This window comes from Nocardia seriolae NBRC 15557 (assembly GCF_007990715.1).
GTDB classification, from domain to species: Bacteria; Actinomycetota; Actinomycetes; order Mycobacteriales; family Mycobacteriaceae; genus Nocardia; species Nocardia seriolae.
Window position 1 is genome coordinate 1 of the sequence record NZ_BJWY01000044.1, and the last position, 49,317, is coordinate 49,317.

Sequence of the window (49,317 nt, forward strand, 5' to 3'; positions counted from 1 at the left end):
GTACTAGGACGGGGCGGGGTCCGGGCGGGCCGCCCGTGATGGCGGCTGGATCGCGCGATGATCGATCGGTGATGCGCCGAGCGCCTGATGGCCGAGTTGCCGGTGGCGTACTAATACCTTCCAGCGCATAGGTATTCGCATTTCGGGAGCCTCCGGCCCGAGTCGCCGGATGGTAGCGGATGCGCCCTCCGGATGTCGCCGAATGACACCCCTGAAATCCCCCGCAAGACGCGCGGAACAGCGCGTGAAATTTACATGCCGCCTGCGGCGCGGTGCGCTGGTGTTCCGCTATCGTTCATCCCACTATCCGATGCTGCTACTGGCGCGCCAGGGCTGGTTCGTCGATTCCGGAGTGTGTGGCCGGGGCGGCCAATGCCTGACGCGAGCCCCCGACCGTCTCTGAAAGATCGAGGGAACGTGCCCGTACCCGTAACTCTGACCGGCCGTCTGGTACGGCTGGAACCCCTTGCGCCGCAGCATGCCACGGGGCTTGCGGAGGCCGCAGCGGGGAACCGTGACGACTACGCGTTCACACCTGTCCCGCACGGAGTGGACGAGGCGCTGGAATATGTCGCGCAGGCGCTGTCGGGGCATGCCGCCGGCACCTCGCTGGCCTTCGCCATCATCGCCGTCGCCAGCGGCCGGGTGCTGGGCTCGACCCGGTTCGGCCGCTTCGACTACTGGCAGGGTCCGGTGGTCTGGCCGCTGGTGCACGGCATGCCGCCGGGCGATCCGCTGCTGGCGGTGCCCGATGCCGCCGAGATCGGGAACACCTGGCTGTCGCTGGAGGCCCGCGGCGCGGGCATCAACCTGGAGTCCAAGCTGCTGTTGTTGCAGCACGCCTTCGAGGTGTGGCGGGTCAGGCGCATCGCCATGCGGGCGGATGTGCGAAACCTGCGCTCCCGCATGGCGATCGAGCGGCTCGGCGCGACCAGCGACGGGGTGCGCCGGGCGCATTCGCGCGGGCTGGACGGCGAGGTGCGCAGCACCGCCTTCTACTCGATCCTGGACGAGGAGTGGCCCGGTGTCCGGGCCACCATCGAGGGTCAGCTGGCGGCGCTGCCGACGCGGCAGCGGACGCGCGGGCGGCTGGTCGGCGCGTAGCGGAAGCCGGAACCCGCAATCGGATCGACCGGAAGACCGGTCGGTCCGATTGGTGTTCGGCGACTATAATTCCGGGTGTTGGTGAAGAAGCGAGCAACCCTCCCGCGTTAGGAGCGGCGCATGCCCGATCCCATGCGCACCAAGGTCTGCCTCTGCGACAGCATGTCCGGCTCCCCGGTGCTCAGCCTGTTTCTCGTCCCCGAACCGCGCGTCCGCGGCGCCAGCGTGCTGCACCTGCTCGAGCAGACGCCCCTGTCCGCCGAAACGGCCTTGTCCGCGAGATCGATTCCACGCACCGATCCGCGTCTCGTCCAGTGGCTGCAGGCGCACGGCTCACCCGCCATCCGCACCAGCTTCCACGCCTTCGGGGCGGGGCAGCACGACCCGCGCCGGGTGCACGCGGTGCTGCACGATCACTTCATCGTCGATCCCGGCCCGATCGGACTGGACATGGACGATCCGGACGAGATGACGCGGCTGGCGTTGCTACCCGAACACTGGCTCGGCCCGCGCCGCATCGACGACTTCCACGACCGTGCCGTGCGCGACGCGATGCTCGCGGTTTACCGGCACTTCGGGGTGGATCGGCGCATCCCGCTCATGTACCACGGCTACGCCGAGCCCGAGGACGGCTGGTTCGAGGTGCCCGCGGCGCAAGCCTGAGCGCCGACCCGATTCAGTCCATCGGTACCACCGTCAGCAGCCACCACGGCCGCCGCGGTGACTGGAAATCGCAGGTCTGCACCGACATCCGGCGCTCCTTGCGGGTGACCGGATCGTTCATGAGCACCGTGCGCTCCCGCGGATCGATCGGCGGGACCTGGCTGTCCCACAGCCGATCCCAGTCCGGGGAGCGCCGCGCCAGATTGACGATCTCCTCGACCCGCGCCGGATTCAACTCCGGAGCGGCGGCCCGGAAGGCCGAAACCATCACCTGCGCTTCGGCTTCCCAGTCGCCCAGCCGGTAGCGGGCCATGGGTTCGAGCAGGATGGCGGTCATCAGATTCGCGCCGGGGCCGGTGCCGGGGAACAGTTTGCGGAAGGCCTCGTTCGCGGCGACCACGTCGTAGCCGCCGTCATGCAGGCAGGCCGGATGCGGAAGGCTGTGCAGCACCGTGAGATCGGCGTCCGGCGGCGGAGTGGAGTCGAACACCCTGGGCAGTGTGCGGGACAACTCTTCACAGCGACTTCGTATCGAGTTAAGCCGGATCACAAGACAGGGCGATCTAGCAGAATTTCTGCCATATTGAGAGGATCCTGTTTGTTTTTATTCGAAGTGGGTACGGGGGTCGCACGGCGACATGGCACTCATACGCATCGGGGTGCTGGGCCCACTGCACATCAGCATCGACGGCCAGCGCGTGCCTCCGGGCGCGCCCATGCAGTGCGCGGTACTGGGACGGCTGGTCGCGGCCGGGGGCCGGGTGGTGCCGACCGAGCGGCTCATCGACGATCTCTGGCACGGCGACCCGCCCGCCAAAGCCGTTGCCGCGCTGCAGGTGTACATCCACAACCTGCGCCGGGTCTTCGAACCCGACCGGCCGCGGCGGGCGCACTCGCGCGCCATCGTGTCCGAATCCCACGGCTACGCGCTCAATCTCGAGCCGTCCCAAGTGGATTCCTGGCACTTCGAACAACTGCTGCACGGGCACGAGGCCGCCATGCGCGACCCGGCCGGGCGACCCGAACCGCTCGCCCAGGCGCGGGTGCTGGACGCCGCGCTGGACTGCTGGCACGGCACCGCCTTCGAGTCCTTCACCGGAATGCCCTGGGCGGCACAGGAAGCCGCCCGGCTGCAGGCCCTGCGGCTGACCGCGGCCGAACTGCGGGCGCAGGCGGCGCTGGAGTTGAACCGGCCCGCCGAGGTGGTGCTGGCGCTGCGGCCCATCCTGGAGGAGCATCCGGGCCGTGAGGAGTGCGCCCGGCTGCTGGCCGTCGCGCAGTACCGGCTGGGACAGTCGCTGGACGCGCTCGCCACCGTGCGGCGCAGCCGCGAATTCCTGACCCTGGAATTCGGCGTGGATCCCGGTCCGGGACTGCGGGATCTGGAGACCGCCATCCTCACCCACTCGGTGGACGCCGAGACCGTCACCCCGCCACCGCCCCCGCCGCTCGCCGACCCGGAACCCAGGCCCGACCCGGAGCCCTTGCCGGACAACGGATATGCGATCCAGCGCGCGGCGGTGCTGGCCGCCGCCGAGTCGGTGGCCGCCGGGCAGGTCCGGCTGGTCTGGCTCTCCGGCGAGGCCGGTGCCGGGAAGACCAACCTCGCCACCGCCATCACCCGGCACCTGGGCGAGCGCGGCTGGCGCACCGTCTTCGGTCGCTGCCCCGAGGTCGAGTCCGCGCCGCCCGCCTGGGCCTGGGCCGAGGTGCTCACCGGCCTCGACGCCGCCGACCCCGAGACCTTCACCGCCGCCGACGCTTTCACCCTGGCCCGGCGCGTGGTCCGGTCCTGCCGCGAACACTCGGCCGCGGCACCGGTCGCCATCGTGCTCGAGGACGTGCACGGCGCGGACACCGCGACCCTGCAGGTGCTGCGGCAGGTGGTGAACTGGCTGCGCGACCGGCCCATCCTCATCGTCGCCACCCTGCGCGGCACCGAGGCGGGCCCCGGCGTCCGCGATACCGCCGCCGCCCTGGCGCTTTTCACCGCCGACCGCGTCGACCTGGACGGCCTCGACATGGCGGGCACCCGCCGCGCCGCGGCCGCCGCCGGACTCACCGACCTCGACGACCGCACCGTCGAACTGCTGCGCCGCCGCACCGGCGGCAATCCGCTGTTCGTCCGCGAACTCGCCAAACTCGTTGCCACCCAGGGCGCCACGCTGGCCGCCGGCACCGACGCCCTCCCCGACAGCGTCCGCGACCTGCTCGGCCGCCGCATCGCCCAGCTCCCGCCCGATGTGGTGGATCTGCTGCGCCACCTCTCGGTCTGGGGCGAGGACAGCGACATGCCCACCCTGGCCGCCTCGGTGAACCGGCCCACCGACACCGTCATCGACCTGATCGCCACCGCCGAAGCCGCCCGCCTGCTGCGCACCGACCGCGCCGGCCGCATCACCTTCGACCACGCCCTGGTCCGCGAGACCGTCTACTACGACCTGCCCACCCTCCGCCGCACCCGAATGCACTGGGCCGCCGTCGAATACCTGCGCCGCGGCCCCGAACCGCGCCCGGCCACGGCGGTCGCACCGGGGGCGCTGCGGCCGGACACCGTTCCGGCCGGCAACGACACTCCGCCGAGTGCCGGAAGCGAGCCGGAAGACGGTCCGGGCGTGGCGAATCGGGCGCTCAGCGCGCTGTGGGGAGCCGATCATCTGGTCGCGGCGTTGCTCGGGTCGCCGCGTCCGGCGCCCACCCGCCGCGAAAGCCGGGCGCTCGCGGCGCTGCGCGGGGCCGACGAGGTGGCGGCGGTCGGCACGAAGCGCGGGGACGCATCGACCCCGGACCGAACCGGCTCGGAAATCGCGGGACCGGTGAACGACGGCGCGACAACCGAATCCGGCCCGGATTCGGCTGTCGCGCCGGGTGCCGGGAACGATGCGCTCTTCGTCCCGCACGGGCGGGATATCGACGCGCTGGCGCACCATGCGGCACTGGGCGCGGATGCCGAAAACGCCACGGTGGCCCTGCCTTACGTGCGGGCGGCGGCACGACGGTGCGTGGAGCGGCGGATGCGGGCCGACGCCGTGCGGCGCTGGCGGTCGGTGCTGACACTGCACGATCTGGCCGGGCACGCGGGCGAGGAGGCCCCGGTGAGCGATCGGCTGGCGCTGCTGGAGGCGCGGTGCGAGCTGGTGGTGGCGCTGGCCTACGACGGGCAGCACATCGCGGCCCGGACGGCCCGGGAACAGGCGCTGGATCTGGCCGAATCGATCGGCGGGAGCGAATTGCTGGCGCGGGCCGCCACCTGCTGGCCGACGCCGCTGATCTGGTCGGTGCACGATTGGCATTCGCCGGATCCGCGGCTGCGGGAACCGCTGCGGATGGCGTCGGCCGATGCCGGGCGGCCGGTGCGGACGCGAATTCACTTGCAGGTCACCGCTGTTTTCGACCGGGCCGTCGAGGATCCCTCGGTGGCGCGGATCATCGTGGCCTCGGCCATGGCGCTGGCCGAGCCGTTGGGAGACGCGGACCTGCTGTGCACGGTCCTCAACGCGCAGGCGTTCGCGGCCTTCGCGGCGGGCGGGTTCCTGCGCGCCCACGACCTGAGAAGGCATGCGGCCCGGCTGCTGGAGGTGTCGACCGCGGCCGAACTCACCGAATTCCGTGCGCTGGCACACTATCTGCTGTTCCGCGCCACCCTCGCCGACGCCGAGCTGGTGGCCGCGGCCGGGCACGCCCGCAATGCCGGCGCCTACGCCACCGACGGTCAGCTGCGGCATCTGCTCGACGCCATCGCGCCGTTCGGAATGGTGCTGGAGCTGTTGCGCGGCAACATCGACGAGGTGCTGCGACTGCTCGGCGAGGGCACGGCGGGACTGGACGATCTGGTCGCGCACTCCGGCGAGGGTGCGGCCGAACCGACCCGCGATCCCAACGCCCTGCACGTCGGCATCGCCGTCTCCATCGGCTGGCTGCGCAACGACATGTCCGGGTACCTGAACGACCTGCGCGAGCGCACCGCGCTCAAACCCGAACTGTTCGTGCACGGTTACGCGCTGGCCCTGGTGCACTCGGGCCGGGCCGAGGAGGCGCGCCGGGTGCTGGCCGGCGCGCCCGAACTGGCCCCGCAGTTCTGGTCCACCTTCACCGCGGTCAAGGCGAGACTGGCCATCGCCCTGGAGGAGCCGGATGCGGTGCTGGTGATCTATCGGCAGCTGCTGCCCTATTCGGGCACCGTGTGCGGATTGGAGACCGGCGCGTCGGTCATGGGGCCGATGGACTACATCCTCGCGGATCTGGCCACCTATCTCGGCGATCACGAGCGAGCCGCCGAACACCGTGCCGCCGCCGAGCATCTGCAGGCCGAATTGCAGTCCGACCTGGCCGAACTCACGCCCCCGGGCGTGGGCCTGATGCAGGCCAGCCGCCTCGGCCCGGCCGGGCGCAGCCGCCTGGTGCGCCGAACCTGAGGGAACTCCCCGGCCCGGCCGGACGTCCTATTCGGTAGGGCCGAAACTCGGCCGGGACGGGGGAGACCGAATGACCGACCAGCTCGACCGAACAGCCGACGGGCCCGCCCGCGCGCCGCGCCGACGCCGCTGGGTGGTGGGCGTCCTTGCGCTGGTGGTGATTTCGGCGCTGAGCGTCGGGGGAGCGCTCGGCGTGCGCTGGTGGCAGCAGCATCGCCACGACGAGCCCTACGGCCCCCGCGCGATGGACGGGCACCTGCTGCACGATTTTCCGGATGTCGACGCCACGGGCCTGAGCCCGGCGCAGACCGGAGTCGTGGATGTACTGCGACAGCAATTCGATCAACAGAGCGGTCGGGACAAATACTCCGAGGGCATTGACGAACCCTGGTGTGCGGACTTCGTCAGCTGGGTGATGCGCGCGGCCGGACAACCTTTGAGCAATCCGAATTCCGGTTCCTGGCGAATCCCTGGCGTGTACACCCTGGAGGGGTACTTCCGGGGGCAGCACCGTTTCGAGCAGGCGAACAACGGATATCTACCGCGGGTGGGCGATGTGGTGATGTACTCGGATTCCAGTGTCTTCCATCAGCACACAAATATTGTGATTGCGGTAGATTCGGATAGCATCACTACGGTGGGTGGCAATGAGGCCGGAGAATCCGGCGGAGTGGCCATCCACAAATTCCGTCCATCCGGCACCTCGGGGCTGGTCGGATTCGGACGATTGGGAACACGCTGATTCCACATTCTGGAAACACGCGGGGCGGGGTGTACTCCTGGGCGCATCTTCCGCTTACGATGGGTTTCGGCGGCGCCCGGCAGCGTCGTCGATCGATCCCTGTCCTGCTGCCCCCTCATCGGCAGGACAGGGGTCCCCGCCCGACGAAAGAAGCTGGATGACGTCGTCCGACGAACCGACCTGGATCGATTACGCCGAATTCGGCGAACGTTTCGTGGCGGCGGCGGTGACGGAATCCCGGATCGAGTCCGCGGTCTCCGGCGTGGCCGGGCGCGGGATCACCATCGGCCCCTTCGGAATCGGCCCGGCCGGACTCGCCCGCTTCGTCGCCAAGGGCAGCATCGGCAAGCCCAGCATCATCCGGCGCGGGCCGCACGTGCACTTCGACGTCATGCTCCCGGTGAAACTGCGGGTCGACGTCACCCTCGGCGGGCAGCGGCTGCGCCTGGAAGCGGTGGTGGAGATCGACCTCACCATGCACGCCCGCACCGCCGATCCGCTGCTCATCGTCATCGACATCCCCCCGGTCACCGGTCGCGACGTCAGCTTCGTCATGCGCGCGCAGGCCATCGGCACCGCCTGGGAACTGCTCCTCAACCCGATCGCGCAGCTGGTGCAGCGCGAGGTCGCCAATCGCATCAACGGGATTCTGGCCGACCCGGATTCGCAGCGCAGCCGCACCTTCGACGTGGAGGCCATCCTCAACAACACCCGCTCGCCCTATCGCGGGCGGCCCACTCACGACTGGATCGGCTACGACGAGTTCGGCCGTCGCTTCTTCACCCGCATCGTCACCGCGGAACGGGTGCAGGAGGTGGTCGAGTCCATGGCGGGCAAGCCCATCGAGGTCGGGCCCATCCGCACCGGGCCGGGCAACAAGGCCGAGGTGTGGGTGCAGGGCAGCGTGCGGCTGCCCAAGGTGGCCGAGGCCACGAACATCACCCTCACACCCCCGCCCCCGCCGCGGATCGCCGAATTGCCCAAGGCCGCGGCCGAATCGGAGCAGGCCGCCGCGAACGGCGCGCACGCGCACGATCCGGCGCTGGTCCGCTTCGACCTGATGATTCCGGTGAGCCTCGACATCTCGGTGGACGTGCTCAAGACCAACCGCTATCGCGCCGAGGTGCAGGTGCCGGTGGCGCTCACCGCGCGCGCCGCCGAGCCGTTGCTGATCGTTATCGACGCCGTGCCGCCGCGCGCCGACGACATCGATCTGGATATGACGGCGGAGGGCTGGCGGGCGGCCGCGCTGGGCAAGCTCGCGGGCATGCGCAAACAGATCGCGGCGCAGGTGGCCAAGGTGGTGCGGGCCGAGGTGGCCGACGTGTCACGCCGGACCATCGATGTGGGCGCGCGGCTGAACTCCACCCGGGTCTGACGGCTCACCAGGTTCTGATAGCTACAGATTCGCTGTTTTCTCGAGCCTGCCCGGTTTCCCCTGCATGTGACATATGATGCCTCTGTGCTCATTGAGCCTGGCGATTCCAATGTGAATATGGTGAAATGAGGGCGCGTTCAGGGCTCCCGGCGCACGGATGATCTTGTTGTTCATCGGGGAAGGTGCGCCGGGCACGCCGCAGTAGTTGTTCCAACCGGTCGGATGTGAGGCAGGGCCTCCATCGTTCTCGCGACCGGCATGTTCGACCAGCGAGTGTGTGCGAAGGAGCCCGCGATGCGTTCTGCCCATGTCAATCGACGGAACTTCCTATCCGGCGCAACGGCTCTCGCCGCCGGGATCACCGCCGGACTGGCCCTCCCACCCGCCACCGCGAGCGCGAAGAAGCAGTCCCTCGGCACCCTGCTCGACTACGCGGGCGGCATCCCGAGCGCCCAATCCATCAGCGACGAAGGCCATCTCGGCGTCATCCGTTACGTCTCGGACCGGCGGCCCGGCGCGGAATGGATGGCGGGCAAGCCGCTACTGGCCCGCGAGGTCGACTCCTTGCGCGCCGAGGGCCTGTCCGTGGTCTCCTGCTACCAGTTCGGCAAGGGCCCGACCGCCGACTGGCGCGGCGGCTACGAGGCCGGAGTGCGGCACGCCGCACGGGGATTGGTGCTGCACAAGACGGCCGGTGGGCCCGATGCCGCACCCATCTATGCCTCCATCGACGACAACCCGTCCGACGAGGAATTCGAGAAGATGATCGACCCGTACCTGCGCGGCTGGGAGACGGTCATCGGGCGCGGGCGCGTCGGCGTCTACGCGAACTCGCCGACCATCGACAACATTCGCGACGCCGGGCTGGGATCGTTCTACTGGCAACACAATTGGGGCACGCCGAAGGGATACGTCCACCCCGCCGCAAACCTGCACCAGTTCGAGATCGACAAGCGCGAGGTGGGTGGCATTGCGGTGGACGTGAATTCGGTGCTGGCCTCGCAATACGGCCAGTGGTGGTAGCTCTCTACGTCTGGCAGTGGCAGGTCGGGTCGACGGCCAGGTCGGGTTCCTCCGGGACCACCCGGAGCATGAAGTGGGGATCGGTGTGTTCGTCGTCGCCCCGCGAGAAGGTCTGCCGGTTGCCGTTCCAGGAGAACAGCGAACCCCGGGACAGTCCTGAGAACGCGGAGCTGAGGCTGACGAAGGACGCGGAGGAGAAGATCGAGCCGAACGAGCCCGCCGACCCGATCGACAGCACCGAACCCACACTGCCGATGGACAGGATCGAATAGGCCGAACCGATCGACAGGATCGATCCCTCGGAACCTATCGAGAGGAACGATCGGCGCGAACGCAGACTCCGCACAGATTGATTCACAGCGGCCATGCCCTCGGGTCTACCACAGGAATCCGGCACCGCAAACGATTTCGCCCCCGTCGTCCCCTGGCGAGTGCGGGGGGCAACGGGGGCGAAATTCTCCGCTACCGGCGAGTGATCGCTAGGTGACGGTGAAGAAACCGATGGTCGGCAGGAACGAGCAGGTGATCGGCTGCGACTCCGGGTCGGCCTGGGTGGTCAGCGAACCCGAGACGATGGCGACCACGCGGCCGGTGCCGGTGTCGGCGATGGCCGAGAGGGTGGCCGGGCCGTCCGGGTTGATGTGCTGTTCGTTGGTCAGGTTCATGGTGCCGGTGGCGCGGGTGTCGAGGTTCAGCCACTGCACCGTCATCGGGGTGGGCTGCACATCGGTGGGCTGCTTGGTGCCCAGCGCGGTGAACACGAAACCGGCCTGGCCCTGCGCCGGTCCGGGCGGGGGCAGCTGCGCGGGGCCGGGGACGGCCAGCGCGGTGCCCACCGAGTCGGCGGAGGAGGAGATGCAGCCCTTGCCGATGGTCGGCCACAGGAACTGGGCGATGACCGGGCCGTCCTTCGGGATGTCCGGGCCGCCACCGCCGCTGCCGTCGAGGAAGGTGATGACCGCGAGCAGCGTCGTCTTCACCTGGGCGGGCAGGTTGCTGTTCTCCAGCAGCTGCTTGGCCTGGGCGAGGATGGCGTTCTTGGGCCCGGGATCCGCGATATCGGCGGGACCGGCGGCCGCGCCCACGATGGCGGGGACCAGCGAGGCCAGGGCATCGACCGGAACCCCTTCGGGGATCATCGGAATCGACGCGACGTTCTGGACCGGTGCGGGCTTCGCATAGGCCGTCGGCACGGCGACGGTGGCGCAGGCCGCCACGGCCAGCGCGGACATAGCGAATCGCGATCCTCGGGTGCGAAGCACTGGTGTAGCCGTCCTTACCTTCAGGGACATCTAGCGGCGATGGAGCCATCGCTCCGCGCCACTCTAGGGACCGGGCTGCCTTGTTGTACAGCCACAGCGCGATCTTGGCGAACTAGATCAGCTGACGCTATCGAACGAGCGACCAGAAAGCGTGTTACGGATGTGATCAGTGATGCAAATGTTACAGCGAAGGGTCCGCGGTGCGCGGCACATTCGACCGTACGACTACGCTTGTCGAGGCCGTTAGCCGCGGTCGTGAACACCGATAGCCGCAGTCGTGACCGCCCGAGCTGAAAGACAGTGCCGTGAATCGACACGTCCTTTGAATCACTATCGTCGGATGGCCGCCGCGGCGCTGGGTACCTCGGTGCTGGCCCGGCTGGCGTGGGTGCTGTTCCTCCCCAACGGCATGAACTTCGTCGACCTGCACGTCTACGTGGACGGGTCCGCGAACTTCGGCAGTGGTCACCTCTTCGACTACACCGACTCCAGCAAGACCCCGGACTTCCCGCTGCCCTTCACCTATCCGCCGTTCGCGGCGCTGGTCTTCTATCCCCTGCACTTCCTGCCGTTCTCCGTGGTAGCCATCGGTTGGCTGCTGGCCACGGTCGCGGCCCTGTGCGGCGTGGTGTGGCTGGCGCTGGAGCTCATGGTCGGCACCGCGGCCATGCGCGAACCGAATTGGCGCACGGCCGCGCTGGCGTGGACCGCGGTGGGCATGTGGCTGGAGCCGGTGCGGTCGACCTTCGACTACGGCCAGGTCAATGTGTTCCTGGTGCTGCTGGCCATGGTCGCGGTCCGCAGCGGCGTCTGGTGGATCTCGGGCACGCTGGTCGGCGTCGCGGCCGGGATCAAGCTGACCCCGGCGGTCACCGGGCTGTACTTCGCGGCCCGCAAACGGTGGATCACCGCGATCTGGTCGGCCGCGGTCTTCTTCGGGACCATCGGCCTGACGTACCTGCTCACGCCGGGCGAGACCAACAAGTACTTCCGGGAGCTGCTCGGTGACGCGCATCGGATCGGACCGGTCGGCTCGTCGTCCAACCAGTCGCTGCGCGGGGTGCTCAGCCGCTTCGTCGGCCACGACGTGGTGTCCGGGCCGCTGTGGATCGTGGCGGCGCTGGTGACGGCCGTGCTCGCGTTCTTCGCCTGGCGCGCACTGGCTTCCGACGACCGGCTGGGCACGCTGATCATCGTGCAGCTCTTCGGCCTGATGGTGTCGCCGATCTCCTGGTCTCACCACTGGATCTGGCTGCTCCCGGTGATCCTGTGGCTGGTGTACGGCCCGCTGCGGCAGGCGGCCGGCGCGCGGGTGCTGGCCGGTTACTGGCTCGTGGTGACGCTCATCGGCGTGCCGTGGGTGCTCGGGTTCTTCCAGGACTCCATCTGGACCATCTCGCGTCCGGGCGTCCTGTCCTGGCTGGGCGCGGTGGACGCCATCGGCGTACTGGCGCTCTACATCTGGATCATCCGGTCCGGTCGCCTGCGCAATGGGCGTCCGGTCGACCGCTCCAGCGAGCAGCAGCCCATCGGTCGGTGAAATAACTGTTACGACGGCGTCAACCGTGCCCCGAATATTCGGGGAGGGCGCGATATTCGACTGCGCGGCTACGATTTCCGTGGCCCGCAGCCCGCACTCGCCAGCCGTGAACTCCGGTCGGTGATCCATCCGACCCGAAAGTTCGTGCTGTGAATCGACGCGTCCTGTGAACCGCCGCCCGTGCCTGGCCGCCGCCGCGCTGGGAATCTCCATTCTGGTTCGTCTGCTCTGGGCGCTGTTCGGGCCCGACAAGCTGACCCTGGTGGATTTGCACGTTTATGTCGACGGCTCCGCGCAGCTGTTCGGCGGGCACCTCTACGACTGGACCGAATCCAGCCGGTCGCCACAATTTCCGCTGCCGTTCATCTATCCACCGTTCGCGGCACTGATCTTGTATCCGCTGCATTTCCTGCCGTTCGACGTGGTGGCGCTGGGCTGGCTGTCGGCCACGGTCGCGGCGCTGTTCGGCGTGGTGTGGCTGTCGCTGGAGATGCTGGTCGGCAAAGACGCCATGCGCGAACCGAATTGGCGCACGGCGGCGGTGGGCTGGACGGCGGCGGGCATGTGGCTGGAGCCGGTGCGGTCCACCCTCGACTACGGCCAGGTCAATGTGTTCCTGGTGCTGCTCGTCATGCTCGCGGCCCGCAGCACCCGATGGTGGGTGTCAGGCCTGCTGGTCGGGCTGGCGGCGGGCGTCAAACTGACTCCGGCCGTGACCGGGCTCCACTTCGCGGCGCGTCGACAGTGGCTCGCGGCGATCGGGTCGGCGGTGGCCTTCGCCGCGACCATCGCGGTGACATTCGTGCTGGTGCCACGGGCGACCGGAAGGTATTTCGGGACACTGCCCGGCGACCGGCGCCGCCCGCTGCCGGTCGGTTCGGTGATCAATCAATCGCTGCGCGGCGCGCTCGGTCGCCTGGTGGGCCACGACATCGGATCCGGGCCGCTGTGGGCGGCGGCGGTGCTGGCGACGGCCCTGCTCGCGTTCTTCGCCTGGCGCGCACTGGCTTCCGACGACCGGCTGGGCACGCTGCTCATCGTGCAGCTGTTCGCTCTGCTCGCGTCCCCGATCTCCTGGTCGCACCACTGGGTCTGCCTGATCCCACTGATCCTGTGGCTGCGCCACGGGCCGCTGCGCGCGACCGCGGGCGCTCGCCTCATGGCCGCGTACTGGCTGTTCGTGACGGTGATCGGCGTGCCCTGGATGCTGGGCACCCTGCAGAAGTCGATGTGGGATCTCTCGCGTCCGGGCTATCTGTCCTGGCTCGGCACGGTGTACGCGTCCGGCGCGCTGGCGCTGTTCGCCTGGATGATCCTGGCCGGGCGGTTCCGGAGGGTCGGGATCGGACGATTCAGCCCTGCGCGTGCAGCCGATCGATCTCCCGGGCCAGCGCCACACCCAGTGCCGTCAGTCCGCCGGCGGAGTGCGTCGAGAGTGTGAAAGTGACTCGCCGCCAGCGGATATCGATATCGGGATGATGGTCGGCGGCCTCCGCCGCGACGGCCACCCGGCGCACCAGCTCGATACCACCCAGGAACGAGGCGGCCTCGATGGTGCGGGTGATGCTGTCACCGGCGCGGGTCCAGTCGGGCAGCTCGGTGAGGGCCTTGGCGATGTCGTCTTCGGAGAGCAACGCGCGACTCATGATTACGGTCTACTCCGCGATCACGCCGCGCGCGCGGCTTTGAGGCACTTCTTGAGTTCCTTGCCGCAGCAGCCCGCGGCCTCGGCCTTCTTCATGCGCATGATGACCACGGGGCATTTCACGCACCGCGTCTTCTTGCGGCAGCATTTCTTCTTCGGCTTCAGACCCGAGACGTCTTTGGCCTTCACCTTGCCCATGTTGGTTAGCTTAACCTAACCTCAGCCCATTAAACGTGTGACTTAGCGCGCCCGGTAATGTGTAGCTCGCCGCATGCCCGGTGGTGTTCGCCATGTCTCGAAGTAGGCAAACCCACGCATGAGACCCACCCGGGTCGGCATCAGACTTTTCACCAGGAGGAATCAAACGTGTCGTCTGTCGAGTGCCGCAACGTCGCCATCGTGGCGCACGTCGACCACGGCAAGACAACACTGGTCGACGCCATGCTCCGCCAGTCCGGTGCGTTCGCCGAGCGCGCCGAACTCGTCGACCGAGTGATGGACTCCGGTGACCTCGAGCGCGAGAAGGGCATCACCATTCTCGCCAAGAACACCGCTGTTCACCGGCACAATGCCGATGGTTCGGTCACCGTGATCAATGTCATCGACACCCCCGGCCACGCCGACTTCGGTGGTGAGGTCGAGCGCGGTCTGTCCATGGTGGACGGCGTCGTGCTGCTCGTCGACGCGTCCGAGGGTCCGCTGCCGCAGACCCGGTTCGTGCTGCGCAAGGCGCTGGCCGCCTCGCTGCCGGTGATCCTGGTGGTCAACAAGACCGACCGCCCGGACGCCCGCATCGAAGAGGTCGTCGAGGAATCCCACGACCTGCTGCTGGACCTGGCCTCCGACCTCGACGACGAGGCTTCCGAGGCCGCCGAGCTGGCCCTGGACCTGCCGGTGCTCTACGCCTCCGGGCGCGCGGGCGTGGCCTCCACCAAGCGCCCCGACAACGGCCAGGTGCCGGACGCGGAGAACCTCGACGAGCTGTTCGAGGTCCTCATGAAGTACGTGCCCGCGCCCAAGGGCGACGCCACCAAGCCGCTGCAGGCGCACGTCACCAACCTCGACGCCTCCCCGTTCCTGGGCCGAATCGGCCTGGTGCGCATCCACAACGGCACCCTGAAGAAGGGCCAGAGCGTCTCCTGGATGCACGGTGACGGCGTCAAGCAGGTCAAGATCACCGAGCTGCTCAAGACCATCGGCGTCGAGCGTCAGCCCGGCGAGGAGGCCACCGCCGGTGACATCGTCGCCGTCGCGGGCATCCCGGACATCATGATCGGCGACACCCTCGCCGACCTGGAGAACCCGGTCGCGCTGCCGCGCATCACCGTCGACGAGCCTGCGATCTCGGTCACCATCGGCACCAACACCTCGCCGCTGGTCGGCCGGGTGTCGGGTCACAAGCTGACCGCCCGCATGGTGAAGTCGCGCCTGGACCAGGAACTGGTCGGCAACGTGTCGCTGCGCGTGCTCGACATCGGCCGCCCGGACGCCTGGGAGGTGCAGGGCCGTGGTGAGCTGGCGCTGGCCATCCTGGTCGAGCAGATGCGCCGCGAGGGCTTCGAGCTGACCGTCGGCAAGCCGCAGGTGGTCACCAAGCAGGTCGACGGCAAGACCCACGAGCCGTTCGAAGAGCTGACCATCGACTGCCCGGACGAGTACCTGGGCGCGGTCACCCAGCTGCTGGCCGCCCGCAAGGGCAAGATGGTCCAGATGAGCAACCACTCGGCCGGGTGGGTGCGCATGGAGTTCATCGTGCCGTCGCGCGGTCTGATCGGTTTCCGCACAGACTTCCTGACCGAGACCCGCGGCACCGGCATCGCCAACGCGGTGTTCGACGGCTACGCGCCGTGGGCCGGCGAGATTCGCGCCCGCCACACCGGTTCGCTGGTGTCCGACCGCAATGGCGCGGTCACCCCGTTCGCCATGATCCAGCTGGCCGACCGCGGTCAGTTCTTCGTGGAGCCGGGCGCGGACACCTACGAGGGCCACGTGGTCGGCATCAACCCGCGGGCCGAGGACCTCGACATCAACGTCACCCGCGAGAAGAAGCTGACCAATATGCGGTCCGCCACCGGTGACGTGCTCGAGACCCTGGCCAAGCCGCTGCAGCTGGACCTGGAGTCGGCGATGGAGTTCTGCACCGACGACGAGTGTGTCGAGGTGACCCCGGAGATCGTGCGCGTGCGCAAGGTCACCCTGAACGCCAACGACCGCCAGCGCGAGATCTCCCGCCGCAAGGCGCGCGACAAGGCCGCCCAGTAGCCAACCCGCTCGGATCGAAACAACAGTCGGCGAGCCGCTTTCAGCGGCTCGCCGATTCGTCTCCGGGGGAGGCGACCGGCGGACGGTTGTCGTGGAGGGGCCGTGAAAGGTGGATCCAGTAAAGTGCCGGACGTGAGAACGGGGGCGCGGAAGCGCGCATCGTGGCGCGCGGTGCTGGTTCTGGTGGCGACCCTGTTGGGGGTCGCGACCGGCTGCACCGCGAACCCGCCGCCGCCCAGCGAGTCCACGGACAGCCCGAAGACGCAGCCCGCCAAGCCGGGGAAGAACTCGGTCGTGGTGGCGGTGGACGACATCGGGATCGGGTTCAATCCGCATCTGCGGTCGCAGCAGTCGCCCGCGACGGCGGCCGTCGCCTCGATGGTCCTGCCGAGTCCGTTCCGGCCCAGCCCGACCCCGGGCGTGCCGGGCGGGACGGATTGGAATCTGGATCCGGCGCTCATGGTGTCGGCGGATGTGACCGGGCAGGAACCGTTCACCATCACCTACCAGATCAAGAACGAGGCGTCCTGGTCCGACGGTGCGCCCATCGCGGCCGAGGACTTCAAATATCTGTGGCAGCAGATGATCACGCAGCCCGGCGCGGTGGATCCGGCGGGCTACCGGCTGATTTCGGATGTCAGTTCGTCGGCGGGCGGCAAGACGGTGACCGTCACCATGGCGCAGCCGTATCCGGCCTGGCGGCAACTGTTCTCGGATCTGCTGCCCCAGCACCTGGTGAAGGACTCCGGTTTCGAGCAGGGTCTGATCGACACCATTCGGATCTCCGGCGGCCAGTTCCGGATCAAGCAGGCCGATCGCGGCCGCGAGGAACTGCTGCTGGAACGCAATGACCGGTACTGGGGTCAGCCCGCGGTGCCGGATCAGATCCTGTTGCGGCGCGGCGGAACCGCCGCGCAGGTGGCCGAGTCGCTGCGGGTCGGGGACGCGCAGATGGCGCTCGTGCACGGCGGGGTGGCGTTGCAGGCGCAGCTGGCGGCCATCCCTTCGGTGCGCACGGCCATGATGGCGCAGGCGCGCGAGATGCAACTGGTGCTCAACGGCCGCAGCGGGGATCTGTCGGATGTGCGGGTGCGGCGCGCGGTGCTGGCGCTGCTGGATCCGGTGCTGCTGGCCACCGTCGGCGCGCAGACCGGCAGCTGGGTGGAGCCGGTGCGGGCGCAGGTGCTCGCGCCCTCGGATCCCGGCTATGCCCCGACGGTGCCGCCGCGACTGACTCAGGAAGAGGCGTTCGGGCTGCTCGCGGAGGCCGGATTCGCCAGGGCGGCAGAGACTCCGGCCACCCAGTCGGCGACTTCGCCCGCGCCGCAACCGCGTCCGCTGGCCAAGAACGGCAAATCGCTGACGGTGCGGCTGGGCGCGGTGGACGGCGACACCACCACGCTGGCGGTGGCCAATACCGCGGCGGACCAATTGCGCAGTGCCGGAATCGATGTGATCGTGCGCAGCGTCACCGCCGCGCAGCTCTACGGCAAGGAGCTGACCGACGCCGGGATCGACGCCGTGGTGGGCTGGGAGCGCACCGGTGAGGATCCGGCGACCGTGCTGGCCTCCCGCTACGGGTGCGCGCCGCTGCCGCTGCCCGGCGACGGCAATGATTCGACCGTGGTGGAGGGCGCGAAGAAGTCCCCGTCCAACCTGTCCGGCATCTGTGAGCCGTCGCTGCAGCCCGCCATCGACTCCGCGCTGCGCGGTATCGACGCGGGCAAGGTGATCGCCGAGGCCGAACCCAAGCTGTGGGAGCTGGCGACCGTGTTGCCCATCGTGCAGGACACCCAGGTGGCCGCGGCCGGTCCCCGCGTGGACGGGGCCTTGCTGAGCGGGGCCATCCAGACCGGCATCTTCGGTGATGCCGCCAACTGGCGGAGGCTGCCGTGAATCCGGCCGGGACCGTGACGCACGGGCTGCTGGTGGTGCACGCGCACCCCGACGACGAGTCCATCACCACCGGCGGCACCATCGCCCACTACCGCAAGCGCGGGCTCCCGGTCACCGTGGTGACCTGCACGCTCGGCGAGGAGGGCGAGGTCATCGGGGACGAGTACGCGCACCTGGTGGCCGGGCAGGCCGATCAGCTGGGCGGCTACCGGATTCTCGAATTGACCAGGGCGCTGGCCGAATTGGATGCCGGGGCGCCGCACTTGCTGGGCGGTGCGGGCCGCTGGCGCGACTCCGGCATGGCCGGGACGGCCTCGGCGCGCAATCCGCGCGCCTTCGTCAACTCCGGCGACGCCGCCACCGACGCACTGGTGCAGGTGATCCTGGAGCTGCGCCCGCGCGTGGTGATCGGCTACGACCCGCACGGCGGGTACGGGCACCCGGATCACATTCGCGCGCACCACATCACCATGGCCGCCGTCGACACCGCCGCGGACTGGGGCTGGACGGTGCCCAAGGTCTATTGGACGGTCACCGACGGCGCGGTGCTGGCCATGCACACCGAGGCGCTCAAGCGCCGCACCGTGGATCAGCTGCCGGGTGCGCTGCCACGCGGCTGGCGGCTGCCGCACGGGGGCGAACTGGCCTGTGTCCCGGCCGAATCGGTGACCACCACGGTGGACGTGTCGGACGTGCTGGCCGCCAAGCGGGCCGCGCTGCGCGCGCACGCCACCCAGGTGACGGTGGCCTCCTCCGGGCGGGAATTCGCACTTTCCAATGACATTGCCCAACCGGTACTGCCGGAAGAGCATTACATTCTGGTGCGCGGCGAGCGCGGCCCACTGGGCCCCGACGGCCGCGAACACGATCTCTTCGCCGGGCTGGAATGAGGACCGAACCATGAACTACAACTGGGATCTGCAGAACGCGATAGCGGCGTTCGTCGAGAGCCAGCGCCCCTACTTCGAGTATCAGCACGAGCTGTACCTGTCGGTGCTGTACGGGTTCGTGGACATGCAGAGTCATTTGCTGACGCTGCTCGGATTCCCGCCGGTGCCGTGACGGCGGCCCTGGGAGCCCGCACGGGCGACGCGCCGGCCGGAACCGCGCCGGGGCGCACGGTGTTCAATGCGGTGATCGCCGGATGGCTGATCGTCGACGCCGTGATCACGCTCGGTCTCGAGGTGCTGTTCCTGCCGCTGTACGCCGGACACGCCCACCTGCCCGAGCCGACGCCGCTGCTGGCCGCCGGGCCGCTGGCCTCCACCATGACCGCGGGTGCGATTCCGCTGCCCTTCACGGCGCTGGCCGCCGCGGTGATCAATGTGCTGCTGGTCATGGGCATGGGCGTGGTGACACAGCGGATTCCGATGATGGCCGCGCCGATCCTGGTGTGGGCGATCGGATTCCTGTTCTGCGCGGGCTTCAGCCCCAGCGGTTACGCGCTGCTCATGGGTGATTGGCCGACCATGCTGCTGCTCATCTGCGGTCTGCTGCCCTCGGGCATGTACCTGTACTACCGGGCCACCGTGCGCTTGGCTACGGTGGGGGCGTGACCGTCGAGACGGGTGCGGCCCGGAAGTTCCAGCGGGTCAGGCTCATTCAGCGCTATCTGATCAATCCACCGATGAAGCTGCTGGTGTGGGCGGGCCTGCTGCCCGACCACGCGCTGCTGGAGACCCGGGGCCGAAAGACCGGGAAGCGCCGGGTCGCCGTGGTCGCGGTGAATCCCGAGGGCCGCACGCTGTGGGTGATCTCCGAGCACGGCCCCCGGGCCGGGTACGTGGCGAACCTCTCCGCCCAGCCGCGTATCCGGGTGCGGTACGAGCGAAAGTGGCACGCCGCCACCGCGACCCCGCTGCCGGACGACGATGTGCGCAAGCGGCTGGCCGAACTGCCGCAGGAGTCCACCCGCAAGGCCATCGAGCGCTTCCACACCTCGCTGCTGACCATCCGCATCGACCTCGAGGACTGATTTCGCGCGGCGATGTCACACTCGCCGGTCCCGTCTCGTCCTCTTCCCGAACGAGTAATCACGATTGGGAACGAGGGATGACGATGGGATTCGACGAACTGCGCAACACCGTCCGGGGCCGCGTACTGGAGCCCGGTGACGCGGACTTCGAGCAGGCCGCGCGGCCGTGGAGTCTCGCGGTGACGCAGCCGGTGGCCGCGGTGGCCGAGGCCGCCGTCGCCGAGGACGTGGCGGCCGTGGTGCGCTGTGCGCGCGCCGCGGGCCGTCCGGTGGTGACCCAGCCGACCGGGCACGGTGCCGCGGGCGGCGTGGACGATGCGATCCTGCTGCGCACCCGCGCGCTGGACCGGCTCGAGATCGATCCGGACGCCCGGGTGGCGCGGGTCGGGGCGGGCGTGCAGTGGGGCCGGGTGCAGGCCGCGGCGGCCGAGCACGGGCTGACCGGTCTGGCGGGCAGCAACCCGGTGGTCGGCGTGACCGGCTACACGCTCGGTGGCGGCATAGGCTGGTTCGGCCGCAAGCACGGCTGGGCGTCGAATGCGTTGCGCGCCTTCGAGATCGTGGATGCCGACGGCCGCCCGGCCCGGGTGACCGCCGACAGCGATCCGGACCTGTTCTGGGCACTGTCCGGTGGCGGTGGCGATTTCGCCGTGGTGACCGGACTGGAGTTCGAATTGTTCCCCGCGCCCGGACTCTACGGCGGCCGGATCATGTGGCCCGGCGAGCGCCTCGCGGAGGTGTGGGATGCGTTCCGCGCGTTGACCTCCCAGGCCCCCGACGAGCTGTCGGTGTGGTTCCAGCGGTTCCAGTTCCCGCAGTCACCGGAAATGGTGGCCATCGATGTGGCCTACCTGGGCGACCCGGAGCGGGGCCGGGAGCTGACGTCGGTCCTGGACGGCCTGGGCGGCGCGGTCGCCGACAAGCGGACCGCCATGTCGGTGGCCGACCTCGGCGACATCACCACCGAGCCGAGCGATCCCAGCCCCGCCATCTCCCGCGCCGAGTCGTTCACCGACCTGTCGCCGGAGGCGGAGAAGATCCTCATCGGCGAATCCGTTGCGCCGCTGGCCAATATCCAGGTCCGCCACCTCGGCGGCGCGCTGTCCTTGCCGACCGCCGGTGCGCGCGGGGCGATGCCGGAGCAGTACGCGGTCTACCTGCTCGGCCTGGGCCTGCCGCAGCTGCGCGAGGCGGTGCACGCCAAGCTGAACGCCATGGTCGCCGAGCTCGGTTCGCACGTGACCGGCAGGAAGCCCTTCACGTTCCTGGCGCCCGGCGAATCGGCGGCGGCGGCCTTCGACACGGCGACCATCGACCGGCTGCGCGCGCTGAAGCGGGATCGCGACCCGCACAACGTGATTCGTGCCAACTACCCCGTACTGGGCTGACCGCGCAACGGACCACCCGTCATTCCGGCGTAGACCCGGGTCGCCGACCCGATGGCGAAAGCCGGTACCGCCAACCGCTTTCGCCTCGCGGTCTACGGCCTGCGGCGCCCGTCACGCTGACAATTCCGTCCCAGGTGGCGTTCGGCCGAACAATTTCGCGTAAGCGTCGAGACCTGTCTCGATGCAAGCAAACCGTTGGAATCCGGGTTGCCGCAGAGTCGGATGCGAACCGCGCGGTATAGAACCCGGTTCCGGGGGTCTCGGCGTGCGGAATGAGTCCCCAAGGGGGACAATTTGTTTCCGGGAGGCACGAGATGACTCGACGCGCGATAGTCACGGGCGGCGGCACCGGAATCGGCCGGGCGGTGGCACACCGTCTCGCCGCAGATGGCAATACTGTAGTTATCGTCGGTCGGCGGCCGGAGACCCTGGAATTCGCGGCCGAGAAGATCAATGCGGAGATCGGTTCCGATCAGGTCGCCGTGGCCGTCGCCGACCTCACCGATCCGGACCAGGTGCGCGCCCTCGCCGAGCGATTGAGTGCGGACGGCGATATAGACGTGCTGGTCACCAATGCGGGCGGCGCCCCGCGCACCACCGCCGAGGGACTCGAGGGCGTGACGGCCACGTTTCTGGACAACTTCCGGATGAACGTGATCACGGCGGTGCTGCCGACCGAGGCGCTGCTGCCGTACCTCGCGCGGCCGGGCGGACGGATCATTTCGGTCAGTTCGATCGCGGCGCTGCGTGGTGTCGGCGCGTATGCGGCGTCCAAGGCGGCCCTGCACGGGTGGGCGCTGGGACTCGCGCATCAGCTTGCGCCACAGGGCATCACCGTCAATGTGGTGGCGCCCGGGTATATCCCCGACACCGAATTCTGGGTGGACCGCTGGAATCAGGACGCGCACGACCGGCGGGTCGCGCAGATCCCGATCGGCCGCGCGGGCATTCCGGAGGACGTCGCGGCGGGCATCGCCTACCTCGCGGCGCCGGATGCCGGGTGGACCACCGGCCAGATCCTGCAGATCAACGGCGGTACCCTGTTCGGCCGGGGGTGACCTGGTCGATGAGCTCGTAGGCGCGGGCGAGAGGGATGTCGATGACGTGGTAGCGCTTCTTGCCCGCGGCGGAGGCGGCCACCACCGTCGCGACGCCCGCGCGGCGCTGGAAGAAGGTCTGGCGGACGGTCCAGCCGATGATGCCGGGCGCTTCCACGCAGTCGCGGTCGCGGTCCAGTGAGCCGCTGCGGGTGACGAGCCAGGCGGGATTGCCGGCGGTGGCGGGGAGCACGGCATGGCCGAGACCGCGGTAGCGGTCCCAGGCGAGCGTCGCCGCGAACGGGACCATGATGGCGAGCACGACCCAGAGCCAGGTCGGAATATGGCCGCCCGCAAGCGATATCGCGATGAGCATGGTCGCTGCCGCGGCGAGCGGGCCCAGTGTGCGGGTGCAGCGGCGGCGCAGTGCGGCGGGGCCGTGCGGGAGCAACGGCACGGTGACCGGCGCGGGCACCGACGGTTGCCACTCGGCACCGGCCCCGGCCGAATTCGCGGTGGCCCCGGCCGAATTCGCGGTGGCCTCTGCCGTTCCGAGCAGGTGGGCGAGGGTGCGGTCGATGGCGGTGCGCGGGGCCTGCGGCAAGATCTTCTGGCGCGGGCTGGTGCCCACCATGATCGCCTCGAGTTCGGCGGCACCGGCGACGCGCAGCAGCAGCGGCTCGTTGACGGTCGCGCCGCGCAAGCGGGCCAGGTCGAGAGTGGTTTGGCGCGTGGTGAACAGGCCGTGGCGGATGGTGAGGGTCTTGCCGTCGTCGTGGACGTTCAGGCCGAACCAGGTCATCAGGTAGCGGGCGCAGGCGGCCACGCTGACCACGACCACGAGCACCACGAACAGCAGCGCGATCACGGCCGCGATGACGCCCGCACCCCGGTGTCCGACATCCTGCACCGTGCCCGATTTCAGGAAGATCTGGGCGAAGCCGTACTGGAAGGCCAAACCGACCACGGGGGCGACGATCGCGAAACCGGTCAGCGAGAGCGGGGCGTAGCGCACCCAATCCGGTTGCCAGTGTGCGATTTCCACACCCGGGCGGCTGTCCGAGGCATCCGGAGCGGATTCACCGGATGTCGTGATCGACTGGGAATCAGCGGATTTGGAGTCTTCGCGGGTGTGCGCCAGCAGTGCGAGGCGCAGCTCTGGCACCAGCTGCGCGTCCAGCGAGTCCAGTTTGAACTGGTCCTTCTTGTCCGAGTGCTGCCCGGTGCCGATGGACAGCACCGCCAGCCCGAGCGCCCGGTGCAGCAGATCGGCCTGCACATCCACCGACCGAACCCGGTTGCGCGGCACCGAAAGCCGTTTGCGCTGAATCAATCCGGTGCGCAGCTCCACGTTCTCGGGGGTGATGCGATAGGTGGTGGTGAACCAGCGGGTGAGCGCGAAGGCCACGATGACGGCCACCACCGCCAGGCTCCACATGGGGCTGTCGGCGCGCGCGCCCGCCACCAGGGTGGCGATCAGGACCGGGATATAGCGGATGAGCTCGGTGACCGGGTGCACCAGCAGCATGCGCCTGTCGAGTCGCTGCCAGGTCTGCGCCGTGGGCCCGAGCGGCCCGGTGACCGGTGGAAGCACCTCTGTCGGATAGGAATCCGAGAAGGCGTCCGGATCGGTCGGCTGGGTCACGTGGCATCCCCCCGATGGTGTGCGGCAATGGCGGCGAGCTGTGCGACGGTGTCGCGCGCGTCGGCCAGCGCCAGCGCGCTGATGTGCACCGCCCCGGCCGAAGAGGCGGTGGTGACGGTAACGGTGGCCAGCCCCAGCAGCCGTTCCAGCGGTCCCCGGTAGGTGTCCACGGTCTGTACCCGGGTGATGGGCGCGACCCGGCTCTCCTGGGTGAACCACCCGGTGCGGGTGTACACGGCCTCGTCGGTGATCTCCCACCGATGCACCGCGTACCGCCACAGTGGTATCGCCACAATGCTGAATACCGCTGCGGCCAGCACGATTCCGAGCACCAGCGCCTGTACGCCGCGCCGGTGCGTGTCGAACAGCGCCCAGACCCCCAACCCCACCACCGGGACCACCCAGGACAGCGCGGCGCTCAGCGCCCACAGCAGTTTGGCGCGGGGGCTGGGCCGCCGGGCCGGGTCGGCCAGGATGCCGCCGGGGGCGAGGGGCTCGGACATGGTGCCCATGCTTGCACGAATCCGACCGCGGAGGCGGTTGTTAGGGGGCAGGACTGGACGCCCCGGTTCGGCTACTTCGGGGTGATGCGGTACAGCCCGGTGGTGGTGCCCTGGTACTGGATTCGGCCGGGCGCGATGGTGCCGACCATCTGCAGGGTGTCGTTCACCGTGGTCGCGCCCACGAACTGCTCGGAATCGAGCTTGCCGGTGGCGGCGTCGATCACCGCGAAGCTGTAGTTGTCGGTCACCCCGGCACTGCCGCTGCTGCTGCCGCTGGTCAGCGCGCCGCTGCCGCTGAGCAGGGAATGCCGGGTGAAGGTGTAGATCTTGCCGTCCGCCACGGACAGTCGCGGCACTGCCGAGGACGGCACGTTGTTCGTCCAGACCACCGTGCAGCCGGAGCCGGTGACGTCGATGCGGGTCATGCCGCCCGAGATCGGCGCGCTCGCGGGCTGACTGGGCCCGGCGTTCGGCGGCAGCGCCGGGTACGGGTACCCGTAGGAGCTGGCCACGAACACACTGTTGCCCGACCCGATGGGCGAGTTCTCGGTGCCGTCGATGGCCGGTACCGAACAGATCTGATTCCCGGTGGCGGTATCGAAGACCAGGAGGTTCTCCTTGGTGGCCGCATTGTCGGTGATGGCCAGGTACTCGGTGCCGTCGCCGGGCCCGAAGAAGGTCGGGGTCGCGCCGGTGCCCCAGCGCAATTGGCCGGGCTTGCGGGCCGGACCGCGATCGTAGGCCCGCTGCCACACGATCCGCGGATTGCCGCTCGCGTCCACGTTCAGCAGGTACAGCGCGTGGTCGGTGGCGACGGACATGCCCTGTGGCGCGGTGGCGATGCTGTTGGCCACGTTCTCGCCGGGCGCGAGCACGATGGAGTGCGCGCTGCCGTCGGGGCTGACGAAGCCCGCCGCCGCGCCGTCGGTGGCGAACCACACCCGGCCGGAGTAGTCGGGGGAGACCGAGCTCACCGCGTCGCAGTCACCGCCGCCGCAGTGCCCGGTGACCGCCTGCGTCACATCGGTTTTCGCGGCGATCGACAGCGACCACGCGCCGTCCGGGCCGCGCTGGTGCCCGATCCGCAGCAGGCTGCCGGACCCGTCGACGGTGACCATCCGGTCCTGGTTGTCGAGGTAGGCGTAGACGCCGCCGAGCAGGCTGCCCTTGGTGAGGTCGAGGCGGGCGAGGGTATTGCCGTTGGCCGGGTCGAGCAGCAGCACCTCGGGCGCGCGGTCGGTGATCTTGGTGCAGAGCGCCTGCGGGAGGCCGTCCGCGCCCTGCAGGATGGTCGGGCAGGCCGCGCCCTCCTCGTGGAAGTCGGCGTGGATCCCGCCGGTGCCGACGCCGGGCAGCGGGGTGGAATCGGAGGCCTCGGCGTCGCCGTGCATGGTCGCCGTGCCCTCGGGGCCCAGGTACGGGTTGCCGGGCGGCAGCGGCCCGAACGCGGCGGCGGTGCCGGTGGTGACGGTGAGCAGGGCGGCGGTGCCCAGGCCGGCGACGACGGCGGCGCGGCGGATTCTCGCGAGCACGAAGGTCTCCCTCTTCTACGGCGAAGCGATCGCCCGCGACGCTATTTCACCGCGACTGAAATTTGAACAGTTGATCTCGGTGAGTACGAATACTCGCATCGAGAACACCGACGGCCGTGGGAAGAAAGCGACAACTGATTTCGTTGCGACCGGGGTAACTCGTGGGGTACGTCCAAAATTGGTTCGGCTCATGACCGCCGGCACGGGTTGCCAGCGGTGAGCGGCAATTGGCCGCCCGCCTAAGACACGGAGAGGCGGAGGAGTGCATGATCGAGGACGTGACGGATCTACCGAACCCGAGCCTTCCGCCTGTCCCGCCCAGCAGTTCGGCCATGCGCCGGGCGCTGCGCCGGGCCCGGGACGGTGCGACGCTCAATCTCGACGAGGCGGTGGTGCTGCTGCACGCGCGCGGCGCCGACCTCGAGGATCTGACCGCTTCGGCCGGGCGGGTGCGCGACGCCGGGCTGCGCGAGACCGGGTACGCGGGGGAGGCTCTCCCGATCACCTACTCGCGCAAGGTGTTCATCCCCATTACGCACCTGTGTCGCGACAAGTGCCACTACTGCACCTTCGTCACCGTGCCCGGCAAACTGCGGGCGCAGGGCAAGGGCATGTACATGGAGCCCGACGAGATCCTCGAGGTCGCCCGTCAAGGTGCCGAACTGGGTTGCAAGGAAGCGCTTTTCACCCTCGGTGACCGCCCCGAGGAGCGCTGGCCCGAGGCCCGGCAGTGGCTCGACGAGCGCGGCTACGACTCCACCCTGGACTACGTGCGTGCCATGGCGATCCGGGTGCTGGAGGAGACCGGCCTGCTACCGCACCTGAACCCGGGCGTGATGAGCTGGGAGGAGCTCTCGCGGCTCAAGCCGGTGGCCCCGTCCATGGGCATGATGCTGGAGACCACCGCCACCCGGCTGTTCACCGAACCCGGTGCGGCGCACTACGGTTCGCCCGACAAGGACCCGGCGGTGCGGCTGCGCGCGCTGACCGACGCCGGTCGCCTGTCGGTGCCGTTCACCACCGGCATCCTGGTCGGCATCGGCGAGAACCTCACCGAGCGCGCCGAGTCTATTCTGGCGATTCGAAAGGTGCACAAGGCTTTCGGGCACGTCCAGGAAGTCATCGTGCAGAACTTCCTGGCCAAGCAGAACACCGCCATGCGCGACACCCCGGACGCCGATCTGGAGGAATTCCGGGCCACCGTCGCGGTGGCCCGGCTGCTGCTCGGCCCGAAGATGCGGATCCAGGCCCCGCCGAACCTGGTGTCGCTGGAGGAGTGCCGGGCGCTCATCGCGGCGGGCATCGACGACTGGGGCGGGGTCTCCCCGCTGACCCCCGACCATGTGAATCCGGAACGGCCCTGGCCGAATCTGGAGACCCTCGCGCAGGTCACCGCCGACGCCGGATACGTGCTCACCGAGCGCATCACCGCGCACCCGAAGTACGTGCTGGCGGGCCACCCGTGGATCGACCCTCGCGTCTCCAAACATGTTGCCGCGCTGATGGATCCGAAGACCGGCCTGGCCGCCGACGTGAAGCCGGTCGGTCTGCCCTGGCAGGAGCCGGACCACGACTGGGAATCGGTCGGCCGCATCGATCTCAATACCGCCATCGACTCCGAGGGCCGGTTGACCGAATCCCGCAGCGACTCGGGCATTGCCGATGATTCGCTCGGCGCTTTCGGCGACTGGGAATCCATTCGCGAGCAGGTGCACGAGCTGGCCGCCACCGCCCCCGAACGCTTCGACGCCGACGTGATGGCCGCCCTGCGCGCCGCCGAGAAGGATCCGGCCGGGCTCACCGATGACCAGTACCTGGCCCTGGCCACCGCCGACGGCCCGGCCCTGGAAGCCATTACCGCGCTGGCCGACCAGCTGCGCCGCGACACCGTGGGCGACGAGGTCACCTACATCGTCAACCGGAACATCAACTTCACCAATATCTGCTATACCGGCTGCCGGTTCTGCGCGTTCGCCCAGCGCAAGGGCGATGCCGACGCCTTCAGCCTGAGCCCCGCCGAGGTCGCCGACCGCGCCTGGGAGGCGTGGGTCGAGGGCGCGACCGAGATCTGCATGCAGGGCGGCATCGATCCGGAGCTGCCGGTCACCGGCTACGCGGACCTGGTGCGCGCCATCAAGGCCCGCATTCCCGAGATGCACGTGCACGCCTTCAGCCCGATGGAGATCGTGAACGGGGCATCGCGGGGCGGCCAGTCCGTGCACGACTGGCTATCGGCGCTGAAAGAGGCCGGGCTGGACTCGATTCCGGGCACCGCCGCCGAGATCCTCGACGACGAGGTGCGCTGGGTGCTCACCAAGGGCAAGCTGCCCACCTCGGCCTGGATCGATGTCATCAGCACCGCGCACAAACTGGGCATCCGCTCCAGCTCGACCATGATGTACGGGCACGTGGACAACCCCAAGCACTGGGTCGGCCACCTACGGGTGCTGCGCGGAATCCAGTACGAGACAGGCGGTTTCACCGAATTCGTGCTGCTGCCGTTCGTGCACCAGAGCGCGCCTTTGTACCTGGCAGGCGCCTCGCGGCCGGGTCCGACCGTGCGCGACAACCGGGCCGCCCACGCCCTGGCCCGCATCATGCTGCACGGCCGTATCGAGAATATTCAGACGAGCTGGGTCAAACTTGGTATCAAGGGAACCCAGTTGATGCTCAACGGTGGAGCCAACGATCTGGGTGGGACGCTCATGGAGGAGACCATCTCCCGCATGGCGGGCTCGGAGCACGGTTCCGCCAAAACGGTCGAGGAACTGACGGAGATCGCGTCGGGCATCGGCCGCCCGGTCCGGCAGCGCACCACCACCTACGGTGTGCCCGCCAATCGCGCGCTGGTCCGCCTCTCCGCGACTTTGGCGGACGGCTGACAACCGTCGGAGCCGCGCACCCGTGCCGGCGGTCGGGTGGGTGTCTGAATTTTGGACGTACCCGATGAGGTACCCCTGGCGCAGCGAAATCAGTTGTTACGTTTCGAACGCCATCCGCAGCGCGGCGGAGGGCGAATGTTAGGGCAGGCTTTGCGGGAGTAATGTTGTCGAGCCGGGATACTGTTTCGCCGGGCGGAGTGTGTATCCCGCATTGAGGACAGACTAGGAGAGCGGCAGTGCCGTACATCATCGCTGAACCGTGCGTTGACGTGAAGGACAAGGCGTGCATCGAGGAATGCCCCGTGGACTGCATCTACGAGGGCGGCCGCATGCTGTACATCCAACCGGACGAGTGCGTGGACTGTGGTGCATGTGAACCGGTCTGCCCGGTGGAAGCCATCTTCTACGAAGACGACACCCCGGATCAGTGGGCCGGTTACGTCAACGCCAATGTCGACTTCTTCGACGAGCTGGGTTCCCCGGGCGGGGCGACCAAGGTCGGCAAGGTCGACTTCGACCCGCCGTTCATCGCCGCGCTACCGCCCATGGCCAGCGAGTAGGCCGGCATTTGACCGCGCGTGGCCGGGTCAGCGCACTGCTACCCGATTTCCCCTGGGACACCATCGCTTCGGTGAAGGCGAAGGCCGCCTCCCATCCGGACGGCATCGTCGACCTCTCGGTCGGCACCCCGGTCGATCCGGTGGATCCGCTGATCCGCGCGGCGCTCGCGTCGGTGGCGGAGGTGCCCGGGTATCCGACCACGCACGGCACGCCCGAATTGCGCGAAGCCGTTGTCGCGGCGCTGAAGCGGCGATTCGGGATCACCGGGGTGGATCCGGCCGCCGTGCTGCCCGTCATCGGCACCAAGGAGCTGATCGCGGGGCTGCCGCGGCTGTTGGGCTTGGGCGCAGCGGATCTGGTCGTCATCCCGGAGGTCGCGTACCCGACCTATGAGGTCGGCGCGCTGCTGGCCGGTGCGCGTTATGTGCGGGCCGACGGCACCGCGCAGCTCGGTCCGGAAAAGCCCGCGCTGATCTTCATCAACTCGCCGTCCAATCCCACCGGCAAGGTGCTGGGCATCGAGCACCTGCGCAAGGTGGTGCGCTTCGCCCGCGAGCGCGGCGCGGTCCTCGCCTCGGACGAGTGCTACCTGGGCCTGGCCTGGGAGGGCCGCGCGGTCTCCATCCTCGATCCCGAGGTGTGCGACGGCGACCACACCGGGCTGCTGGCCATCCACTCGCTGTCCAAGACCTCGAATCTGGCCAGCTACCGGGCCGGTTTCGTGACCGGTGACCCGGAACTGGTGGCGGAACTGCTGGAGGTGCGCAAGCACTCCGGCATGATGCTGCCCTACCCGATCCAGGCGGCCATGACCGCGGCGCTCGGCGATGACGCGCACGAGGTCCAGCAAAAGGACCGCTACCGGGCGCGGCGGGTGGTGCTGCGAGATGCGCTGCAGCGCGCGGGATTCCGGATCGATCACTCCGAGGCGGGGCTGTACCTGTGGTCCACGCGCGGCGAGCCGTGCCGGACGACCCTGGATTGGCTGGCCGAGCGCGGCATCCTGGCGGCTCCGGGCGAGTTCTACGGTCCGCAGGGGAATCAGCATGTGCGCATTGCCCTTACCGCGACGGACGAGCGCATCGCCGCCGCGGCTGATCGCCTGACCAGCTGATTTTCCGTTACCGCCGGCCTCGTGATAGCGTCTACGACGTTGCGAGGCCCGGTGGCCAAGCTCTTTCAAGGCCCTGTGGCGCAGTTGGTTAGCGCGCCGCCCTGTCACGGCGGAGGTCGCGGGTTCGAGTCCCGTCAGGGTCGCCTCTGGTGAAGCCCCCCACATCACGTGGGGGCTTTTTCTTTTCCCCTCGAAGTTTCCCGATCTTTCGCGAAACTGACCCGTAGGCTCTTCACACCGCCTATAACAGGTTCTCATCGCAACTCGATGAGGAGTCTTTCAGTGCGTGGTTTGTCTTACGAATCCCCCGGTAAGAGTGTCTACGGCAGCAATGTCAGCCGACGCGGGTTCCTAGCTGCAACAGGTGTCATTTTGGGGGCGGCTGCGCTACTACCGAAGATGCCATCGGCGCGGGCCCTACCCACCGGGGCGGTCAATGACGGTGACACCATGCCCGTGCTGGTCATCGGCACCGGCTACGGCGGCGCGGTCGCGGCGCTGCGGCTGGCCCAGGCCGGGCAGTCGGTCGTCATGGTCGAGAAGGGCATGTCCTGGACCCAGCCCGGATCCGACGGCAAGGTCTACTGCAACATGCTCAAGCCGGACGGCCGCTCGTTCTGGCTGCGCACCAAGACCGTCCAGCCGATCAACCACTTCATGGGCGCGCCCTACGACAAATCGATCCCCAGCTACACCGGCGTGCTCGACGCGGAGGAGTTCAGCGGGATTCGCATCTACCAGGGGCGCGGCGTAGGCGGCGGTTCGCTGGTCAACGGCGGTATGGCGGTCACGCCCAAGCAGGAGAACTTCGGGAGCATCCTGCCCTCGGTGGACGCGGGCGAGATGTACGCGACCTACTACCCGCGGGCCAATGCCGGGCTGAAGGTCAACAATATCGACCAGACCTGGTTCGAGAGCGCCGAGTGCTACCAGTTCGCGCGGGTCGGCCGGAAACAGGCTGAGCGGTCGAACTTTTCGTGGACCTTCGTGCCGAACGTCTACGACTTCAACTACATGAAGCAGGAGCAGGCCAATACCGCGCCGCGCTCAGCGCTCAACGCCGAGGTCATCTACGGCAACAACTACGGCAAGAACGCCCTCGACAAGACCTATCTGGCGGCGGCGTCGGGCACCGGCAAGGTGACCATCGTGCCGCAGCACGTGGTGACCACCGTCGCGCCCGCCAATGGCGGCGGGTTCACGGTGACCATGAACCAGATCGACACCAGCGGCAATACCGTGAAGTCGAAAACCGTTACGGCGCAGAAGGTCTTCTTCGCGGCCGGCAGCGTGGGCACCAGCAAACTGCTGGTCACCCAGAAGGCCACCGGCAAGCTGCCCAACCTGCCCGACTCCATCGGCAGCGGCTGGGGCAATAACGGCAATGTCATGGTGGCCCGGCAGAACCAGGCCTGGGACGCCACCGGCAGCCTCCAGTCCTGCATTCCGTGCCTGGGCATCGACAACTGGGCCGACAGCGGCGGCCCGGCCTTCGCGGCGGTGTCGCCGTTCCCGGCGGGCATCGAGACCTTCGCCAGCCTGTACCTGGCCATCACCAAGAACCCGAACCGCGGCAAGTTCACCTACAACTCCGGATCGGGCGGGGTGGATCTGAACTGGCAGACCGCCTGGAACCAGCCGAGCATCGACGCCGCCAAGCGCATCTTCGACAAGATCAACAGCAAGGAAGGGACCATCTACCGGACCGACCTGTTCGGTGAATACAAGACCTGGGGCGACGATTTCGCCTACCACCCGCTGGGCGGCTGCGTGATCAATGTGTCCACCGACAACTACGGGCGGCTCACCCAGTACCCGGGCCTGTACGTCATCGACGGCTCGCTGATCCCCGGCCTGACCACCGTCAACCCGTTCGTCACCATTACCGCGCTGGCGGAACGCAATATCGAGAAGATCATCGCGGACGACTTCCACTGACGAAGCGTGTTCGTTCCGGCCGGGCAGGGGCTACCGCGATAGCCTTGGATATGGACGCTGTCACGGTTGTCCCTGCTCCCGGAAATGAACCGGTGCACACCTACGCCCCGGGCAGTCGTGAACGCGAACTGCTGACGGGCAAGCTCGCCGATCTCTCCGCCGAATCCGTGGATGTGCCGTTGGTCATCGGCGGTAAGCATCAGCCCGGCGGCGGGAAACGGCTGGGTATCTCGATGCCGCACCGGCACCGGCACGTACTCGGGACCTACACCGACACCACCCACGACGAAGCGCGCGCGGCCATTGCGGCCGCCACCGCCGCCGCGCCCGGCTGGCGGGCGATGCCCTTCGAGGAACGCGCCGCGGTCCTGCTGCGGGCCGCCGACCTGCTGGCCGGGCCGTGGCGCGAAACCCTCGCGGCCGCCACCATGCTCGGCCAGTCGAAATCGGTGCAGCAGGCCGAGATCGACGCACCCTGCGAGCTGGTGGACTTCTGGCGGTTCAATGTCGCGTTCGCGCGGCAGATCCTCCGGGAGCAGCCGGAATCCGGTGCGGGTGTGTGGAATCGGATGGACTACCGGCCCCTGGAGGGGTTCGTGTACGCCATCACGCCGTTCAACTTCACCGCCATCGCCGGGAACCTGCCCACCGCGCCCGCGCTCATGGGCAAGACCGTCGTCTGGAAACCCTCACCGACGCAGACGCTTTCGGCGTACTACACGATGAAGCTGCTGGAGGAGGCCGGGATGCCGCCCGGGGTCGTCAATATGGTGACCGGGGACGGCTCGAAGCTCTCCGAGGTGGCGCTGGCCGATCCCAGGCTGGCGGGCATCCACTTCACCGGCTCCACCCGCACCTTCCAATACCTGTGGCAGAGTGTCGGCTCGAATATCGGCCGCTACCACGGGTATCCGCGGCTGGTGGGGGAGACCGGCGGCAAGGACTTCATCCTCGCCCACCCGTCCGCCGACCCGGATATCCTGCGCACGGCCATGATTCGCGGCGCATACGAGTATCAGGGCCAGAAATGCTCGGCCGCCTCGCGGGCCTACATCGCCAAATCGGTGTGGCAGCGGATGGGCCAGGACTTCCTGTCGGAGCTGGAGTCGCTGACCTACGGCGATGTCGCCGACCTGTCGAATTTCGGTGGGGCCGTGATCGACAGCCGCGCGTACGCCAAATGCGAGGCGGCCATCGACCGGGCCAAGGGCGCCGGACTCGATATCGTGGGCGGCCGCTGCGACGACAGCGAGGGCTGGTTCATCCACCCCACCGTGCTGCTCGGCGACGATCCCGGTGACGAGGCCTTCGCCACCGAATACTTCGGCCCGATCCTGTCGGTCTACGTCTACGACGACAGCGCCCCCGGCTCCTTCGCCGGCATCCTCGACATCGTCGACTCCACCTCCCCGTACGCCCTCACCGGCGCGATCTTCGCCCGCGACCGCCGGGCCGTCGAATCCGCCGCCACCGCACTGCGATTCGCGGCGGGCAACTTCTACATCAACGACAAGCCGACCGGCGCGGTGGTCGGCCAGCAGCCCTTCGGCGGCGCGCGCTCCTCCGGCACCGACGACAAGGCCGGTTCCTACCTCAACCTGCTGCGCTGGGTGGCTCCCCGCACCCTGAAGGAAACCTTCGTTCCCCCAACCGATTACCGCTACCCCCACATGGAGGTGCGATGAACCCGCTACGCCCCGCGATCCTCGCTGCGGCGGGATCGTCCAAGCTGAAGGATGTCATCACCCGGGTGCCGGTGACCGCCGCCGTGGTCCGGCGCTTCGTAGCCGGGGAGACCCGTGCCGAGCTGGTCCCGGTGGCACAGGCGCTGCTGGCGAGCGGCCGCTCGGTCAGTGTCGACTTCCTCGGGGAATACACCACCGACCGCTCTCAGGCCAATGCCGCGGTGACGGAATATCTTTCGCTCATCGACGACCTCTCCGAGGTCGACCATGCGGTACCCGGCCTGGACACCGAGACCCCCGGGTGGAGGTCTCGCTCAAACTCTCCGCGCTGGGTCAGTCGCTGGGTCCGGACGGCCCGGCCATCGCGGCCGAGAACCTGCACAAGCTCTGCGCCAAGGCCGTCGAACGCCAGGTCTGGGTGACCGTCGACGCCGAGGACCACACCACCACCGAGGACACCCTCGAAGCGGTCCGGCTGGCCCGTGCCGAATTCCCCTGGCTGGCCGTGGCTTTGCAGACCTATCTGCGCCAGGCCGAGGACCGCGCCCGCGACCTGGCCACCGACGGCACCCGAATCCGCCTGTGCAAGGGCGCATACCAGGAACCCGCGACCGTCGCCTACCAGCGCCGCGCCGACGTCGACACCTCGTACCTGCGCTGCCTGGACGTCCTCATGCGCGAGGCCTGGTATCCCATGATCGCCTCCCACGACCCCGCCATGATCGCGGCGGCCCTCACCCTGGCCACCGAAAACAACCGCACCCCGGGCGATTACGAGTTCCAGATGCTCTACGGCATCCGCGACGCCGAACAGCAGCGCCTGGTCGCCGAGGGGCACGCCCTGCGCGTCTACATCCCCTACGGCACCCAGTGGTACGGCTACCTCATGCGCCGCCTGGCCGAACGCCCGGCCAACCTCGGCTTCTTCCTGCGCGCCCTGGCTGATCGCTAGACGAGCGGTCGCCCGAAGCGGCGGCGCAGGCGCATGTCGGCGAGGTAGAAGTTGAAGGGGAACAGGCGGATCGGGGTGGGCATGCGGGTCCAGACCGCGGAGATGACGCGCAGGATGCCGGTGAAGATGCGTTCGTCGCGGGCGGTCCAGGACATGCCCATCTGATTGCGCAGGTGCGGGGGCAGCAGGGCGGTGACGATGAAGCGGTGCAGGCCGCCGAGGGCGATCTGGAGGGGCCACGCGAGCATCTTCAGGTCGGTGAGGGCGTTGAAGTAGGCGCGGGTGGGCTCGTCGATGGTCTTGGTGGCCAGGTTCTCCTCCCAGTAGACGTAGAAGTCGTCCCGGGCGGCGGGCCACATTTCGGCGGGCATCTGCAGGGTGGTGCCCAGGCGGGTGCAGTGGCGGTAGAAGGCTTCGGCCACAACGGGATCCATCGGGCCGCGCATGCGGTGCAGGATGTCGTCGAAGCCCCAGTAGATGCAGGCGGCTACCCACAGCTGGAGTTTCGGGTCGAAGGCGTTGTACTTGACCGGGCTGCCGGGCTTGGTGCGGATGGTGCGGTGCGCGCCGTTGACGGCCTCGCGGTAGTCGCGGCGGTCGTCCTCGTCGCCGATCATGGCCACGGCCAGGTAGGTGAGGGTGGTGCGCAGTCGCTTGAAGGGGCGCACCATGATCGACCCGCTGTGCACCTCGGACTCCATCACGCCGTAGGCGACCGGGGTGAGCGAGAGCTGCATGATCACATTGGCGGCCCCGCCGAGGAACGCGCCGATGCCGTCGATGTATTCGCGAACTTGCTCGGTGGTCATCGGCTCCGGGCCGACCGGTTCGTACTCGAACTTGCGCAGCGGTGCGGTCATCGTTGACTCGGCTCCTCGTCGTCACTCCTCGCCCTTGAGGAGAGTGTGAGAAATATCTGTTCTCACCTTCTCATCGGCGCGTGGCGGTGTCAATGTGCGAAGATTAATGCCTCAGTCTCTCGTTGCGACCGGAAAGGGCTCGGACCATGGCCAAACTGGCCAAACTGCTGCCGCTCGTCCGCGGATCCGGGCCCGAGGACCGCAATCAGGCCAAGGTCCTCGACGCCGCACTGCTGGCTTTTCTGGACTTCGGCATCAAACGCACGTCCATGGTGGAGGTCGCCCGGCGCGGCGGGCTCTCGCTGGCCACGCTGGACCGGCGCTACGCCGGGAAGAACGATCTCATCCAAGCCGTCGGCCTGCGGCAGGCGCGTCAGCTCGTCGAGGAGATCGACGCCCAGGTGCGCGAACCGATCGAGCGGGACGCCAGCGCCGAGGAGCAGATCACCGTCCTGTTCATCGCGTTCACCGAGGGGCTGCGCGGCAATCAGCTGCTGGACCGGCTGCTCAAGACCGAACCCGAGATCGTGCTGCCCTATCTGACCGTCCAGGGCGCGCCCGTGATCGAGCTGGGCCGCGACTACCTCGCCGAGTTCATCGCCCGGTTGCAGGCGGAAGGCAAACTGCCGCAATATGATCCGCTGCCGCTGGCCGAGATGATCGCCCGCGCGGCGCTGTCGCTGGCGCTGACGCCGCAGACGGTGATCCCGCTCGACGATCCGGTGGCGCTACGGCGGTTCGCCCGCGATCACATCATTCCGGGTTTCCGAATCCTCTGACCGTCTCCGAATCCATTGACGGGCCGGGGTTCTCACACCAACCGCAGGCCCAGTCGGCGGCGCAGCCGCATGTCCATCAGGTGGGCGTTGAGCGGGAAGGCGCGCACCGGTGCGGGCACCACGCTCTCCGCCGCGCCGACCACCCGCAGCGTGCGGGCCAGCGCCCGATCCTGCCGCGGCGTCCAGGTCATGCCCATCTCGTCCCGAAGATGTTGCGGCAGCAGGCCGGTCACGAAGAACCGGTGCACGCCGCCGAAGGCCAGCTGGAACGGGCGGGGCAGCATCTTCAGGTCGATGAGGTCCTCGAAGTACGCCTTGATCTTGGGATCGATGCGTGTCGCGGCCAGGTTCTCTTCCCAATAGCGGTCGAAGGCAACGCGATCCGCGGGCCAACTCTCCGGGCGCACCTGGAGCGTGGTGCCCATGCGCGCGGCGTGCCGGTAGAAGACCTCGGCATCGAATTCGTCCATCGGGCCGTGCATGCGCTCGTAGAGATCACGTGCACCCCAGTACAGGCAGGCCGCCACCCACAGCTGGAGCTTGGGGTCGAAGGCGTTGTACTTCACCGTGCTTCCGGCGCGGGAGCGGACGTACTTGTGCACCGAGTCGACGGCCTCGCGATAGGCTGCCCGGTCGTCTTCGGTGCCGAGCAGGGCGACGGCCAGATAGGTGAGGGTGGTGCGCAGCCGCTTGAGCGGATGGACCATGACGTTCCCGGATTCCACGGGACTCTCCACCACGCCGTAGCCGACCGGCCGGTTGGAGAGCTGCATGATCACATTGGCCGCCGCGCCGAAGAACCCGGCCGCGCCGTCGAGGTATTGCCGGACATCGATCTCGGGCTCGGGTGTCGTGCCGTCGAATCGATCGTGAAGCGGCCTGGTCATCCTTGACCACATCCTCTGGTGAGAAGGTTGTACAGAAACTCTCTTACCCACTCGGGGTCCCTGTCAACCAACCCGGAGAGTTCGCAAGCGTTTCGTTGCCCGGTAGCGTGGCCCCGTGTCGCCGCTGTTGCTGAGCTCGCTGAACCCGGCCGCCATTGCCGCCGGGGACGATATTCCGAACGCCATCACCATCGACGGTGAGACGCTGTCCCGCAGCGATCTGCTGGGCGCGGCCACCTCCGTCGCCGAACGCGTCGCCCAGGCTCGCCGGGTGGCGGTGCTGGCCGAACCGACCGTGACCACCGTGCTCGCCGTGGTCGGCTGCCTCATCGCCGGGGTGACCGTGGTGCCGGTTCCGCCGGACGCGGGCAGCGCCGAACTGGCGCACATCCTGAAGAATTCGGGCGCGCAGGCGTGGCTTGGCAAGGCTCCGGAGGGCTCCGAACTTCCGGTCATCCCGGTGCGCAAGCACGCGCGGTCGTGGCATCGCTACGCCGAACCTTCCGGTAAGGCAACGGCTTTCATTCTCTACACCTCCGGAACCACGGGCCTGCCCAAGGGGGTGATGCTCAGCCGTGACGCCATCGCGGCGGGTCTGGACGCCCTCACCGAGGCATGGCAGTGGACGTGGAAAGACACACTGGTGCACGGCCTTCCGCTGTTCCACGTGCACGGCCTCATCCTCGGCATGCTCGGTCCGCTGCGGGTCGGCAGCCCGCGGGTGCACACCGGCAAGCCGACACCGCGGGCCTACGCCCGAGCGCACGGCACCATGTACTTCGGGGTGCCGACGGTGTGGTCGCGCATCGTCGAGGAGCCCTCGGCGGCAAAGGAATTGGCGAAGGCCAGGATTCTGATCTCCGGTAGCGCGCCGCTGCCCGTGCCGGTCTTCGAGCGACTGGCCGAGCTCACCGGGCACGCCCCGATCGAGCGCTACGGCATGAGCGAAACCATGATCACCCTCTCCACCCGCCCCGACGGGGAGCGCCGCCCCGGCTGGGTCGGCACCCCGGTGCAGGGCGTCGAGACCCGGCTGCGCGACGAGGCCGGGCAACCGGTGCCGCACGACGGGGAAAGCGTTGGCGGACTCCAGGTTCGCGGCCCCATGCTCTTCGACGGCTACCTGGGCAAGCCCGAGGCGGCCGCCGAGAACTTCACCGCCGACGGCTGGTTCAAGACCGGCGATGTGGCGGTCATCGATGCGGAGGGATTCCACCGCATCGTCGGCCGGGAATCGGTGGATCTCATCAAGTCCGGCGGCTACCGCATCGGCGCGGGCGAGATCGAGACCGCCCTGCTCGGGCATCCGGCGGTGGCCGAGACTGCGGTCATCGGGGTACCGGACGACGATCTCGGACAGCGCATCGTCGCCTTCGTGGTGCCGCGCGCCGATGCCCCCGCATCGATCTCCCAGGACCTCATCGACCATGTGGCGGGCGAACTTTCGGCGCACAAGCGGCCACGTGAGGTGCGCCTGGTCGAAACGCTGCCGCGCAATGCCATGGGCAAGGTGCAGAAGAAACTGCTGTCTTGACCTCGAGTGTGGTCGAGGTTCTACGGTGAACCGCATGACCGCATCCCTGTCGCAAGTCCAGATCGAATACCTGACCAGCCAGCGACTGGGGCGGTTGGCCACCATCCGCCCCGACGGCTCGCCGTAGAACAATCCGGTGGGCTTCCGCTACAACGCGGCTCTGGACACCATCGATATCGGCGGCCGCGATCTGGGAGCGAGCCAGAAGTTCCGCAATCTGCTGAAGGAGGAGCGGGTCTCGTTCGTGGTCGACGACATCAAATCCGTGCAGCCCTGGGAGGTGCGCTGCCTCGAAATCCGGGGCGCCGCACAGGCTTTGCGCGACGTCGAACCCTTCTACCCGGGGTTGTCGCCCGAACTGATCCGCATCACCCCGGAGCGGGTCATCGGCTTCGGGATCTGACACCTGAGTTCCGGTGCCGGAGGTTTCTGGGTCTCGTGACGCGTGCTGGCGAACGTCTAGCTTTCTGAAGCGAAACGCAAACTTTCCCAAGGAGATTCGCCCGATGCCCAGCCTCTTGCGCACCACCCTCGTCGTCGCCGCCCTCTTCGGCGGGTTGCTGGCCCCCGCTGCCGTCGCGTCTGCCGATGCGCTGCCCCTGACCCCCGCGCAGCAGCCCGCCGAGCCGGTGGCCGCGCCCAACACCACCGGAACCGGATCGGTCAACACCGGAGCCACCGGATCCTTCGACGCCTCGCCGACCGGGTCCTCGAACGTGATCAAGGCGCTGCAGACGGGCTCCGGCCAATGCGGGCCGGGGCTCGGAATCCCGACCACCTTCGACGGCTCCGCGGCGCCGTGGTGCGGTCTCTACCACTGAGCCACCGGAGACGCGAAACCCCCTGCAGCACAGGCCGTCAGGGGGTTTCGTGATTCAAGAGCTCAATCGTTGGCGTGCAGCGCGGCGTTCAGCTCGATGCCGGTGCCCTTGCGCGCCTTGACCTCCACCGCGCCGGTCACCGAGTTGCGGATGAACAGCAGGTTCGACTGCCCCGACAGCTCACCGGCCTTCACGATCTCGCCGCCCGGGCCCGTCACCTTGGTGCCCGCGGTCACGTACAGCCCCGCCTCCACCACGCAGTCGTCGCCCAGCGAGATGCCCACGCCCGCGTTCGCGCCCAGCAGGCAGCGCTCGCCCAGCGAGATGACCTGCTTGCCGCCGCCGGACAGGGTGCCCATGATGGACGCGCCGCCGCCGACATCGGAGCCGTCACCGACCACCACACCGGCCGAGATACGGCCCTCCACCATGGAATTGCCCAGCGTGCCGGCATTGAAGTTGACGAAGCCCTCGTGCATGACCGTGGTGCCCGAGGCCAGGTGCGCGCCCAGGCGCACGCGGTCGGCGTCGGCAACGCGCACACCCGACGGCAGCACGTAGTCCACCAGGCGCGGGAACTTGTCGACGCCGTACACGGTGACCGGGCCGCGGGCGCGCAGCTTCAGCCGGGTCAGCTCGAACTCCTCGGTGGAGCAGGGGCCGTGGTTGGTCCACACCACATTGGCCAGCAGGCCGAAGATGCCGTCCAGGTTCGCGCCGTGCGGGCGGATCAGGCGGTGCGAGAGCAGGTGCAGGCGCAGGTAGGCGTCGTGGGTGTCGACCGGCGCGGCGGACAGGTCGGCGATGGTGGTGCGCACCACGACCACCTCGACCCGGCGGGCCTCGTCGGCGCCCAACGGCGCCGTGGCGAACTTGGCGTACTCGACACCGGAGGGGTCCAGCCGCTTGGAGCCGGTATCGCTGAATTCACCGAGTTCCGGATACGGGTACCAGGTGTCGAGCACCGTCCCGTTCGCGGTGATGGTGGCGAGGCCGACTGCTGATGCTCCCTGAGTACTCACGTCCCCGTACGTTACCCCGCTGTGAATTCATGCCCCATGCGGTGCCGATTTGTGCCAACGCAAGCACCGTGCGAAGAACAGAGGTTATTCCTCATTTAGGGTGGATCGAGTGACCACCATCGATCTGAGTGCCGACCCCATTTCACTCACCGCCGCGCTCGTGGACATTCCGAGCGTGTCTCAGGACGAGAAGGTCATCGCGGACATCGTCGAGAAGGCATTGCGTGAGCAGACCTCCGGGTTCGCAATTCTGCGGCACGGCAATACCGTGCTGGCGCGCACCAATCGCGGACTGCCCACCCGGGTCATCCTCGCCGGGCACCTGGACACCGTGCCCATCGCCGACAATGTCCCCAGCCATTTCCAGACCACCGCGGACGGCGAACGGCAGCTGTGGGGCTGCGGCACCGTCGATATGAAATCCGGCGACGCGGTCTTCCTCAACCTGGCCGCCACCGTCGCCGATCCGGTGCACGACCTGACCCTCATCTTCTACGACTGCGAGGAGATCGCCGCCGAGTTCAACGGCCTCGGCCGGATCGAGCGGGAACTGCCCGAATGGCTCGAGGGCGATCTCGCCATCCTGGGCGAGCCGTCCGGCGGCTGGATCGAGGCGGGCTGCCAGGGCACCCTGCGGGTGCGCCTGACCACCTCGGGCGTGCGGGCGCACACCGCACGAGCCTGGCTGGGGGACAACGCCATTCACCGGCTGGCCCCGATCCTGGAGCGGCTGGCCGACTATCGGGCGCGTGAGGTCGAGATCGACGGCTGCACCTACCGCGAGGGCCTGTCGGCGGTCCGCGTCGAGGGCGGCGTGGCCGGCAATGTGGTGCCCGACGTGGCCAGCGTGGACGTGAACTTCCGCTTCGCCCCCGACCGCACCCTGGACCAGGCCACCGAGCACGTGCGCGAGGTATTCGCCGGTCTGGAACTGGATTTCGAGCGCACCGACGGCGCGCCCGGCGCGCTGCCAGGCCTGTCCAACCCGGCCGCCAAGGATCTCATCGAGATCGTGCACACGCACGGCAGCGGCGGCGTGCGCGCCAAGTACGGCTGGACCGATGTCTCGCGATTCGCCGCACGCGGCATCCCGGCCGTCAACTTCGGCCCGGGCGACCCCAACCTGGCCCACAAGCGCGACGAGCACCTGCCCGTCGACCAGATCACCCAGGTGACGTCCATGCTGCGCAGCTACCTCACCGGGGCCAAAGCCTGAGAAACCCGCAGGTGCACGCGCTGGCAGGTTCGCGGCGCGTCTCGTTCTGGACTGAGTGGAGCGGGGGAGCGAAGCGGAGGAGCGGAGGGAGGGAAGAACGAGACGCGCCGCGAACCCCGCCCGGAGCGAAGCGGAGGGCAAATTGGATACTGCCTGCATGTCTGCTGACGAGGATGTGCGTTCGCCCAAGACACCACGGTTCCGGGGGCCGATCATGCTGCGGCGGGATCGGAAGAAGGGGATCGGGACCACCGATCAGCATCTGCTGGACCAGCGCGGCCCGGCGGATTGGGTGCACACCGACCCTTGGCGGGTGCTGCGTATCCAAGCCGAATTCATCGAGGGCTTCGGCGCTTTGGCGGAGTCTCCGCGCGCGGTGTCGGTCTTCGGGTCGGCCCGCACGGCCGTCGACTCGCCCGAGTACCAGGCCGGGATGGCCATCGGAAGTGCTTTGGCCCGAGCCGGTTTCGCGGTCATCACCGGCGGCGGCCCGGGTGCCATGGAGGCCGCCAACCGGGGCGCGTCGGAGGCGGGCGGCTATTCGATCGGGCTGGGCATCGAGCTGCCGTTCGAGCAGCACCTCAACGAGTGGGTCGATCTCGGCATCAACTTCCGCTACTTCTTCGCGCGCAAGACCATGTTCGTGAAGTACTCCGAGGCGTTCGTCTGCCTGCCGGGCGGCTTCGGCACCCTCGACGAGCTCTTCGAGGCGCTGACGCTGGTGCAGACGCACAAGATCACGCGCTTCCCGATCATCCTGTTCGGCACCAAATACTGGTCGGGACTGGTGGATTGGATCCGGGACTCGCTGCTGGGCACCGCCAAGATCGCGCCCGGGGACCTGGGGCTGCTGCACGTCACAGACAGCGTGGACGAGGTGGTGCACATCGTCCTGCAGGCCGCGGAGTCCCGCGGTGAGCTGGACCAGACCGGTATGGAGGACCAGTGGTGAGCGAAATGTACTCCGTCTGCGTGTATTGCTCTGCCTCCGTGGATGATCCGCGCGCACTGGAACTGTCCGCCCGGGTCGGATCCGAAATCGGCCGTCGCGGTTGGCAATTGGTTTCGGGCGGTGGCAATGTCTCGATGATGGGCGCGGTGGCGCGGGCCGCGCGCGCGGCGGGCGCGCGCACCGTCGGCGTCATCCCGAAGATGATGGTGCACCGCGAGGTCGCCGATGTGGACGCCGACGAGCTGATCGTCACCGACTCCATGCGCGAGCGCAAACAGGTCATGGACGATCGCGCCGACGCCTTCCTGACCCTGCCCGGCGGCATCGGCACGCTCGAGGAGTTCTTCGAGACCTGGACGGGGGCCTACCTGGGCATGCACGACAAGCCGGTGGTCGTGCTCGATCCGCTGGGGCACTACCGGGGGCTGTTCGAGTGGATCGGTGAGCTGCGGGAGCGGGGCTACGCGGGGCGGGAAGCGATCGACCGGGCCGTGGTCACCGACGATTTCGACGCCGCCTTCACCGCGCTCCGGCCGGATCGCTGAGCGAAACCGGCCGGTTTCACTCGACAAGATCGGGCGAATCGGCAAGGGTGGGCGGTGAGCGAGAGCACAGCCCGGTGAGGAGCACAGCGAAGTGAATACCGATGCCCGTTCGACGGTGAGTCTGATGGACTTGGCCCGCAGCCTGCCCGGCATGGCGCTGCAGGCCCCAGGCATGCTCCGCAATGCCGTGCACATGCTGGTCAAATCCGGCGACCGGGCGTCCATCGGACTGTTCTTCCAGCGCGGCGCCGCGCAGCACCCGGACCGGCCCTTCCTGAGATTCGAAGGCCGCCAGTACACCTGGGGCGAGGCCAACTCCGAGGTCAACCGGTACGCGAATGTGCTTGCCGCGCACGGGGTCGGGCGGGGCGACGTGGTCGGCATCCTGATGGCCAACCGCCCCGAGGCGCTGTTCACCGTGCTCGCCACCGTGAAACTCGGTGCCACCGCGGGCCTGCTCAACCACAATCAGCGAGACGTGGTGCTGCAGCACAGCTTCGGGCTGCTGAACTCCGTGCTCGACGTGATCGGCGAGGAGTGCGCCGACGCGCTGGAGACCCTCACGCAGGCCCGGCCCGCCGTGCTGTGGTCCGAGCAGCTGGCGGCCCAGGCCCGCATCGTGGACGCGTCGAATCCCGCGGTGACCGAGCAGATCACGGCCGGGGAGCGCGCCTACCTGATCTTCACCTCCGGCACCACCGGCCTGCCCAAGGCCAGCGTCATGACCCACCAGCGCTGGACCAAGTCCATGGCGGGCATCGGCGGGCTCGGGGTCCGCCTGAACGGCCGCGACACCCTCTACTGCTGCCTGCCGCTGTACCACAACAACGCCCTCACGGTGGCGCTGTCCTCGGTGATCGCCGGTGGCGCGACCTTCGCACTGGGCCGCAAGTTCTCGGCCACCCGCTTCTGGGACGAGGCCATCGCCAATCAGGCCACCGCCTTCGTCTACATCGGCGAACTGTGCCGGTACCTGCTCAACCAGCCGCCCAAGCGCACCGACCGGTCGCACACGGTCCGGCTCTGCGTCGGCAACGGCCTGCGGCCCGAACTCTGGGACGAGTTCCAGAGCCGCTTCGGCCTCGAGCGGATCGTCGAGTTCTACGGTGCCAGTGAGGGAAACGTCGCCTTCATCAACGCCTTCAGCGTCGACAAGACCGCCGGTTTCACCCCGCTGCCCTTCGCGATCGTCGAGTACGACGACGCCACCGGCAAGGCCCTGCGCCACCCCGACGGCCGCCTGCGGCGCGTCCACCACGGCGGTGTCGGGCTGCTGCTGGCCAAGGTCACCAACAGCTCCCCGTTCGACGGCTACACCGACGCCGCCGCCACCGAATCCAAGCTCGTCCGTGACGGTTTCAAGCAGGGCGACTGCTGGTTCGACACCGGCGACCTGGTGCGCGACCAGCGCTTCGGCCACATCGCCTTCGTCGACCGCCTCGGCGACACCTTCCGCTGGAAGGGCGAGAACGTGGCCACCACCGAGGTCGAGGGCGCCTTCGACGGCATCGACTCCGTCACGCAGGCGGTCGTTTTCGGTGTCGACATCCCCGGCGCCGACGGCAAGGCGGGCATGGCCGCGGTGACCCTGCACGAGGGCGCGGCCTTCGACGGCAAGGTCGCGGCCAAGACGCTCTACGGCCACCTGCCGACCTATGCCGTGCCGCTGTTCATCCGCGTGGTGCCCGAGCTGGAACAGACCTCGACCTTCAAGAGCCGCAAGGTCGGACTGCGCAAGCAGGGCTGTGCCCCCGACGGCCACAGCACCCTCTACGTCCTCGCGGGCCGCACCGAGGGTTACGTGCCCGCGTATCCGGAGTACGCCGCCGAGGTCGCGGCCGGACGGCTGCCCGGCAACTGACCGCCTCGATCACTTCTGCTCGTACACCCGGACGTAGTCGACGACCAATTCGGCCGGGAATACGGTGGTTTCGTCCGGCGGGCCCGGCCAGGTCCCGCCGACCGCGAGATTCAGCAGCCCGTAGAAGGGGTGGTCGAAAACCCAGGTCTCGGTCGCCTTCAGCGTGCTCTTGTCGACGGTGAAGTAGCGGTGGTCGTCCAGGAACCAGCTGATGCGTCCGGGCGTCCACTCCACCGCGTAGGTGTGGAAGTCGTCGGCGAGCCGCTGCCCGTCCAGCTCGTAGTCCTCGGTGTATCCCGGATCCTCGAATCCCGGACCGTGCGCCGACCCGTGCACGGTGCCGGGATCGTCGCCGACCGTCTCCATCACGACGATCTCGCCGTTGCCCGGCCACGCCCGCTGCTCGACATTCGCGCCCATCAGCCAGAACGCGGGCCACAGCCCCCGGCCCGCGGGGATCTTCATGCGCGCCTCGAACCGGCCGTAGGCCTGCTCGCAACGGTCGAGGGTGGTGATCCGGCCGGAGGTGACATCGCACGGACCGTACGGGCACCCGCTCATCCCCGCCACCCGCTCGCGCCGGGCCGAGATCACCAGATGCCCTTTGCCGTCGGTGGACACGTTCTCGGTGCGGTCGGTGTAGTACTGCCACTCCGCATTGCCCCACTGCGGTTCGCCGCCGCGGTCGTACACCCACTTGGCCGGATCCGGCCGCCCGCCCGCCGCGCCATCGAACTCATCCGACCAGGTCTGCCGCCACCGGATCGCGACATCGGCCGCGGCATCCCGACTTTCGGGCGTCGAGCAACCCGCCAGCAGGAGCGCGGCGACGGTCGCGCAGGCGGCGGTGCGAGCGATGGTCATGGGTGCCCTTTCTGGTCCGGTCGGCGTGCAGCAGCCTGACAGCTTGCAGGTGAGGAATTCGTGAGGCCGCGGCCGCCGGTCGGGGCCCGGTTCCGGTCGGCTGCCCAGCAGGGGTGAAATACCGCTCGGTACAGTCGAGGGCATGTGTGCGCCGTTGCCGACATTGTGCGGGAAGCCGGTGGCGACGGATCGGGCGCTGGTGATGGCGATCGTGAACCGGACGCCGGATTCCTTTTATGACAGGGGCGCCACGTTCACCGACGAGGCCGCCATGAACGCCGTGGACCGGGCGGTGGCCGAGGGTGCGGATCTGGTCGATATCGGCGGGGTGAAGGCCGGGCCGGGCTCGGAGGTGGACGCCGTCGAGGAGGCCCGGCGGGTGGTGCCGTTCGTGGCCGCCCTCCGGGAGCGCCATCCGGATCTGCTCATCAGCGTGGACACCTGGCGGGCCGGGGTGGCGCGTGCGGCGGTGGCCGAGGGCGCGGACCTGATCAACGACACCTGGGCCGGGGCAGACCCGGAGCTGGTCGGGGTGGCCGCGGAATTGGGCGTAGGAATCGTGTGTTCTCACACCGGAGGTGCGATTCCGCGGACCCGTCCGCACCGGGTCCGGTACGCGGATGTGGTGACCCAGGTCACCGAGACGGTGGTGGCCGCCGCCGAAAATGCTGCGGCCGCAGGGGTGGCCAAGGACTCGATTTTGATCGACCCGACCCATGATTTCGGCAAAAACACCTATCACGGGCTCGAATTGTTGCGGGCGATAGACGTTCTTGTGAAAACCGGATGGCCCGTCTTGATGGCGCTGAGCAATAAGGATTTCATCGGAGAGACTCTTGGTGTCGGGCTGTCCGAACGATTGGAGGGCACATTGGCAGCGACTGCTTGGTCAGCCGCCGCGGGTGCTCGCGTCTTTCGAGTACACGAGGTGGCCCACACGCGCCGGGTGGTGGACATGATCGCCGCCATCCAGGGTCTCCGTCCGCCAGCCCGTACGTTGCGAGGACTCGCATGAAAACAGACTGGGTGCACACCAACACCTTCGATCGACCCGACTGGACCATCGAGGAGCTGATCGCGGCCAAGGGCGACCGCACGGTGTCCGTGGTTCTGCCCGCCCTCAACGAGGAATCCACCGTGGCCGCCGTCGTGGCCAGCATCCGGCCCCTGGTCGGCACGCTGGTGGACGAACTCGTGGTCCTGGACTCCGGGTCCACCGATGCCACCGCCGTCCGCGCCACGGCCGCCGGAGCCCGCGTGGTGACCCGGGAACAAGCCGTCCCCGAACTCGAGCCGGTCCCCGGCAAGGGCGAGTGCCTGTGGCGCTCGCTGGCCGTCACCAGCGGCGACATCATCGCCTTCGTGGACTCCGACCTGATCGACCCCGACCCGAACTTCGTGCCCAAACTGCTGGGCCCGCTGCTCACCGTGGACGGCATGCACCTGGTCAAGGCGTACTACCGCCGGCCGCTGCGCACCGGCGAGGCGGTCGAGCACCACGGCGGCGGCCGCGTCACCGAACTGGTGGCCCGCCCGTTGCTCGCGGCCCTGCGCCCGGAACTCTCGAATGTCTTGCAGCCCTTGGGCGGTGAGTACGCGGGCACCCGGGAGCTGCTCACCTCGGTGCCCTTCGCGCCCGGCTACGGCGTCGAAATCGGCCTGCTGCTCGACACTTACGACCTGCTCGGCCTGTCCAGCATCGGCCAGGTAAACCTCGGCGTCCGCCAGCACCGCAACCGCCCGCTGGCCGACCTGGGCGTCATGAGCCGCCAGATCCTGGGCACCGTGCTGGGCCGCAGCGGCATCCAGGACTCCGGTGCCGCGCTGACCCAATTCCCGATGGTGGCAGGCGAATTCATCGCCCACGCCACCGAGGTCTCGCTGTCCGACCGCCCGCCGATGAACACCCTGCGGCCCGAAGAGGCAGCCGCCTGAAGGGCATTCACCGGTCGTGACGGTAGATCGGGGTGAGTAGATCCGCCTCGATCGGCTCGCCCGTCGACCGGTCGTAGCGCACACCCACCACCGCCGAGAAGGGGTGGGTGCCCGCGCGCTCGTGCAGGGTGGCGAGTCTGGTTGCCAGCAGCCGGATCGCGCCCAGCGAGGCGGGCGGGTGCAGGCCGTCGATGACCAGCACGCTGCCCTTGCCGTCCGGGCGGGGGAGGCGGGCCAGATAGGCGATGTCGTAGGGCTCGGTGCCGCCCGGCCGGTAGACGCGGCGGGCGGCCCGGTCCTCTATGCCCCGGCGCACCCGTCCGGCCCGCGCCACGGTGCGGCGCAGGCGGGGATCCGCGGCCACCAAATAGCGCAGGCTGGGCGATAATTCGGGTCCGCCGAGCACGATCAGGCCGTCCCGGTCCAGATCCAGCGGGCGGCCCGGTAGGAAGCGCTGCACATTGGCGGTGAAGCCCAGTTCACGCAATAGCTCCACCAGCCGGTGCGGTGCGGCGGCATCCGGCGCACCCACCAGGGCGATGGCGCGCGTGGTGCTGCGCACGTCCGGGGTGAGGATTGTCAGCGGGCCGTGCCCGAAGAACAAACCCTCCGGTACCGGACCCTGCGTGCTCACCTGATGAATGCGGGCGCGGGAAAGTCCCGCGGCCGCACCGATTCTCGCGAACGTCCAGCCCTCGGCATGCAGTTCACGGATGACGGCGCGGCGGATGCGAGTCAGCTCATTGATCTGCTGCTGCGCGGCTGCCACGCCTTCGGTGGCGGCTTTCAGGCGTTCGACCTTGTCCTCGATCGCGAATACCCGGGCCACCTCGTCGGCCGACATGTGCGCAGTCTAGATAGCTGGACAGCGTCATGCGTCAAGTCCGCTGGACTAGTAC

The 49,317-nt window shown here is 68.7% G+C and carries 44 protein-coding genes, 1 tRNA gene and 1 pseudogene; 33 read left to right on the forward strand and 13 right to left on the reverse strand.

Going from position 1 to position 49,317, the window contains the following annotated elements; translation table 11 throughout:
• Positions 1-417 precede the first annotated feature (417 nt).
• Positions 418-1,104 carry a GNAT family N-acetyltransferase gene (locus tag NS2_RS15655; protein ID WP_036545980.1) on the forward strand — a complete coding sequence of 229 codons (687 nt, stop codon included), beginning with the start codon at positions 418-420 and terminating at the stop codon, positions 1,102-1,104.
• Between the two features lie 120 nt (positions 1,105-1,224).
• The gene (locus NS2_RS15660) at positions 1,225-1,767 is read left to right on the forward strand and encodes a hypothetical protein (protein ID WP_033088167.1); all 543 of its coding nucleotides are present in this window, start codon (positions 1,225-1,227) and stop codon (positions 1,765-1,767) included.
• A gap of 13 nt (positions 1,768-1,780) precedes the next feature.
• Here the strand turns inward: NS2_RS15660 and NS2_RS36055 are convergent, their stop codons facing one another.
• A complete protein-coding gene (locus NS2_RS36055; RefSeq protein ID WP_052086490.1) occupies positions 1,781-2,257 on the reverse strand; it encodes an MmyB family transcriptional regulator in 477 nt (158 codons plus the stop codon).
• Positions 2,258-2,405: 148 nt separating this feature from the next.
• Here NS2_RS36055 and NS2_RS15670 point away from each other — a divergent pair, with 148 nt between their 5' ends.
• The 4 genes from NS2_RS15670 to NS2_RS15685 all read left to right on the forward strand — a co-directional run bounded on the left by NS2_RS15670 (position 2,406) and on the right by NS2_RS15685 (position 9,325).
• The gene (locus tag NS2_RS15670; RefSeq protein ID WP_052086492.1) at positions 2,406-6,182 is read left to right on the forward strand and encodes an ATP-binding protein; all 3,777 of its coding nucleotides are present in this window, start codon (positions 2,406-2,408) and stop codon (positions 6,180-6,182) included.
• Between the two features lie 70 nt (positions 6,183-6,252).
• The gene (locus NS2_RS15675; RefSeq protein WP_045437762.1) at positions 6,253-6,924 is read left to right on the forward strand and encodes a CHAP domain-containing protein; all 672 of its coding nucleotides are present in this window, start codon (positions 6,253-6,255) and stop codon (positions 6,922-6,924) included.
• A 157-nt stretch (positions 6,925-7,081) separates the two neighbouring features.
• Complete coding sequence (locus NS2_RS15680; protein WP_033088168.1) at positions 7,082-8,302, forward strand: hypothetical protein; 1,221 nt, start codon at positions 7,082-7,084, stop codon at positions 8,300-8,302.
• A gap of 294 nt (positions 8,303-8,596) precedes the next feature.
• On the forward strand, positions 8,597-9,325 hold the full coding sequence (locus tag NS2_RS15685; protein WP_033088169.1) for a DUF1906 domain-containing protein: 729 nt from the start codon (positions 8,597-8,599) through the stop codon (positions 9,323-9,325).
• Positions 9,326-9,329: 4 nt separating this feature from the next.
• Here the strand turns inward: NS2_RS15685 and NS2_RS15690 are convergent, their stop codons facing one another.
• Together NS2_RS15690 and NS2_RS15695 are read right to left on the reverse strand one after the other, a co-directional pair.
• The gene (locus NS2_RS15690; RefSeq protein WP_033088170.1) at positions 9,330-9,692 is read right to left on the reverse strand and encodes a hypothetical protein; all 363 of its coding nucleotides are present in this window, start codon (positions 9,690-9,692) and stop codon (positions 9,330-9,332) included.
• Positions 9,693-9,804: 112 nt separating this feature from the next.
• Entirely contained in the window at positions 9,805-10,557 is a 753-nt protein-coding gene (locus NS2_RS15695; protein WP_045437759.1) for an Rv1157c family protein, read from the reverse strand.
• A gap of 307 nt (positions 10,558-10,864) precedes the next feature.
• On the opposite strand from NS2_RS15695, the gene NS2_RS15700 reads away from it, so the two are divergent.
• Together NS2_RS15700 and NS2_RS15705 are read left to right on the forward strand one after the other, a co-directional pair.
• Positions 10,865-12,127: a mannosyltransferase gene (locus tag NS2_RS15700; protein WP_071812146.1), complete on the forward strand. Its 1,263-nt coding sequence runs from the start codon at positions 10,865-10,867 to the stop codon at positions 12,125-12,127.
• A 127-nt stretch (positions 12,128-12,254) separates the two neighbouring features.
• On the forward strand, positions 12,255-13,568 hold the full coding sequence (locus tag NS2_RS15705) for a mannosyltransferase (protein WP_071812145.1): 1,314 nt from the start codon (positions 12,255-12,257) through the stop codon (positions 13,566-13,568).
• Here NS2_RS15705 and NS2_RS15710 read toward each other — a convergent pair.
• Both NS2_RS15710 and NS2_RS36060 read right to left on the reverse strand, forming a co-directional pair.
• Positions 13,480-13,773, reverse strand: a complete 294-nt coding sequence (locus tag NS2_RS15710) for a 4a-hydroxytetrahydrobiopterin dehydratase (protein WP_033088173.1) — start codon at positions 13,771-13,773, stop codon at positions 13,480-13,482. The two genes, NS2_RS15705 and NS2_RS15710, sit on opposite strands and share 89 nt — an antisense overlap.
• Positions 13,774-13,793: 20 nt before the next feature.
• Positions 13,794-13,970: a hypothetical protein gene (locus NS2_RS36060; protein ID WP_096490712.1), complete on the reverse strand. Its 177-nt coding sequence runs from the start codon at positions 13,968-13,970 to the stop codon at positions 13,794-13,796.
• Between the two features lie 168 nt (positions 13,971-14,138).
• Between NS2_RS36060 and typA the strand changes: the two genes are divergently transcribed.
• From typA to NS2_RS15745, 8 genes are all read left to right on the forward strand, one after another.
• Positions 14,139-16,034 carry a translational GTPase TypA gene (gene typA, locus NS2_RS15715; RefSeq protein WP_147207196.1) on the forward strand — a complete coding sequence of 632 codons (1,896 nt, stop codon included), beginning with the start codon at positions 14,139-14,141 and terminating at the stop codon, positions 16,032-16,034.
• A 123-nt stretch (positions 16,035-16,157) separates the two neighbouring features.
• Positions 16,158-17,930, forward strand: a complete 1,773-nt coding sequence (locus NS2_RS15720; RefSeq protein ID WP_082062628.1) for an ABC transporter family substrate-binding protein — start codon at positions 16,158-16,160, stop codon at positions 17,928-17,930.
• Positions 17,927-18,820 (forward strand): N-acetyl-1-D-myo-inositol-2-amino-2-deoxy-alpha-D-glucopyranoside deacetylase, encoded by an 894-nt coding sequence (mshB, locus tag NS2_RS15725; RefSeq protein ID WP_033088175.1) that lies wholly within the window; start codon positions 17,927-17,929, stop codon positions 18,818-18,820. Before NS2_RS15720 ends, mshB begins: the two co-directional genes overlap by 4 nt.
• Positions 18,821-18,830: 10 nt before the next feature.
• Positions 18,831-18,992, forward strand: coding sequence for a hypothetical protein (locus NS2_RS36065; RefSeq protein WP_162836610.1), 162 nt, complete (start codon positions 18,831-18,833; stop codon positions 18,990-18,992).
• Positions 18,989-19,486: a hypothetical protein gene (locus NS2_RS15730; RefSeq protein ID WP_052086499.1), complete on the forward strand. Its 498-nt coding sequence runs from the start codon at positions 18,989-18,991 to the stop codon at positions 19,484-19,486. The genes NS2_RS36065 and NS2_RS15730 overlap by 4 nt, the downstream gene beginning before the upstream one ends.
• Entirely contained in the window at positions 19,483-19,905 is a 423-nt protein-coding gene (locus NS2_RS15735; protein ID WP_033088177.1) for a nitroreductase family deazaflavin-dependent oxidoreductase, read from the forward strand. Before NS2_RS15730 ends, NS2_RS15735 begins: the two co-directional genes overlap by 4 nt.
• Positions 19,906-19,982: 77 nt before the next feature.
• Entirely contained in the window at positions 19,983-21,293 is a 1,311-nt protein-coding gene (locus NS2_RS15740) for an FAD-binding oxidoreductase (protein WP_228102645.1), read from the forward strand.
• A 314-nt stretch (positions 21,294-21,607) separates the two neighbouring features.
• Positions 21,608-22,351, forward strand: a complete 744-nt coding sequence (locus NS2_RS15745) for an SDR family NAD(P)-dependent oxidoreductase (protein WP_036545969.1) — start codon at positions 21,608-21,610, stop codon at positions 22,349-22,351.
• Here the strand turns inward: NS2_RS15745 and NS2_RS15750 are convergent.
• From NS2_RS15750 to NS2_RS15760, 3 genes are all read right to left on the reverse strand, one after another.
• Positions 22,320-23,975, reverse strand: coding sequence for a PH domain-containing protein (locus NS2_RS15750; RefSeq protein WP_308640198.1), 1,656 nt, complete (start codon positions 23,973-23,975; stop codon positions 22,320-22,322). The genes NS2_RS15745 and NS2_RS15750 overlap by 32 nt on opposite strands.
• Positions 23,972-24,478: a PH domain-containing protein gene (locus NS2_RS15755; RefSeq protein ID WP_228102644.1), complete on the reverse strand. Its 507-nt coding sequence runs from the start codon at positions 24,476-24,478 to the stop codon at positions 23,972-23,974. Before NS2_RS15755 ends, NS2_RS15750 begins: the two co-directional genes overlap by 4 nt.
• A 71-nt stretch (positions 24,479-24,549) precedes the next feature.
• Entirely contained in the window at positions 24,550-26,010 is a 1,461-nt protein-coding gene (locus NS2_RS15760; protein ID WP_103557209.1) for a hypothetical protein, read from the reverse strand.
• A 266-nt stretch (positions 26,011-26,276) separates the two neighbouring features.
• Between NS2_RS15760 and NS2_RS15765 the strand changes: the two genes are divergently transcribed.
• From NS2_RS15765 to NS2_RS15795, 7 genes and pseudogenes are all read left to right on the forward strand, one after another.
• Complete coding sequence (locus NS2_RS15765; protein WP_033088180.1) at positions 26,277-28,892, forward strand: bifunctional FO biosynthesis protein CofGH; 2,616 nt, start codon at positions 26,277-26,279, stop codon at positions 28,890-28,892.
• 236 nt (positions 28,893-29,128) lie between these two features.
• A complete protein-coding gene (gene fdxA, locus NS2_RS15770) occupies positions 29,129-29,452 on the forward strand; it encodes a ferredoxin (protein WP_033088181.1) in 324 nt (107 codons plus the stop codon).
• Between the two features lie 8 nt (positions 29,453-29,460).
• Positions 29,461-30,567, forward strand: coding sequence for a succinyldiaminopimelate transaminase (gene dapC / locus NS2_RS15775; RefSeq protein ID WP_033088182.1), 1,107 nt, complete (start codon positions 29,461-29,463; stop codon positions 30,565-30,567).
• A gap of 69 nt (positions 30,568-30,636) precedes the next feature.
• Positions 30,637-30,710: transfer RNA gene (locus tag NS2_RS15780), tRNA-Asp, on the forward strand.
• Positions 30,711-30,966: 256 nt separating this feature from the next.
• Positions 30,967-32,505 carry a GMC oxidoreductase gene (locus NS2_RS15785; RefSeq protein WP_230464745.1) on the forward strand — a complete coding sequence of 513 codons (1,539 nt, stop codon included), beginning with the start codon at positions 30,967-30,969 and terminating at the stop codon, positions 32,503-32,505.
• Between the two features lie 50 nt (positions 32,506-32,555).
• Positions 32,556-34,190 (forward strand): L-glutamate gamma-semialdehyde dehydrogenase, encoded by a 1,635-nt coding sequence (gene pruA / locus NS2_RS15790; RefSeq protein WP_033088184.1) that lies wholly within the window; start codon positions 32,556-32,558, stop codon positions 34,188-34,190.
• A pseudogene (locus NS2_RS15795) lies at positions 34,187-35,142 on the forward strand (proline dehydrogenase family protein). The gene pruA and the pseudogene NS2_RS15795 overlap by 4 nt, the downstream one beginning before the upstream one ends.
• Here the strand turns inward: NS2_RS15795 and NS2_RS15800 are convergent.
• Positions 35,139-36,002, reverse strand: a complete 864-nt coding sequence (locus tag NS2_RS15800; RefSeq protein WP_033088185.1) for an oxygenase MpaB family protein — start codon at positions 36,000-36,002, stop codon at positions 35,139-35,141. The pseudogene NS2_RS15795 and the gene NS2_RS15800 overlap by 4 nt on opposite strands.
• Before the next feature lie 146 nt (positions 36,003-36,148).
• On the opposite strand from NS2_RS15800, the gene NS2_RS15805 reads away from it, so the two are divergent.
• Positions 36,149-36,781, forward strand: coding sequence for a TetR/AcrR family transcriptional regulator (locus NS2_RS15805; RefSeq protein WP_052086503.1), 633 nt, complete (start codon positions 36,149-36,151; stop codon positions 36,779-36,781).
• A 32-nt stretch (positions 36,782-36,813) separates the two neighbouring features.
• Here NS2_RS15805 and NS2_RS15810 read toward each other — a convergent pair whose 3' ends face one another.
• The gene (locus NS2_RS15810) at positions 36,814-37,668 is read right to left on the reverse strand and encodes an oxygenase MpaB family protein (RefSeq protein ID WP_033088186.1); all 855 of its coding nucleotides are present in this window, start codon (positions 37,666-37,668) and stop codon (positions 36,814-36,816) included.
• Positions 37,669-37,792: 124 nt separating this feature from the next.
• Here NS2_RS15810 and NS2_RS15815 point away from each other — a divergent pair, with 124 nt between their 5' ends.
• The 3 genes from NS2_RS15815 to NS2_RS15825 all read left to right on the forward strand — a co-directional run bounded on the left by NS2_RS15815 (position 37,793) and on the right by NS2_RS15825 (position 40,023).
• Entirely contained in the window at positions 37,793-39,202 is a 1,410-nt protein-coding gene (locus NS2_RS15815; RefSeq protein ID WP_033088205.1) for an acyl-CoA synthetase, read from the forward strand.
• A gap of 136 nt (positions 39,203-39,338) precedes the next feature.
• Positions 39,339-39,605 (forward strand): PPOX class F420-dependent oxidoreductase, encoded by a 267-nt coding sequence (locus tag NS2_RS15820; protein WP_228102641.1) that lies wholly within the window; start codon positions 39,339-39,341, stop codon positions 39,603-39,605.
• A 103-nt stretch (positions 39,606-39,708) separates the two neighbouring features.
• Positions 39,709-40,023, forward strand: coding sequence for a hypothetical protein (locus NS2_RS15825; protein ID WP_033088187.1), 315 nt, complete (start codon positions 39,709-39,711; stop codon positions 40,021-40,023).
• Between the two features lie 62 nt (positions 40,024-40,085).
• Here NS2_RS15825 and dapD read toward each other — a convergent pair whose 3' ends face one another.
• The gene (gene dapD / locus NS2_RS15830; RefSeq protein ID WP_033088188.1) at positions 40,086-41,045 is read right to left on the reverse strand and encodes a 2,3,4,5-tetrahydropyridine-2,6-dicarboxylate N-succinyltransferase; all 960 of its coding nucleotides are present in this window, start codon (positions 41,043-41,045) and stop codon (positions 40,086-40,088) included.
• 109 nt (positions 41,046-41,154) lie between these two features.
• Between dapD and dapE the strand changes: the two genes are divergently transcribed.
• From dapE to NS2_RS15850, 4 genes are all read left to right on the forward strand, one after another.
• A complete protein-coding gene (gene dapE / locus NS2_RS15835; RefSeq protein WP_033088189.1) occupies positions 41,155-42,261 on the forward strand; it encodes a succinyl-diaminopimelate desuccinylase in 1,107 nt (368 codons plus the stop codon).
• 157 nt (positions 42,262-42,418) lie between these two features.
• Positions 42,419-43,213, forward strand: coding sequence for an LOG family protein (locus tag NS2_RS15840; RefSeq protein WP_033088190.1), 795 nt, complete (start codon positions 42,419-42,421; stop codon positions 43,211-43,213).
• A gap of 5 nt (positions 43,214-43,218) precedes the next feature.
• Complete coding sequence (locus NS2_RS15845) at positions 43,219-43,758, forward strand: LOG family protein (protein WP_033088206.1); 540 nt, start codon at positions 43,219-43,221, stop codon at positions 43,756-43,758.
• A 91-nt stretch (positions 43,759-43,849) separates the two neighbouring features.
• Positions 43,850-45,619, forward strand: a complete 1,770-nt coding sequence (locus NS2_RS15850; RefSeq protein ID WP_071812143.1) for a long-chain-acyl-CoA synthetase — start codon at positions 43,850-43,852, stop codon at positions 45,617-45,619.
• A 9-nt stretch (positions 45,620-45,628) separates the two neighbouring features.
• On the opposite strand, the gene NS2_RS15855 is transcribed toward NS2_RS15850, so the two are convergent.
• Positions 45,629-46,483, reverse strand: a complete 855-nt coding sequence (locus NS2_RS15855; RefSeq protein ID WP_033088192.1) for a glycoside hydrolase family 16 protein — start codon at positions 46,481-46,483, stop codon at positions 45,629-45,631.
• A 142-nt stretch (positions 46,484-46,625) separates the two neighbouring features.
• Here NS2_RS15855 and folP point away from each other — a divergent pair, with 142 nt between their 5' ends.
• Positions 46,626-47,498, forward strand: a complete 873-nt coding sequence (gene folP / locus NS2_RS15860; RefSeq protein ID WP_033088193.1) for a dihydropteroate synthase — start codon at positions 46,626-46,628, stop codon at positions 47,496-47,498.
• Positions 47,495-48,418: a glucosyl-3-phosphoglycerate synthase gene (locus NS2_RS15865; protein ID WP_033088194.1), complete on the forward strand. Its 924-nt coding sequence runs from the start codon at positions 47,495-47,497 to the stop codon at positions 48,416-48,418. The genes folP and NS2_RS15865 overlap by 4 nt, the downstream gene beginning before the upstream one ends.
• A 7-nt stretch (positions 48,419-48,425) precedes the next feature.
• Here NS2_RS15865 and NS2_RS15870 read toward each other — a convergent pair whose 3' ends face one another.
• A complete protein-coding gene (locus NS2_RS15870) occupies positions 48,426-49,262 on the reverse strand; it encodes a hypothetical protein (protein WP_033088195.1) in 837 nt (278 codons plus the stop codon).
• Between the last annotated feature and the right edge of the window lie 55 nt (positions 49,263-49,317).

What these genes read in the sequence shown, in the direction of transcription:
- NS2_RS15660 (WP_033088167.1), top strand. Translation starts at nt 1,225, where the DNA reads ATGCCCGATCCCATGCGCACCAAGGTCTGCCTCTGCGACAGCATGTCC.
- NS2_RS15670 (WP_052086492.1), top strand. Translation starts at nt 2,406, where the DNA reads ATGGCACTCATACGCATCGGGGTGCTGGGCCCACTGCACATCAGCATC.
- NS2_RS15675 (WP_045437762.1), top strand. Translation starts at nt 6,253, where the DNA reads ATGACCGACCAGCTCGACCGAACAGCCGACGGGCCCGCCCGCGCGCCG.
- NS2_RS15680 (WP_033088168.1), top strand. Translation starts at nt 7,082, where the DNA reads ATGACGTCGTCCGACGAACCGACCTGGATCGATTACGCCGAATTCGGC.
- NS2_RS15685 (WP_033088169.1), top strand. Translation starts at nt 8,597, where the DNA reads ATGCGTTCTGCCCATGTCAATCGACGGAACTTCCTATCCGGCGCAACG.
- NS2_RS15690 (WP_033088170.1), bottom strand. Translation starts at nt 9,692, where the DNA reads ATGGCCGCTGTGAATCAATCTGTGCGGAGTCTGCGTTCGCGCCGATCG.
- NS2_RS15695 (WP_045437759.1), bottom strand. Translation starts at nt 10,557, where the DNA reads ATGTCCGCGCTGGCCGTGGCGGCCTGCGCCACCGTCGCCGTGCCGACG.
- NS2_RS15710 (WP_033088173.1), bottom strand. Translation starts at nt 13,773, where the DNA reads ATGAGTCGCGCGTTGCTCTCCGAAGACGACATCGCCAAGGCCCTCACC.
- NS2_RS36060 (WP_096490712.1), bottom strand. Translation starts at nt 13,970, where the DNA reads ATGGGCAAGGTGAAGGCCAAAGACGTCTCGGGTCTGAAGCCGAAGAAG.
- NS2_RS36065 (WP_162836610.1), top strand. Translation starts at nt 18,831, where the DNA reads ATGAACTACAACTGGGATCTGCAGAACGCGATAGCGGCGTTCGTCGAG.
- NS2_RS15740 (WP_228102645.1), top strand. Translation starts at nt 19,983, where the DNA reads ATGACGATGGGATTCGACGAACTGCGCAACACCGTCCGGGGCCGCGTA.
- NS2_RS15745 (WP_036545969.1), top strand. Translation starts at nt 21,608, where the DNA reads ATGACTCGACGCGCGATAGTCACGGGCGGCGGCACCGGAATCGGCCGG.
- NS2_RS15755 (WP_228102644.1), bottom strand. Translation starts at nt 24,478, where the DNA reads ATGTCCGAGCCCCTCGCCCCCGGCGGCATCCTGGCCGACCCGGCCCGG.
- NS2_RS15765 (WP_033088180.1), top strand. Translation starts at nt 26,277, where the DNA reads ATGATCGAGGACGTGACGGATCTACCGAACCCGAGCCTTCCGCCTGTC.
- NS2_RS15785 (WP_230464745.1), top strand. Translation starts at nt 30,967, where the DNA reads ATGCCATCGGCGCGGGCCCTACCCACCGGGGCGGTCAATGACGGTGAC.
- pruA (WP_033088184.1), top strand. Translation starts at nt 32,556, where the DNA reads ATGGACGCTGTCACGGTTGTCCCTGCTCCCGGAAATGAACCGGTGCAC.
- NS2_RS15800 (WP_033088185.1), bottom strand. Translation starts at nt 36,002, where the DNA reads ATGACCGCACCGCTGCGCAAGTTCGAGTACGAACCGGTCGGCCCGGAG.
- NS2_RS15805 (WP_052086503.1), top strand. Translation starts at nt 36,149, where the DNA reads ATGGCCAAACTGGCCAAACTGCTGCCGCTCGTCCGCGGATCCGGGCCC.
- NS2_RS15810 (WP_033088186.1), bottom strand. Translation starts at nt 37,668, where the DNA reads ATGACCAGGCCGCTTCACGATCGATTCGACGGCACGACACCCGAGCCC.
- NS2_RS15825 (WP_033088187.1), top strand. Translation starts at nt 39,709, where the DNA reads ATGCCCAGCCTCTTGCGCACCACCCTCGTCGTCGCCGCCCTCTTCGGC.
- NS2_RS15840 (WP_033088190.1), top strand. Translation starts at nt 42,419, where the DNA reads ATGTCTGCTGACGAGGATGTGCGTTCGCCCAAGACACCACGGTTCCGG.
- NS2_RS15845 (WP_033088206.1), top strand. Translation starts at nt 43,219, where the DNA reads ATGTACTCCGTCTGCGTGTATTGCTCTGCCTCCGTGGATGATCCGCGC.
- NS2_RS15855 (WP_033088192.1), bottom strand. Translation starts at nt 46,483, where the DNA reads ATGACCATCGCTCGCACCGCCGCCTGCGCGACCGTCGCCGCGCTCCTG.
- folP (WP_033088193.1), top strand. Translation starts at nt 46,626, where the DNA reads ATGTGTGCGCCGTTGCCGACATTGTGCGGGAAGCCGGTGGCGACGGAT.
- NS2_RS15865 (WP_033088194.1), top strand. Translation starts at nt 47,495, where the DNA reads ATGAAAACAGACTGGGTGCACACCAACACCTTCGATCGACCCGACTGG.
- NS2_RS15870 (WP_033088195.1), bottom strand. Translation starts at nt 49,262, where the DNA reads ATGTCGGCCGACGAGGTGGCCCGGGTATTCGCGATCGAGGACAAGGTC.